The organism is Curtobacterium caseinilyticum (assembly GCF_030363035.1).
Lineage (GTDB): Bacteria > Actinomycetota > Actinomycetes > Actinomycetales > Microbacteriaceae > Curtobacterium > Curtobacterium caseinilyticum.
In genome coordinates this window covers 1-57,671 of the sequence record NZ_JAUCMN010000001.1, presented here as the reverse complement: position 1 = coordinate 57,671, position 57,671 = coordinate 1, and the positions used below count along the sequence as shown (strand labels likewise).

Here is a 57,671-nt window from a genome sequence, read left to right as displayed (position 1 = left end):
TCGCGATGTCCGAGTCCTTGTACCAGTTGTCGACGATCCGGACGTCCTTGCCGGGGCGCGGCGCGTGCAGGACCTTGCCGTCGCCGACGTAGATGACGATGTGCTGCTCGCCCTTCGGGATGATCAGGTCGCCGGGCTTCGCGTCCTTGAGCGACCCGACCGGCACGCCCATGTCGGCCTGGTCGGGCACGACGCGCGGCATCGTGACGCCGAGGTCCTTGAACACGGTCTGCACGAGCCCGGAGCAGTCCATGCCGGACCGGCTCTCGCCGCCGAACACGTACGGCACGCCGAGGTACTGCTTCGCGTCGGCGACGACGTCGGAGCCGGTGGCACCGCTGCCGGTCGCCAGGGTGCCGCGGCCAGCGTCGACCGAGGTCGCGGGGGCTGCGGCGCTGGTTCCCGTGGGGGCGGTACCGGCGGCGGTGCCGGCGGTCGACGACGTCCCGGTGCCGGTCGCGGTCGCGAGCGCGTCGGCGAAGGCGCCGGTCGATGCCTCGCTCGTCGCGGCGGACCCGCTGGTGGCGGCGGTCGGCGTGCCGCGCAGGGCGTCGATCTGGGTGCGGATCTCGGAGATCCGCGAGAGCACGGCGTCCACGCTCATCGGGCACCACCTTCCGTGCGGCGTCGTGCCGCGATCTCGTCGAGGGCGTTCTGTTCGGTCCGTAGGTCCTCGGCGGCCTGCTCGCGGTCGTGCTGGTCCTCGAGCTTCTCGAGACCGAGGGCGGCTCGCCGTGCGGCGTTGTAGGTGGCCTGGGCCTCGTCGGCATCGGCGCGGTGGGACCGCGCGACGGCGTCGAGTTCCTCGAGCATCCCGCGGGTCGACGCCCGGGCCGCGGCCAGCGCGCTGAGCGTCGCGGCGTCGGTGACCGGCTGGGTGTCCTCGCGGTCGGCCAGGCTGCGTCGTGCGGCGATCCGGGCGTCGGCGGCGTCACGGACACGGTCGTTCGCGGCGGCGAGGGCCGCGGCGGCCCGGTCCTGCTCGGCGTGCCGCAGGCGCAGCAGTCCGGCGAGGGGGAAGCGTCGGGCCATCAGGAGACCCCCAGTCGTGCGACGAGGGCGTCCAGCGCACGCCAGGACGTCGCGGCGTCGGCGCGCTCGTCCATGCCCTGCCGGAGGAACGCGTCGATGGCGTCCTGGTGGTCCACCGCAGCGTCCACCAGCGGGTTCGACCCACGCTGGTACGCGCCGACGTCGAGCAGGTCCTGCGCGTTCCGTCGCGCGGCCATCACCTTGCGGAGCGCGGTCGCCGCAGCGCGCTGCCACGGCTCGGTCACCTTCGACGCGACGCGGGACACCGAGCCGAGGGCGTCGACGGACGGGAAGTGCCCGGTCACGGCGAGCTTCCGGTCGAGCACCACGTGGCCGTCGAGGATGCTCCGCGCGCTGTCCGCGATCGGCTCGTTGTGGTCGTCGCCGTCGACGAGCACCGTGTAGAGCCCGGTGATGCTGCCGACCCGGTCGGTGCCGGCGCGCTCCAGCAGACCGGCGAGCACCGAGAACGTCGACGGCGGGTAGCCGCGGGTCGCGGGCGGCTCCCCCACGGAGAGCCCGATCTCGCGCTGCGCCATGGCGACGCGCGTGAGCGAGTCCATCATGAGCACGACGTCCTGTCCGGCGTCGCGGAAGGACTCGGCGATCCGGGTCGCCACGAAGGCGGCGCGCAGCCGCATGAGCGCGGGCTCGTCCGAGGTCGACACGACGACGATCGACCGCGCGAGTCCTGCAGGCCCGAGGTCGTCCTCGAGGAACTCCCGGACCTCGCGGCCGCGCTCCCCGACGAGCGCGATCACGTTCACCGCCGCGTCGCTCCCGCGGGCGATCATCGACAGCAGCGACGACTTGCCGACTCCGGAGCCCGCGAACAAACCCATGCGCTGCCCGCGGCCGACCGCGGTGAGGGTGTCGAGCACACGGACGCCGAGTTGCATCGGCGCGTCGATGCGGGTGCGGGCCATCGCGTTCGGTGTCGGGTGGTCGAGCGGGACCCAGCCGTCCGTGTCGAGCGGGCCGCGGTCGTCGATCGGCCGTCCGAGCCCGTCGAGCACCCGACCGAACAGTCCGGCACCGGTCGGCACGAGCACGGGTCGGCCGGTCGGGCGGACCGGGGTGCCGGCGGTGACGGCGACGAGCCGACCGAGCGGCATGCACCGGATGCCGGTGGGATCGGTCGCGACGACCTCGGCCGCGGTCTGCGACCCGTCCTCGGTGCCGACGGTGACGACGTCGCCGATGCGCGCGTCGAGACCGGCGACCGTCAGGCCGAGGCCGACCGCGCTCGTCACCACGCCGACGCGCTGCGGCGCGGCCTGGGCGACGGCGTCGTCGAGGCCGCGGGGGCGGAGCAGCGTCGCGGTCACCGGTCGCCTCCCAGCGCACGGCGGGCACGGTCGAGCGCGGCACCGAGCCGCGCGTCGAGCAGGCCGTCGGGCAGGTCGACGACGGCATCGCCGTCGCGGAGCGACGGGTCGGCGAGCACGGGGACCGCGAGGTCGAGGTCGGCGACGCGGGCAGCGTCGGCGGGGCTGACCCGGACGGCCAGTGCGACCGCCACGTCCACCGAGGCGATCGCGCGCCGGACGGTGGCCTCCGCGCCCGGAGTGGGGCGTGCCTCCCGTCCGTCCTCGGCGACCGCGTCCGACCTGCTGGTCCGGACCGTGTGGCCGACGACCGCCTCGGCGAGGTCGAGGGACGCCTGCACGAGCGACTCCTCGGCGTCCTGCAACACCGGGACCACCTGGGAGAGCAGGGCGTTCGTCGCAGCGTCGAGGACCTGGATGCGCCGCACCGTGTCCGCCCGCAGGGCGGCGAGCCGGGCGGTGTGCTCGGCCTCGAGCCGGGCACGGAGCACGTCCGTCTCGCCCTGCGCGGCGCGGAGGCCGGCGGCGTAGCCGGCCGCGTGCCCGCGCACGTCCGCCGCGGCGGCGAGGTCGCGCGTGGTGGCGCTGCCGAGCACGGGGAACGCGATGCGCTGGACGACGGGGTCAGTCAACGAGCTCGTCCTCCTCGGTGCGGTGGACGGTGATCGTGCCGAGGGCCTCGAGCTCGCGGACGGAACGGACGACCTCGGCGCGCGCTTCCTCGACCTGCGAGACCCGGACCGGGCCCATCGCCTGCAGCTCGTCGTCGAGGACCTCGCGGTTGCGCTCGGACACGTTCGCGCGGATGGTCTCGACGACCGGCGTCGGCGCACCCTTCATGGCGGTCGCGAGGAGCTTCGAGTCGATGCCGCGCAGCACCTGCTGGATGTCGCGGGACTCGAGCTTGACGATGTCCTCGAACGTGAGCATGCGCGAGCGGATGTCCTCGGCGAGCTCCGGGTCGCGTGCCTCGAGCCCGTCGAGCACGGCCTTCTCGGTGGCGACGTCGGAGCGGTTGATGATCTCGACCAGGGGTGCGATCCCGCCGACGACCTCGACGCTCTCACGCGGGGACACCACGGCGCCGGCGCGCTGGCGGAGCACCCCGGCGACGATGCCGACCGCTTCGGGAGTCGCCGTGCCCATGGTCGCGAACGCCTGCGCGACGTCGGTGCGGGTGCGGTCGTCGACGCCCGCGAGCACGGCGCTCGCCTGCCCGGGCTTCAGGTGCGCGAGCACGAGCGCGATGGTCTGCGGCAGCTCCCCCTCGAGCAGGCTGACGACCTGGCCGGGCTCGGCGTCGTCGAGGAACTCGAACGACTGCCCGGCCAGGTTCGACGCGAGCCGGTCCATCACGCCCGCGGCGCGCTCCGACCCGAACGACGCCTCGAGCAGCCCGAGCGCGGCGTCCTTGCCGCCACGCTTCTGCACCCGGCCGCGCTGGGTGATGCGGTGGAACTCGCTCATCGTGCGGTCGACGACCGAGTCGTCGACCCGGCGCATCCGGACGATCTCGGCGGAGATCTCCTCGGCCTCCATCTCGGTGAACTGCTTCATGACCTCGGCGGCGCGGTCGGTCTCCATCTGCATGAGGATGAGCGCGACCTTCTGCGCGCCGGTCAGGGCGCGTTCGGTGGAGCCGCCGCCGTTGCCGGCGGGGACCGGGACGAGGGCGCTCACACCGGTGACCGGTCGTCGAGGAGTCCGCGGAGCAGGTCGGCGGTGCGCTTCGGGTCACGCTCGGCCAATGCGGAGATCTCCTGGCGGCGACGCTCGGCGCTGATCTCGTCCGTGGTGAGGATCTCGGTCGGGGCGTCGTCGTGCGGCAGCGTCGGGAGCGCGACCGTCTGCGCGTCGGCGCCCGGGATCGCGAGCGGGTCCTCGACGCCGAGCGGCAGCTCGAACGTCTCCCCGGCGAAGGCGTCGAGCTCCCCGACGTCCACGGCCTCCCGCGACTGCCGACGGCCTCGGCGGGCCAGCACGATCGCCAGCACGACCGCGGCGGCGAGGACCGCGACGACGATGCCGGCGGTGCGGATGGTCGACCACATCGCCTGCTGCTGGTCGGCCTGCTGCTGCTCCTCGAGCGCCTTCGCCGCGTCCTTGGCGGCGGAGTCGTCGAAGTCCATCATCGCGACGCGCACCTGGTCGCCGCGCGCGTTGTCGGCGCCGGCCGCCGCGGACACGAGGTCGTTGATGCTCTGCAGGTTGGCGTTCTGCACCGAGGTGGCGCGGGAGTTCAGCGCGACCGAGATCGTCTGCCGCTCGACGCCGCCGGCGGGGATCTGCGTGGTCTCGGTGGTCTTGTCGACGGCGTTGTTCTTCGTCGCGGACTCGTTCTTGTAGCCGTCGTCGGCGTTCGTGCCCGTGCCGCCCGTCGTGCCGTTCGCGGCCGTGCCGTTCGGGACCGCGATGTTGTCGGGCCCGAGGACACCGGTCGCTCCCGCGCCCGCGCCGGACCCGGAACCGTACTCCTCCGTCGAGCTCGACTCGTTGAGGGCGACCGGACCGCTCGTCGGCTGCGCGAAGCTCTCCGACGTGCGGGTGCCCGACTGCTGGTTCATCGTCGCGGAGACGACGACGCTCGCGTTGCCCGGGCCGAGCGTGGTGTCGAGCAGGTCCTGGATCTTCTTGCGCGTGGTGGCGTCGTAGTCGTCCGCCTGGTCTGCGCCGCTGCCGGTCGCACCGGTGCCGACGGCGGACAGGGTCTGCCCCTTCTGGTCGACGACGGAGACGTCGGTGGGCTGCATGCCCTCGACCGCGGCGCTCGTCAGGTGCACGATCGACTGCACCTGGTCGGTGGTGAGCTGGGCGCCGTTCTCGGTCGCGACGAACACCGACGCGGTCGGGTCCTTCTCCTCGGACACGAACACGGTCTTCTCGGGGATCGCGAGCTGCACGGTCGCGGTCTTCACGCCGTCCATCGACGAGATCGTCTTCGCGAGCTCCCCCTCGATCGCGCGCTTGTACGTGACGTCCTGCTGGAACTCGGAGCTCGTCACACCCATCTTGTCGAGCAGCGAGTACCCGCCCTCGTTCGACGACGGCAGGTTGTTCGACGCTGCCTTGAGTCGCTCCGAGTACACCTTGTCCTGCGGCACGAGGATCGTCGCGCCGCCGTCGGTCAGCTGGTACGGCACACCGTCGGTCTGGAGCTGGTCGGTGATGGAGCTCGCGTCGGCCGCGGCCAGCCCGGTGAACAGCGGCGCGTAGGACGCCTTGCCGAGGAAGCTCGCCAGGGCGATCCCACCGAGCACGAGGGCAGCGATGCCGATGACGGCGATGGTGCGCTGTGCGGCCGAGAAGCCCTTCACGTAGGCGGCCAGGCGCGCGAACGTGTTCTTCATCGCGGCGGGCATCAGGCCTGCATCCGCATGATCTCGTTGAACGCGTCCACGCCCTTGTTGCGGACGGCGGCGACGAGCTCGAGCGTCACCTGGGCACGGGTCGACGCGATGGTGGCGTCGTGGATGTCGTCGAGGTTACCGGTGACGGCCTTGAGCGCCAGGGTCTTCGAGGTGCTCTGCAGCTGCTGGAGCCCGTCGACCGCGTTGCCGAGGCTCGCGGCGAAGCCATCGCCGCCGGTGGTCGGCTGGACCGCGCCGGCACCCGCGGCACCGCCGAGCGCCCCGGCACCGCTCGCGGCGTCCGTGGCACCGGCGAACGCACGGGTCATCGCGTTGGTGGTCACACCGTTCAGTGCGTCGATGGGCATCAGTTCTTCCCGATCTGCAGTGCCGCCTCGTAGGCGGTCTTGGCGCGGTCGACCACGGCGGCGTTCGCCTGGTAGCCGCGCTGGGCCATGATGAGGTCCGCCATCTGCGTGCCGAGGTCGATGTCCGGCATGCGGACGTAGCCCTCGGCGTTCGCGAGCGGGTTGTCCGGGTCGTAGGTCACGCGGCCGGCGGCGCTGCCGAACGCTGCACCCTTGACGTAGGCGCCGGAGGTGCCGGCACCCTCCTGCACCTCGACGTACCGGGCCTGGAACGCGGAGTCGTCCATCGACCGGACCGTGTTGACGTTGGCGATGTTGTCGGAGATCGCGTCGAGCCACTTCCGGTGCACGGTCATGCCGGTGCTCGCGATGCCGATCGCGTCGAAGGTCGTCACGAGTTCGTCCGCATCGCGGCGCGCAGGGCCGTCGCCTCGCCGCCTACCGCCTGGGTCGCGAACTGGTAGCGCAGGACCGTGTCGACGTTCGACAGGGTCTCCTGGTCCAGGTTCACGTTGTTGCCGATGGTGTTCGTCGGCTCGAGGCTCCGTGCGGTGGTCGCCGCGGCGTGGCCGTCGCCGTGCACGATGGAGTCCGCGAGGGCGTCCTCGAACCGGACCTTCTCGGCGTGGTAGTTCGGCGTGTTGATGTTCGCGATGTTGTTCGCGATGGTGCGCTGTCGCAGCGACAGCCCGTCGAGCGCGCTCTGCAGCGCGACGCTCGTCACGGAATCGAACACGGGACCGGTCCCCTCGGTGCGCGACGTCGTCTGACGTCGCCGGGTGGAGGTGGCCGATCCGTGGCCGAACTGATGAGCGATCCGTGCTCGTGGGGCCCTGTCGGCGGTGGCGCAGGGGACGTTAGTGGTCGCCCCGAACGGGGGGCGGCTGCGCCGGGGCGGCGGTTCGGCCGCGGGCTGGCTGGGTGGGGTGGGGATTCGCTCCGGGTCTGCGACATCGCGCGCGTCGATCGGCCGGTGTGATGTCGTCCGATGCGCGTGCATCCGATGCCGACGCATGGTACGACGAAGCACGCGTCGATCGACTGGTGCGATGTCGCGGACGCCGCTCAGGCCGAGGCGTCGAGGTACACCGAGCTGCGCGGCTCGTCGGTCGCGGCGACCTGCCGCAGCGCACCGAGGTGCTCCAGGGTCTGCCGCCGCTCCGTTTCGAGCGCGACCAGCCGGTCACGCTGTGCCGCCAACAGCCGGGAGGCACGACCCACCAGTGCGCGCGGCACCGGTCCGGACGTGGTCGGCTCGGTCCAGGGGGCTGCGTCCGGCGTGGACGCCGGAGTCGCGCTCAGCTCGCGTTCGAGGGTGTCGAGCACCGTGGCCCACTCGCCGTCCGCGGCCTCGGCATCGGGCGTGCCGTCCGCAACCTCGGCGGCGGCGGCCGACGTGGCGTCGGCGGCGGCGGGCGGGGCGTCGGCAGTCGCGGCGGGCGTGGCGGCAGCGGCGGCGTCAGGCGACACCGAGCGCTCCCCCGGTGCTGGTCTGCGGGGTCTGTGCGGCCGGCAGCGCAGCGGCGGCCTCGTGCCACGACTGCCGGAGCGGCTCGAGGATCCGGATGCAGTCCCGCGTCGCCTGCACGTCACGGTGCACGTTCGCGGTGATGAGCGAGGTGGACGCGTAGTTGTAGATCGCGAGCAGACCCTCGCCGCCGTCCCAGACGTCGATCCGGAGCGTCGAGGACAGCTCGCCGACGATCGCCTGTGCGTGCAGGAGCTGGTCGCGGGCGGTGTCCCAGTCAGCGGTCGTCTGCGCGGCCTCGGCGCGGTGCAGGTCGAGCATCAGCCGGTCGTAGAGCATCGTGACGAGCTGCGCGGGCGTCGCGGAGAGGACGGCCTCGTTGGTGTACTGCGCACGGCGCTGGTCGGTCACGGTGCGCGGTTGCGCGGCCTGGCGGAAGGCGGCGGACTGCAGGTCGAAGGCGTTCATGGTGGTTCCCGTCAACTCGTCGACGTCGATGCCAGCTGGCTGGAGAGCCACGCCGACTGGGACTGGAGCTTGCTGAGGCTGGTCTCGAGCGCGGAGTACTGCGCCTGCAGGGTCGCCCGGCGTGCGGTCAGTCGGTCGGCCCAGTTGTCGATCTGCGTGGACAGGTCCTTCGCGACCGACTGCTGCCCGGTGATCGACGTGGTGATGGACCCGGTGTACTTGTCCGACGCCGCGGTCGCCGCGGCGCCGACGTTGGTCGCGACGCCGGAGAGCATCGCCTGCGTGCCCTGCGGGTCGTCCGCCAGGGCCTTCTGGAACACCGCGGCGTCGAAGCTGAAGGTGCCGTCCTTCTGGATGACGATGCCGATCGACGACGGCGACCTCCCGTTCACCGGAGTCGACATCGTCGTCGTGAGCCGCTGCACCGCGTCACGCGTCGTGCCGTCGCCGGTCAGCACGCCGGCCTTCGTCGACGTCGTGCCGGTGGTGGGGCTGGTGGTGCTCGTCACCGCCGTGTTGGTGGCGTAGTAGGACGTGATCGCGTTGAGTGCGTCGACCAGACCGGACGCGACGGACTGGGCCTTCGTGGTGTCCTGCGCGATCGTGACCGTGACCGGTTCGGTCGTCGCCTGGGTGACCGTGACGTCGACGCCCGGCAGCAGGTCGTCGAACGTGTTCGTGGCGCTCGTGACGGTCTGTGCGGCAGCCGTCCCCGCCCACAGGGTGACGCTCGCGTCCCTGCCCTGGGTCACCACGGCGGCGCCCGGCTGCGTGAACACGTTCGTCGCGGTACCCGCCGCCACGTCGTCGGACGTGCCGCGGTACAGCTCGAAGGACGCTGCGGCTCCGGTCTTCGTCGCGCTGAGCTGCAGGCGGTAGAGCTTGGTGCCGTCGGTGTCGGTCCCGGCGGCGACCTTCGTGGCGGTGACGCCGGCGCCGGCCTTGTTGATCGCGGTGACCGCGTCGTCGAGCGACCCCGAGGCCGGCGTGACGGTGGTCTTCTTCCCGTCGGCGCCGACGAGGGTGAGCGGCTCGGCGGCGGACGCCCAGGTCGACATCGCTGCGGTGACCCCGACGTGTGCGGCCGCGGTCGAGCCGACCTGGAAGCTGACGGAGCCGGCGGAGGCCGTGGTGTCGGTCGCGACGCTGACGCCGGTCGACGAGCTCTTCGCGCTGTAGAGGTCGAGCGACGTGACCTTGGCGGCGTCGCCCGCTCTCGTCGCGAGGGTCTGCACCAGCGAGTTGATCGTCTGCAGCGACGACACGAAGGAGTTGGTGTCGGTGAGCTTGCTCTTCAGCAGGGTCTGCGGGACCTGCTCGATCGTCATCAGCGAATTGATGAGGTCGGAGGTCTTGAGACCGCTGACCAGACCGTCGATCGCGAGACTGTTGCCCGACACGGACGACGTCGACATCGGGGGCTCCCTGCCGTGGGGTGGAGGTGGTCGTGGATGTGGTGACGCCGCCGTCCGGAGGACTCGAACTCCTCCGGACGACGGCGTCGGTGGTGCTAGCGGAGGAGCGAGAGCACGCCCTGCGTGCTCTGGTTCGCCTGCGCGAGCATCGAGGTGCCGGCCTGGCTCAGGATGTTGTCGCGGGTGTACTTGACCATCTCCTGCGCCATGTCGACGTCGGTGATGCGCGAACCAGCGGCGGTCAGGTTCTCCTTGGCCACGTTCGTCACGTTGATGGCGTGGTCGAAGCGGTTCTGGATCGCACCGAGGTTGGCGCGAGCGGTCGAGACGCTCTTGATCTGGTCGTCGATCAGCGAGATCGCGGCCTGCGCGTGCGCCGCGGTGTCGAACTTGACACCGGTCGTGACGCCAGCCGTGTTGTCACCAGCCGCGACGCCGGCGTTCGGTGCCGTCACCCCGACGGCGCCGCCGTTGAGCGAACGGACGTTGATGCCGGTCGCCTTGCCGTCCGCGTCCTTCACGACCGTGGCCGTGAAGTTGTCGGAGAACGCGGCGTCCTTGTTGAGGGCGGCAGCGTAGCTGTCGACGCTCGTGAAGGTGCCGAGCGCAGCCGTGGTGACCGTCGACACGTCGCCGCCCTTGGTCGCCGTGAACTGCTGCGTACCGGCGGTGATCGCGGTCACGTCGTCGATCTTGAAGAACGTGCCACCCGACGTCGTCGCCGAGTTGAGGGCGGTGGTGATCTTCGAGATGTCGGCACCGGCGAGGTTGACCTCGATCTGGCTGTTCGCGTCGCCGTTCGCGCCGACCTGGAACTTCAGCGAGGGGTTCTTGCCGTCGAGCAGGCTGATCCCGTTGAAGTTCGTGGACGACGAGATGCGCTTGAGCTCGTCGGTCAGCTGGCTGACCTCGGTGCTGATCGCCTGACGCGAATCCGCGTTGTTCGAGTCGTTACCGGCCTGGACGGCCAGGTCGCGCATGCGCTGGAGGATCGAGTGGGTCTCGGTGAGGCCACCTTCAGCGGTCTGCACGACGGAGATGCCGTCCTGTGCGTTGCGGGCGGCGACCGTGAGGCCACCGACCTGCGACTTGAGCCCCTCGGAGATCGTCAGGCCCGAAGCGTCGTCGGCGGCGCGGTTGATGCGGAGACCGGTCGAGAGCTTCTCGAGGGACTTCGACAGGTCGTTCTGCGTCGCGTTGAGGTTCCGGTACGTGTTGAGTGCCGAGAGGTTGGTGTTGATGGACATACCCATGGTGGTTTCCTCCGTGAATCCTTGGGTGGTGGTGCCTGCCCGTCCATGGGCTGACATCCGTGACTCTCGGCAGGTCCGCCGAGGTCGTTAGGTGTCGGCGAGGAAATGTCCCCGCCGAAGATCAGCTGGCTGCCACTGCCGTCGGCGCCGACGCGTCCTGGACGGCCCGCGCGACCCCGGCGGCGGCGTTCGCGGCGACCCGTGCCAGGTAGGCGCTGCGTCGTGCGGCGCTGGTGCGGGAGACCGGCTCGACCGCGGTGCCGTCGCCGTAGTGCTCGGCGAGACCGTCCCGGAGCAGGCGCATCGCCTCGGAGCGCTGCTGCGAGACGGCGGAGTGGGTGATGCCGAGCTCCGCGGCGACCTCGGTCACGGACCGGTCACCGAAGTACACGTTCTCGACGACGTAGCGCATCCGGTCCGGGAGCGCGGCGACAGCTGCGCGCAGGTAGCGGCGCTTCTCGGCCTCGAGCAGGTCCTCGCCGGGCAGTGGCTGGTCGGCGGCGACCGAGTCGTGCACGGTCTCGTCGATCGTGCCGACGGTCCGGGCTGCGTCGGACATCGCGTCCGCGGCGGTCTGGCGGTCGACACCCATCGCGTCGGCGATCTCCTGCACGGTGACCGAACGCCCGAGGCGGGCGGACAGCGCCTCCTGCGTGACGAGCGTCTCGCGGATCCGCTTGCGGGTGCCACGCGATGCCCAGTCCGAGGACCGCATGTCGTCCGCGAGGGCACCGGTGATGCGCGTCCGGGCGTACGCCCCGAAGGGCACGCCGAGCTCCGGGTCGAACGCCTCGGCAGCTGCGACGAGGGCGAGCGAGCCGACGGCTGCCAGGTCGTCGCGGTCGAGGTGGGTGGCCCGGGCCCGGACGTCAGCGACGATGTAGCCGACGAGCGGCAGGTGCTCCACGATCATCGCGTTGCGTGCGTTCCGGTCCATGTGTGTTCCCCTGGTCGACCTGCTGACTGACCCGTCCGTGGGCACGACTGACGCCGGCCCTCGGGAGGCCGGCGCGGTCGTCGAAGAACCGCCCGGATCCTTCCGAGCGGTGCGTCCGCGCCCCTGCGACGCGGTGCGGGATGTCCCCCGCGGTGCGTTCCGAATGTATCGGCTGGGAAAGTCCCGGGGCAGGCTGGGAACGTCCCCAGTGCGGGGGGACGGAGGCGATCCACGGTCCGCACTTCTGCGGACCCACGCCCCGGACCAGACGTCCTTGTCCCCCGATCTGGGTGACACCGGCGCGGACGGGAGGCGCGGCTCGGTCACCACGGACCGCCCCCTGTCCGGAAGCCGCTTACGTCGCGACGCGTCGCGCCGATAGTCCTCCGTGTCCACCGCGAGGCGGACCGGTACGACCCGAACGTCGCCGACACCGATCCCACACGGGAGGAGCCATGAGCGTGAACGACCTGTCCGCCGTCCTCTGGCGCGAGCGCGAACTGCTCGAACTGCTCACGTTCAAGCTCGAGGAGGAGCAGCTCCTGCTCGCCGCCGGGCGCTCCCGCTGGGTCTCGCACGCCAGCCGCGAGGTCGAGCAGGTGCTCGAGCGCCTCCGGAGCACCGGTCTCGAGCGCGCGGCGTCGAGTGCCGCCGTCGCGGAGGAGTGGGGCGTCGACCCGGACGCTCCCCTGCGCGACGTGGTCGCCGCCGCTCCGAACGGACCCTGGGGCGAGATCCTCGCGGCACACCTCGCGGCGATGATGGAGCTCACGACGCAGATCGGTGCGCTCCGCGACGAGAACGACCGCTTCCTCCGCACCGCCGCACAGGCGACCGAGGAGACCCTCGCCGGCACGGTCACCGGCGCCGCGACGTACGACGCCTCGGGGAGCTCCGGCTCCGGTACCGACGGCGCACGCCTGTTCGAGGGGACCCTGTAGCACCGTGGTGAGCACCTTCGGATCCCTGGCGACCGCGTACTCCGGGCTGACCGCCGCCCGCGCCGGCATCGACGTCACCGGGCAGAACATCGCGAACGCCGGCACCACCGGCTACACCCGCCAGCGTGTGACGCAGTCGTCCGTGCCCGCGGTCCAGACCGGGTTCATGCGCGGCACGGCTGCGCTGGCCGGCCAGGGCGTCAGCGTCGACGGCATCGCCCGCCTCGGCTCCCTGACGCTCGACGCCGGTCTCCGGACCGCGACCGGGGCGTCGGCGTGGGCACAGACCCGCGGAACGGCGCTGTCGACCCTCGAGGGCGGCCTGCAGGAGCCAGGGAAGAACGGGCTCGCCACGAAGCTCGACACGTTCTGGTCGTCGTGGGGCGACCTCGCCGCGCACCCGGACGACCCGGGTGCCGCATCGACCGTCATCGCCGCCGCGACCACCGTCGCGACCACCCTCGCCAGCGGCTCGAAGGCGATCGACGCGCAGTGGACCACCACTCGCTCCACCGCTGCGACCCAGGTCGACCAGCTCAACGACGCCGCCGCGCAGGTCGCCGACCTGAACGGCCGCATCCGCTCCACGCTCGCCGGGGGCGGGAGCGCCAACGAGCTCCTCGACCAGCGCGACCAGCTGACGCAGCAGATCGCCGGGCTCGCCGGCGGCACCGTCCGGACGAACACCGACGGCACCGTCGACGTGCTCCTCGGCGGCAACCCGCTCGTGCAGGGCGACACCGTGCGCTCCGTCGCGCTCGACGGCGGCGCACGGCTCGGGGACGGGCAGCCCGTCACCCTCCGGTGGACCTCCGGGAGCGCCGGCACCGTCGCCCTCGACGGCGGCTCGATCGGCGGGGCGCTGACCCTGCTCGCCCCGGCGTCCGGCGGTACCGGCGGAGCCCTGGCCGAGGCCTCGGCCGCGTACGACCGCGTCGCGATCCAGCTCGCCACGACGGTCAACACCGCGCACGCGAAGGGCTCGACCCCGTCCGGCGCCACCGGCGCACCGTTCTTCGCCCTCGCCGCGGGCACCCCTGCGGCGCAGGGGCTGTCCGTCGTCCCGACGGACGGCAGCGGGCTGGCGACGCGGAACGCGGCCGGTCAGCTCGACGACTCGTTCGCCGACGCGCTCTCGCGGCTCGGCACGGCCGCCGGGGGTGCCGACAGCACCTGGGCGACGTTCGTGGCGGGGGTGGGCAGCGCCTCCCGGACGGCCGCCTCGGAGTCGACGCTCACCGGGCTCGCGCTGACCAGCGCACGCACGCAGCAGCAGTCGGGGGCCGGCGTGGACCTCGACGAGGAGAACGTCGCGCTGCTCAGCTACCAGCACGCCTACCAGGGCGCGGCGCGCGTCCTCACCGCGGTCGACGAGATGCTCGACACGCTCATCAACCGCGTCGGACTCGTCGGGAGGGGCTGACCGTGATCACCCGTGTGACCACCCAGATGACCATGGCGGCCGCCGGCGAGCGGCTGCAGGCCAACGCCGCCCGCGTCGCCGAGGCCACGCAACGCGCGACGACGCTGCAGGCGATCGCGAAGCCGTCCGACGACCCGGTCGGCACCGGGTCGTCGATGCAGGTGCGCAAGGACCAGGCCGCCGCCGCGCAGTACACGCGCAACGCGAACGACGCCGTCGGCTGGCTCGCGACGACCGACAGCTCGCTGTCGAGCGCGTACTCGGTGCTCGGGAAGGTGCGCGACCTCACCGTGCAGGCCGCGAACTCCGGCACCATGGGCGACACCGACCGCGACGCGCTCGTCGCGCAGTTCCGGGCGCTCAAGGCCGACCTCGAGGCCACCGCGAACACGAAGTACGGCACCCGCTCGGTGTTCGCCGGGTCCTCGACGGACGTTGCGGCCTACGTGCCGGGCACCGGCTTCGCCACGGCCACCACCCCGGTCGCACGTCGGCTGGGCGACAGCCAGACCGTGCGGGTCGACACCCCGGGCGCAGCGGCCTTCGGTACCGGTGCGACCTCGGCCTTCGCCGTGATCGACGACATCGTCGCGGACCTGCAGAACGGCGTGAACGTGAACCCGAGGCTCAACGACGTCGACTCCGCGATCGACGCAGTCCGGTCGACCCAGGCGGACGTCGGTGTGCGGCACGCAGCGGCCCTCGCGGCGCAGGACACCCTGAAGAGCACCAGCGTGTCGCTCGAGAACCGGCGCTCCGGCATCGAGGACCTCGACCTCGCCGGGGCCGTCCTCGACCTGCAGGTGCAGCAGACCACCTACCAGGCAGCCCTCGCCGTCACCGCGAAGGTCCTGCAGCCGACCCTGATGGACTACCTCCGATGAGCATCGACCTGACCTTCCCCGTGCCGCCGTTCGGCCTGTCGCCGGCGCCCGTGTTCACGCTCGCCCCGGTCGAGGGCGCCGAGGGGCTCTTCGCGCTGAGCGGTGGCGACGCCCGGCTCTACCTGCTCGACGCCGCGGTGCACCTGCCCGACTACGCGCCCGAGCTCACCGACGAGCAGGCGGCGACGATCGGCCTGGGCGACCCCGCCGACGCGATGCTGCTCGTGGTCGCGAACCCGGGGGCGGACGGCACGACGGTGAACCTGCTCGCGCCCGTCGTCGTGCACGCGCGCACGGCCGTCGGCGCGCAGTTCATCCTCGAGGACCAGGACCTGCCGCTGCGGGCGGAGCTCGCGCGGCGGTAGCGCGGGGGGAGGGCGGCGGGAGGGCGGCGGCGCGGTCGCGTAGCGCGCGTTTTGCGACATCGCACGCGTCGATCGACACGTGCGACGTCGCTCCATGCGCCTGCATCGGATGCGCGCGCATCGGGCGACATCACACTCGTCGATCGACTCGCGGGATGTCGGACCATGCACCGCCATCGACGGCGTCCCTCCTGCACACGAGCGCGTGCGACGGTCGTTGTCCACAGCAAGGGCCGCCCGCCCCCGTGGCAGGACCGTCCGGAGACATCCTCGATGCATGACCGAAGCGGACGACATCGAACTGGTGCGGACGGCGCACCTGCCGAGCGCAGAACGTCGTGCGCTCGAGCGGGCAGCAGCGCGGGGCGAGTACGAGCGGGTTCGTCCGGGTGTGCTCGTCGCCCGCGGCAGTAGCGCGCACCTCCGCCCGGATCAACGGCACGTCCTGCTCGTCCGTGCGTCCCTGCCCCGTCTGCGTGCGACGGACGTGCTCAGCCACGAGTCGGCATGTGCCCTCCTCGGGATCCCCGTCGTCGACGCCTGGCCGACGCGTGTCCAGGTGCTCGATCCCGTGGCGGTCGGGACGCGCGTCACGTCCTGGTTCGTCCGTCGCGGCACCGCGCACCGGCCACCGGCGGAACACCGCGACCACCGCGGCGTCCGGACGACGACACCGGCGCGCACCGCAGTGGACGTGGCGTCGTCGCGACCGCTCCTCGTCGCCCTCCCCGTCGTCGACCACGTGCTGCGCTGGCGGACGGCATCCGCGGCGGACCTCGATCGCGAGCTCGCGCTCCTCGGGGAGAAAGGGCATGCGAAGGCGGCCACGGCGGTCGCGATGGGTTCGGCGCTGTCGGACTCCCCCGCCGAGTCGTTGTGCCGGGTGCGATTCCGGCAGTTCGGGACGCCGGAACCCGAGCAGCAGCGGGCGTTCACGAGACCGGGCGAGCGCACCGCCGTCGTCGACTTCTGGTTCCCCGAGCAGGGCGTCGTGGTCGAGGTCGACGGGCGCGCCAAGTACGGCACGGACGGGCCCGGGTCTGCAGCGGCGCACTGGCAGGAGAAGCAGCGCGAGGACTTCGTCCGCTCGTTCCCCGAGGTCCGCACGGTCGTCCGGGTCGTCTGGGCCGACCTGGTGGAGCCCGAGCGACTCCGGGCGAAGCTCCTCGGAGCAGGGGTGCCGTGCCGGTGACCGCGACCACGCGGGCGGCGACCGTCCCGCCGGTCGCAACCAGCAGCACCGGGAGCGCCGGGAGCGCCGGGAGCGCCGGGAACACCCGGAGCGCCGGGAGCGCAAGGAACACCAGGAGCGCCGGGACCGCGGCGCACGATCGCCGGACGGCCAGGGCGAGCGGTCTTCCCACCGCCCTGGCGTACGGTCGCCGGTATGGCCCGCCAGAAGAACGACGGGGCGATCGTGCCGATGCCGCCCGCCCCGGTCCAGCCCGACTCCCGCGACGACCGGACCCCGACCATGGAGGGGCCCGGCGGGTGGACGAAGATCCTCGACCGTGTGATCGCGGTCCAGCGGCCCGTGGTCGTCGCGCACGTGAACGCCCTGCGTCGCCGACACCCGGACGCGAGTCCCGCACAGATCATCCAGATCCTCGAGCGCCAGTACCTCGCGGCGGTGACGACCGGCGGCGCAGCGGTGGGAGCGAGTGCGGTCATCCCAGGCGTCGGGATGGTCGCGGCCCTCGGGCTGAGCGGCGCGGAGACCGTCGGGTTCCTCGAGACGACCGCACTGTTCGCACAGTCGATCACCGAGGTGCACGGCATCGCCCTCGACGACCCCGAGCGCTCCCGCACCCTCGTGATGGCCCTGATCCTCGGCGCACCGGGCACGCAGCTCGTCAAGCAGCTCGCCGGTCAGGCCGCGGGTGGGCCGGCGCGGACGGCGTTCTGGGGCGAGATGGTGACGTCGACGCTGCCGAAGCAGGTCGTCAGCGGCATCGGCGGCAAGGTGCGCGACCAGTTCATCAAGCGCTTCGCTGCGCGACAGGGGACCTCGGTGCTCGGGCGCGCCCTGCCGTTCGGGATCGGTGCCGCGGTCGGTGGGCTGGGCAACCACGCGCTCGGCAAGCGGGTCGTGCAGGCTTCACGCGAGGGCTTCGGCCTGCCGCCCCGGCACTTCACGATCGTGCTCGAGGCGAAGCCCGCCAAGGACCGGAAGACGAAGGAACGCAAGGCCGAGGACCGCGCGATCGGCGGCCGGAAGTCGAAGGACGGTGACGCGAGCGACGCAGAGCGGCGTGGCCTGCCGTGGCGGCGCAAGGACCGCGGCGAGGACGACCTCTGGGCCGACACGCCGCGCCGCGACGACCACGGCTGACGCCCTCGCGGACCTCACGACCGTCGATCGTCGCGGGCACGGCGGCTGACGGCCCGGCCACCGACGCGGTCGCTTGCGCGATCGAGCCGAGCCGACCACGTGACGGACGCTTGCGCGATCGAGCCGAGCCGACCACGTGACGGACGGGAGGCGCGGTGCCAGCCGGCACCGCGCCTCCCGTCCGTCAGCGGCTCACCGTCTCAGGCGCGCCGCCTGGGCGTCCGCACCACCTGCCCGGCGTGCGCGAACCCACCGCCGAAGCCGAACAGCAGCGTGAGCGCGTCCTCCGGCAGCTCCCCCCTGTGCCATGCCTTCGACAGCCCGAGCGGCACGCTCGCAGCCGAGGTGTTCCCCGACTCGACGACGTCGCGCACGACGTACTTGTGCTCGCCGCCGAGCGCTGCGGCCAACGGCTCGATGATCCGCAGGTTCGCCTGGTGGAACGCGAACACCGCGATGTCGTCGAGGGTGAGCCCGGCGGCGTCGACCACCTTGCGGGCGTGCCCCTCGGCCTCGGTGATCGCCCACCGGTAGATGGACCGGCCCTGCTGCGTGAAGTACTCCGGGTCGCGGGTCACGAGGACCGCCTCGTTCAGGTGCGGAACGCTCCCCCACGACACGGGCCCGATCTCCGCGGTCTCAGAGGGGCCGATCACCACCGCGCCGGCGCCGTCACCCACGAGCACGCACGTCGACCGGTCGGTCCAGTCGGCGATGCTCGACAACGTCTCGGACCCGATCACGAGCGCGGTGTCCGACGCACCGACGCGGATCGACTGGTCGGCGAGGGCCATCGCGTACTCGAACCCGCTGCACGCGGTGTTGATGTCGATGGGTGCCGGACCGTTCGTCATCCCGAGGGCTGCGGCGACCCGGCCGGCGGTGTAGGGCGACCGCTCGCGGTGGGTCGTCGACGCGACGATCACCAGTCCGATGTCCGACGGCTCGAGCCCGGCGTCGGCGATGGCGTTGCGGCCGGCCTCGATGGCGAGGGAGACCACGCTGTCGTCCGGGCCCGCGATGCGGCGGGTCTTGATGCCGGTACGGGTGGTGATCCACTCGTCGTTCGTGTCGACCATGGTCGACAGCTCGTCGTTCGTGAGGACTCGGGAGGGCTGGTGGTGGCCGAACCCGAGGATCCGGCTGCCACGGAGTGCTGGGGTGTTCACCCGCGGCACGCTACTCCCCCGCCCACGCCCCTCATGCCCCGCCGGGCATGCTCGACCGGCTCGCCGTCACTTCCGCGCCGCCGCCGTCGCTCTGTCGTTCGCCCGCTTGATGGCCTGCACGAGCTCGTCCTTGTCCATCTTCGAGCGCCCGCTGATGTCGAGGCGCTTCGCGACCTCCATCAGGTGGGCCTTCGTGGCGTTCGCGTCGACGCCGCCCTGCGTCTCGCCGGACCCGCGTGAGCCCTCCGCGCCGGAGTCGGACGGCCCGGAGGAGTCCTTCTCCTCCCAGTGGTCCCCGACCTTCTCGTACTCGTGCTTCACAGCTGCGTAGGCGGTACGGTGCGCCCGCTCCCCGGGGCCGTACGTCTCGTTCGCGGAGTCGAGGGTCTTCTCGAAGACCTCCTGCGCGTGTTCGGGCGACCGCTTGAGGGTGCTCGGGATCTCGTCCTTCGCGGGCATGGTGGTTCCTCTCGTCGGGTTCCGTCTCGCCTCCCTTCTACGCCCGGATCATGACCGGCACCCGCAGGACGACCCGTGACCGGCACCCGCAGGGCCTGGTTCGCACACCTGTCCCCGCGTAGACCGGGGTCATGGACTACACACACCTCGGCAGGACAGGGCTGTCCGTCTCACGAGCGGTGCTCGGCACCATGAACTTCGGGCCGGAGACCAGCGAGGACGACTCGCACGCGATCATGGACCGGGCGCACGAGCTCGGCGTGAACTTCTTCGACACCGCCAACGGCTACGGCGGTTCGGTGGGCAAGGGCGCCACCGAGGAGATCATCGGCCGCTGGTTCGCGACGGGCGGCGGGCGTCGCGAGAAGACCGTCCTCGCGACGAAGGTCTACGGCGACATGACCGACTGGCCGAACGGCGGCAAGCTGAGCGCGCTGAACATCCGGCAGTCACTCGACGCCAGCCTCCGGCGACTGCAGACCGACCACGTCGACCTGTACCAGTTCCACCACGTCGACCGCGCGACCCCGTGGGACGAGATCTGGCAGGCGATCGACGTCGCCGTGCAGCAGGGCAAGGTGCTCTACGTCGGCTCGTCGAACTTCGCCGGCTGGCACATCGCCCAGGCGCAGGAGGCCGCCGCCCGCCGCGGGTCCCTCGGACTGGTCAGCGAGCAGTCGATCTACAACCTCGTCGTGCGGGACGTCGAGCGCGAGGTGCTGCCCGCCGCCCGCGAGTACGGCCTCGGCGTCATCCCCTGGTCCCCGCTGCAGGGTGGGCTCCTCGGCGGCGTCATCGAGAAGACCGAGAACGGCTCGCGACGACTCTCCGGTCGCAGCGCCGAGTACGTCGAGGGGCACCGCGACCAGCTCACGGCGTACGAGTCGTTCGCGAAGGAGCTCGGCCACACCCCGGGCGAGCTCGCCCTGGCGTGGCTGCTGCACCAGCCGGGCGTGACCGCGCCCATCACCGGCCCCCGCACGATGGAGCAGTGGGAGTCCGCGGTCCGAGCCGTTGACATCCGCCTGGACGCGTCGGCGCTGGCGCGCCTCGACGAGATCTTCCCGGGGCACGACACCGCGCCGGAGGACTACGCCTGGTGAGCTGACGGGAAAGCGCACCACGAGCGGTCGTCGCGACCACGGACGGGAGGTGGGGGGGGGGGGCGCCCCCCCCCCCCCCCCCCCGCCCCGGGGGGGGCCACAGCCCCGCCGCCACCCGCACAGGGGGCCCGCCCCGCCGGGTGCGCGCCGGGAACCGCCCCCCCCGGGGGGGGGCCCCCCCCCGGGCGGGGGGGGGCGGGGGGGGCCCCCCCCCCCCCCCACCTCCCGTCCGTGGTGACGTCCACTGCCCGGCCGACTCCGTCACATGGGTCACTCCGCGCAGACCCACACGAACCACGGTTCCGACATCGAACCAGGCCCCTCAGCTGGTTCGATGTCGCACGCGTGGTTCGATCGCCACCGCTGCGGCGCCGCCGCAGCGCAACGCCCCCCCGCACAGCGGCGCGGCCCAGCCGCTGCGCAGCGCCCCCGCACGCGACGACGGGCCCCGCGCCTGCTGTGTGCGCGGGGCCCGTCGTGCGGGTGGTGCGGTGCCTAGCGGACCGAGACCGGGGTCTCGTCGCGCTCCTCGTAGAGGACGTAGCCCTCTTCACCGTGGACCGCGGTGTCGATGCCGGCGACCTCGTCCTCGGTCTTCACGCGGAAGCCGATGGTCTTCTCGATGGCGAAGCCGATCACGAAGGCCAGGACGAACGAGTAGACGAGGACGGCCAGGGCGGCGACGGCCTGCTTGCCGAGCTGCTCGAAGGAGCCCGAGTAGATCAGGCCGGTGTCGTCGGCGAAGAAGCCGAGGTAGAGCGTGCCGAAGATGCCGCCGACCAGGTGGACGCCCACGACGTCGAGCGAGTCGTCGAAGCCGAGCTTGTACTTGAGGTCGATCGCGAAGCAGCAGACCACGCCGGCGAGGAAGCCGAGGAGGATGCCCCAACCCGGGGTCAGCGCGGCACACGCCGGGGTGATCGCGACGAGACCGGCGACGGCGCCCGATGCGGCACCGACCGAGGTGGCCTTGCCGTCCTTCAGCTTCTCGATGAGCAGCCAGCCGAGGATCGCGGCCGCCGGGGCGGCGAGCGTGTTCACCCAGGCGAGGGCGGCGATGCCGTCGGCCGCGCCCTCGGACCCGGCGTTGAAGCCGAACCAGCCGAACCACAGGATGGCGGCGCCGAGGAGCACGAAGGGCGGGTTGTGCGGCTTGTGCGCACCCTTGGCGAAGCCGACGCGCTTGCCGAGGACGAGGGCCAGGGCGAGACCCGCGGCACCGGCGTTGATGTGCACCGCGGTGCCACCGGCGAAGTCGATGACACCCCACGTGGCGAACATGCCCGAGGTCAGGTTGAACACCCACGAGGCGACCGGGAAGTAGACGACCGTGACCCAGACGCCGGCGAAGATCATCCACGCGCCGAACTTCGCGCGGTCGGCGATCGCACCGGAGATCAGGGCGACGGTGATGATCGCGAACGTGGCCTGGAAGCCGACGAAGGCCATCGAGGGGTACGCGGCGTTGATCGTCGAGGCCTTGGCCTCCTCGAACGCCTGGCCGAGGCCGATCTGGTTCCAGTCGATGCTGAAGAACCCGACGATGCCTGCGACGTTGGTGCCCGCGCCGTGGTTCGCGAAGGCGATCGCGTAGCCGTAGAGCACCCAGAGGACGCCGACCAGGGCGATCGCTCCGAACGACATCATCATCATGCTGATGACGGACTTGGCCTTCACCAGGCCGCCGTAGAAGAAGGCCAGGCCGGGTGTCATGAACAACACCAGCGCCGCCATGATCAACACGAATGCCGTGTTGCCCTGATCAAGCATCTGTTCACCTCTCGCGAATGCAGGCGGCTCTCGGTTCCGCCTCGGGTGTCACGAGTCTGGCGAGGCGACGTTTCGCGAGGGAGCACGAAGTGTTTCGCGGGTGTAACGCGTCGGGCCCCCGTGTGAACGGTGTGTTTCCGGACGCCGGAAGACGGGTCCGACAACGCTGTCGGGTCGCCCACCGCGCCGGACGCGCTGGACGCGACGGACGGGAGGCGCGTGGCGGGTCCGCCACGCGCCTCCCGTCCGTCCGGTTGCTAGTCCAGGGCGCGTGACAGTGCGACCACACGCGATGCGGCCCGCAGGTACTTCTTGCGGTAGCCGCCGTCGAGCATGGTCTGCGGGTACACCCGGTCGAGCGGCGTGCCGGACGCGACGATCCGCACCTGGGCGTCGTAGAGCCGGTCGACGAGCGCGACCCACCGCAACGCGTCGGTCTGGTCGGTGAAGGCCTGCACGTCGGTGAGTCCAACCGCGTCGAGCCCGTCGACGAGCGCCACGTACTTCGACGGGTGCACGCTCGCCAGGTGGGCGACGACCGCGCGGAAGTCGTCGAGCGTCGTCGACCCGGTCGGCAGCGAAGCGGCGACGTCCTCGACCGTCCGGGCGGACTCGTCCACGGCACGGCGGCGGTAGTCGAGTCCGTCGATCCGCATCGTCTCGAACCGGTCGGACATCGCCTGGATCTCGCGGAGGAAGTCCTGCGCGGCGAACCGGCCCTCGCCCAGGGCGCCGGGCGGGGTGTTCGACGTCGCTGCGAAGCGCGTGCCCGACTCGGACAGCTCCTTGATGAGTCGGGTCATCACCATCGTGTCGCCCGGGTCGTCGAGCTCGAACTCGTCGATGCACACCAGGGACGTCCCGCGGAGCAGGTCGACCGTGCCCTGGAACCCGAGCGCGCCGACGAGCGCGGTGTACTCGATGAACGTGCCGAACGTCTTCCGCGACGGCTCCGCGTGGTACGCGGCGGCGAGCAGGTGGGTCTTGCCGACGCCGAAGCCGCCGTCGAGGTACACACCCGAGCGTGCCGGCTGGACCGGTTCGCGACGGCGCCCGAACAGTCCGCGCTTCGCCGGCTCCGGCCGCGTGGCGACGAAGGCCTCGACCGCGTCGCGCACCGCTGCCTGCGACGGGTACTCCGGGTCCGGCCGGTAACTGGCGAACGACGCGTCGGCGAACTGCGGCGGCGGCACGAGCGCCGCGGCCATCTGCTGCGGCGTCACCTGCGGGTCGCGGTCGACGAGGTGTGCAGGCAAGTGTGGCCCCTCCGGGAAGCATGTCGTGCGGTGTCACGTTGCAGGTGGCGGTCGGTACGTCCGCGTACCGTTGCCCGCGGGCACCGAGGTCCGATCCTAGCCTCGCCGTGCCGCAGCCGTCCCGCACCCTGGAGGTACCCCCGATGACCGCACCGGTCGACCCGTCCGAGAAGTTCGCCGCCTACGCCCACCCCGAGCGCCTGGTGTCGACCGAGTGGCTCCAGGAGCAGCTCGACGCCGGTGCCGGCTCCCCTGACCTGGTGGTCGTCGAGTCCGACGAGGACGTCCTGCTCTACGAGACGGGCCACGTCCCCGGCGCGGTGAAGATCGACTGGCACACCGACCTGAACGACCCCGTGCAGCGCGACTACATCGACGGCGAGGCCTTCGCCCGGCTCGTCGGCGGCAAGGGCATCGGTCGCGACACCACCGTCGTGATCTACGGCGACAAGAACAACTGGTGGGCCGCGTACGCCCTCTGGGTGTTCACGCTGTTCGGCCACGAGGACGTCCGGCTGCTCGACGGCGGCCGGGCGAAGTGGATCGCCGAGGACCGTGCGCTCACCACCGACCGCACCGAGGTGACCCCGGTCGAGTACCCCGTCGTCGAGCGTCGTGACGAGCAGGTCCGCGCCTTCAAGGACGACGTGCTCGAGCACCTCGGCAAGCCGCTCATCGACGTGCGCAGCGCACCCGAGTACTCCGGCGAGCGCACCACTGCGCCGGACTACCCGGAGGAGGGCGCCCTGCGTGCCGGGCACGTCCCGACCGCCGTGAACATCCCCTGGGCCACCGCGGCCGCCGCCGACGGCACGTTCAAGAGCCGGCAGGAACTGGACGCCGTGTACCGCGAGGGCGCCGGCATCGGCGACGCCGACGAGGTCATCGCCTACTGCCGCATCGGCGAGCGCTCGAGCCACACGTGGTTCGTGCTGCAGCACCTGCTCGGCTACGAGAACGTCCGCAACTACGACGGCTCGTGGACCGAGTGGGGCAGCGCCGTGCGCGTCCCGATCGCCACGGGCTCCGAGCCGGGTACCGTTCCCACCCGATGAGCACCGAACTCCCCCGGCCCCTCGCCGAGATCCGCGACGACTTCCTCGAGCTGTCCCAGCAGGACCGACTCCAGCTGCTCCTCGAGTTCTCCGACGAGCTCCCCGCGCTGCCCGAGCGGCTGCAGGGGCACGAGGACGAGCTCGAGCGCGTCGAGGAGTGCCAGTCCCCCGTGTTCATCACCGTCACCGTGGGTGCCGAGGGTGATGCGCCGGACGTGGTGCGGATGCACGCGACGGCGCCGCGCGAGGCACCGACCACCCGCGGCTTCGCGTCGATCCTGGCGCAGGGGCTGTCCGGGCTGACCGCACCCGAGGTCCTGGCGGTCCCGGTGGACTACCCGCTGACGCTCGGACTCACCGAGGCGGTCAGCCCGCTGCGGATCCGGGGCATGGTCGGCATGCTCGGTCGGGTGCAGCGGCAGGTGCAGGCGGCCGCTGCGGGCTGATGGCGGTCTCCTGACGGACGGGAGGCGCGGTGCCGGCGGGCACCGCGCCTCCCGTCCGTCACTCTGTCCGTACGCGATATTTCCCCTCCTGGTCATCCGCCCTCCTGCCGTGCCAAGATCGAGGAGTCATCGGGGGGAGACATCATGGCGAAGGTCCACGGCAACGATCCGACTGGGTACTCGTACGGCGACGCCGACGCACTGAAGACCGCGGCGCGCAACCTGGCGTCCGCGATCGACGGACAGACTGCGACGCGCGCCGCTGCGGTGACGAGCGCGGGCCGCGAGTTCCGCGGGTACTTCTCGCAGGTGTTCGCCGACAACGCCGGCATCGCCTCCCGCAGCGCGAGCAAGCTCTCGGACGCGCTGTCGTCCCTGGTCGGCTTCGTCGACGAGCTGCGCGAGGCGGCGAAGCAGGAGGACCGACGGCGGGCCGATGCCAAGGCGTGGGAGGCTCGGAAGCGCGAGCGCGAGGAGAACTTCTTCGTCGGTGCCGCGCACGAGGTGTCGACGTGGTTCGGCGCCGAGGACGACCCGAAGCCCCCGGAACCCGAGCCGGAGCCCCAGCTCCAGGCCGATGCGGTCTCGGTCCGCGGTCGGACGATCCCGGCGGGCGGTGGCGGCAGCGGGGGCACGTCGTCGGCGGTGCCGGCCGATCTCCGATCGTTCGCCTCGAGCACCCGTGGTGCCGACGACTCCCTGTCCGGCGCGGTGTCGTCGTTCCGCAACGCCTTGGCCGACTACGAGTCGGGGTGCAACACGTGCTGGGGCACGCTGCACGCACAGTCCCTCGTGACGGCGGTGCAGGACTGGCTCACGGACAACGGACACGACGCCTCGTGGGCGGACACGGTGGCCGCGCAGTTCGAGGCCGCCGGCGGTGGGTCCGGACCGGCGACGCTCTCGGACGCCTCGATCGCTGCGGCGCTGGCGTCGGCCGGGGTCGCGGTCGGACGCGACGACTTCACGATCGGCCCGTTCTCCGCCATGGGGACACCACCCACCAACGGGTTCGCCGACGATCCGGTGAACACCGCGACGGGCAACTTCCTCGAGCCGGAGGACGACCTGACCTTCGGCGGCGCTGCGGCGTCCCTGCGGTTCTCCCGGATGTACAACTCGCTCGACACCCGGGTCGGGGCGTTCGGAGTCGGTTGGTCGTCGGTGCTCGACGTCCGGTTGGAGCTCGGCGACGAGCTGGCCTCGGTCGTGCTCGAGGACGGGCGTCAGGTCGACTTCCCGCGCGACGGCGACGGTTGGGGTCGCGGTGTCGGTCAGGACCTCTGGCTCCGTCGCGAGGCCACCGCACTCGTCGTCACGGACAACACCGGTGTTCGCAGGACGTTCTCGCCCGCCGGTGTCTGGCTGCGCACCGGACGTGGCCCGGGGACCGGCGTGACGGTCCTCCGCGACGACGACGACCGGATCACCCGGCTCGAGCACGAACTCGGTCGTGCGGTCGACGTGGAGTACGACGGCGACCGAGTCGCTTCGGTCTCCACGTCCGACGGTCGGCGCGTGGAGTACCTCTACGACGACGCGCGCCGCCTCGTCGCGGTGCAGGACGCCGTCGGCACGCGAGGCTACCGCTGGAACGACGCAGGTCTCATCGACCAGGTGACCGCCGCGACCGGCGTCGTCGAGTGCATCAACACCTACGACGACCGGGGCCGTGTCGTCGAACAGCGCTCGCCGTTCGGACGGACCGTCCGGTTCTCCTACCTGCAGGGCAGGGTGACCTCCGTCTCGGACACGGACGGCAGCAACGCCAACACCTGGATCGCCGACCGCAACGGTCGAGTGGTCGGCATCGTCGATTCCGACGGCGCACGGCAGTCGATGTCCTACGACCGACACGGACACCTGGTCTCGGTCACCGAGCGGGACGGGTCGGTGACGGTGCACGGGTACGACGACCGGGGACGCCGCACGCGCACCGTGACCCCGGACGGCGCCGACGTGACGTACGCCCACGACGACCAGGACCGGACCACCACCGTGGTGACCGCCGACGGCGGGATCGTCGAGTACGAGTACCGCGGCGACGAACGCAACCCGTCCGTCGTCACCGACCCCGTCGGCGGACGGACAGTCCTCGAGTGGCGTGCCGGGCAGCTGGCGCGTTGCACGGACCCGACCGGCGTGGTCGTCACCTTCCACCACGACGAGCACGGCGACCTCGTCGCCATCGAGGATGCCGACGGGGGGACAGCGCGCTTCGTCCGCGACGCAGCGGGTCGCGTCGTCGAGGCGGCCACCCCGCTCGGCGCCCGAACGTCCTACCGCTACGACGCCGCAGGTCTGCTGACCGCTCGCGAAGCGCCCGACGGTGGTGTGTGGCGGTTCGAGCACGATGATGCCGGGCGCGTGATCGCCAGCACGGATCCGACGGGAGCCCGGACGGCGGTCGAGTACGGCGCGCACGGCGAGATCACCGCGACCACCGACCCGCTCGGGCGCCAGACCACCAAGCGGTTCGACGAGCTCGGCAACGTCTCCGCGGTCACCCTGCCCGACGGGGCGGAGTGGCGCTTCGTGCACGATGCACTCTCGCGGCTGCGCACCGTCGTCGATCCCGCGGGTGGTTCCTGGACGCGCGAGTACGACGCGATCGGCGCCGTCACCGCGACCCTGGACCCGACCGGTGTCCGCACCGCGGCCGACCGGGAGCGCGCCGACGGCACCACGATCGTGCGTTCCGCGTTCGAGGACGTCAGCGTCCGCACCGATGCGCTGGGTCGGCCGGTCAGCGTCCTGCAGAGCGACGGGTCCGCCATCGTGACCGTGCGCGACGCGGCTGGTCGGATCGTCGAGTCGCTGGACGGGGAGGGCGGGCTGACCCGCTTCGAGCGCGATCTCGCGGGTCGCGTCGTCGCCGTCACCACACCCGCTGGTCGGACGACGACGTACACCTACGACCGGTGCGGACGACCGGTGACCGCCACGGATCCGCTCGGCGGTCGGACGTCACTCCGCTACGACGCCGACGGACGGGTCGTCGAGCGGACGGATGCGAACGGCGACGTCGAGCGCACCGAGTACGACGCAGTCGGTCGGGTCACCTCCGTCGACGTGCCGGCCCTCGGGATGATCCGGTACCGCTACGACCGGGCGGGGCGCGTGGTCGAGGCACGTGACCCGCGGTTCGGTCGCCGCTCGTTCCGGTACGACGCTGCGGGGCAGCTGGTCGCGGCGACCAACGGCCTCGGCGGGGTGACGCGCTACGAGTACGACGGTCGCGGGCGGCTCGTCCGCACCACCGATCCGCTCGGAGCAGTCACGACGCGGACCTACACCGAGCTCGACAAGGTCGCCAGCTCGACGGACCCCCTCGGCCGGACGACGAGCGCGACGTACGACGCTGCCGGTCGCCAGGTCTCCCAGACGGAGCCCGATGGCACCGTGCTCCGGTGGGAGTACGACGCAGCCGGCCGAGAGGCTGCGCAGTACGTGGACGACGCGCTGGCCGCTCGCATCGAGCGCGACCCGCGCTCGCGGACCGTGACCATCTCCGACCACACCCGACCGGGCGCCACCAGTGCCCACCTGCTGGAGTACGACCGTCGGGGTCTCCTCGTCCGCCGTGTGACGGACGGTCGAGAGACGCGGTGGACGTACGACGCGGACGGCCTCCGGACGTCGGTGCATGCGCCGGACGGTTCCGTGACGCGCACCGAGCGTGATCCCGCGGGTCGGAAGGGCACCGTCGAGCACACCGCGTTCGGCGATGTCCACCACGAGTACGACGGCGCCGGTCGACCCACGGCGGTGCGCACGGCAGGGACGAGCGACTCCTGGTCCCACGATCACGGTTTCGTCGTCGGGCACACCCGCTCCGACGCGGACACGACATCGACGACACGGTTGACCCGCGATCGAGACGGTCGGCTCGTCCGGATCGAGCGACCGGGCACGACGACGGTCTACGAGCACGACGCAGCGATGCAGCTCGTCCGTGCCGCCACCGACGGTGTCGAGACCACGTGGTCCTACGACGCCGCCGGCCGACTCGTCGTCGAACGCACCGGGGGTGGCACCCGCACGTTCGAGTACGACGATGCGGGCCAGCTCGTCGCGGTGACCGGACCCGAAGGGCGGACCTCGCACGAGTACGATGCGCGCGGCCAGCGCGTGCGGAGCACCGCCCCGGACGGTACGGCGACCCGGTACTCGTGGGACGGGCGGGGGTGGCTCCGACTGATCGCCGCGAGCTCGTCGAGCACGTCGACCCACGTGGATGCACTCGGCGACCTCGTCGACGTCGACGGCGTCCGACTCGACTGGGACGCCGCTGCGGCCGTTCCCACCCTGCTGGCCGTCGACGACTCCCCCGTGCTCCGCACGCCGGTCGGACTGCTCGGTGGTCCGGAGGGTACTGGAGCAACGGGCTGGCGGACGGCCCGCAGCACGCCCGAGGCCGATCCGTGGCAGCTCCTCGCTGCGGCCTCCGGCGATCGCGAGGGCGCACTCTCGTTCGGCGCGGACGGGACGCCGGTGGTGGCCGGACTCGAGTGGATGGGGGCGCGCGCCTACGACCCCGCGACCCGCGCCTTCCTCTCGACCGACCCGATCACCGCTCCAGCGGGGGCGGCCTGGGGCGCGAACCCGTACTCGTTCGCTGGCAACGACCCGCTGCACGCGGTCGACCCACTCGGTCTCGCGCCGATCACGGATGCCGAGCTCGAGGCGTACGCCGCCGCCGAGCAGGGGCCACTCGCGCGGGCGGCAGCCGCGACCGGTGACTGGTTCGGGGACAACTGGGAGTACGTCGCCGGCGGGGCGATGGTCGTCGCGGGTGGCGCCCTCATGCTCACCGGGGTCGGCGGCCCGCTCGGCGGGATGCTCATCGGTGCCGGCGCGGACACCATCATCCAGAAGGCCACGACCGGCGAGGTCAACTGGGGACAGGTCGCCGTCAGCGGGGCGTTCGGGATGGTCGGCGGCGGCCTCGGCGCCGCGATCGGCAAGCACTTCGTCGGCAACGCCGTCGAGGGCGCGGTGGAGAACGTGGCGAACACCGTCGTCAGCGGTCAGCCACTCACACCGGGCAAGCTCCTCGGTTCCGCTGTCGAGGGCGCTGCGACGTCCGCTGCGACCGGCGGCACGATGTCGAAGGTGCACCTGCCGTCAGCGGTGAACAAGCTCGGCGACGAAATCCCGACGCCCTTCGACGGTCAGAAGATCTACCGTGTCTACGGTGGGAACGCAAAGTGGAGCGGTGCTTCTTGGTCGCCGACGCATCCAGGATCGGTGTCCGACTACCGTGACATCGCTGGCCTTCCATCCGGCCGTGCCGAATCCGGGTACAGCACGAATTCGGGTCGTTTCCTCATCGAGGGCACTCTGCTCGACCCCGACGCCGTCGTGTTGACCAGGGAAGCTCTTCCATTGGACGGCAATCGCGGCGGCTTGGACGAGTACATCATCCCGCACGGGATCGAGAATGGAGCAATTCGTGTCGACAATGTCAGCGGAGTCAACCCGGAGTTCTGAAGTGGGACCGACCTACTACCTCTCATCAATGGAAGACGACCGCTTCGATTCGGTGTTCCGGTGCGAGCTCGAGTCGAGAGTCGAACTCCCCAACGGCCATCATGCCCTCATCGTCAGTTGTGACCCGCCCGCACTCGGCCAGGACATCGGCTACCCCCAGGGAATCGCGCGGCTCCTTCTGTGGAGCCGTTTCGAGGGGGACGACCTGTGGACCTTCCCGACCTTCCCGCAGTTCGTACAGATCTGCCTCCCGGACGTTGTGATCCCTGAGACTCGAATGCCGACAAGCATCGCCTGGGGCGAACTCTATGCAAGCGAAGCGGACGCAAAGGTGCAGTCAATGACCAAGCGGCCGCACGCCCCGTCTCCCTGACGCAAGCTTGTGGATGCACGACCGGGTACGAGGAACCAAGCTCGCGTGTCGCCGATGTCCCCCGCACGGGCCAGGACAGCTTCGGGTTGATGAGGTGAGCCTGGTGAGAAGAACCAACGAGGAGGCACATGGTGTCGACACCCGTTCGTGACAGGCATGAGAACTGGCAAGCCACCGACGTAACGGGAGTCGCGGCGGGCCCATTGAACCGGAGTCACGACATGCAACAACTCTTCTTCCTCTCGTCCATGGACAGTGGGCAGTTCTCGTCCGTCTGCCGGTGCGAGGTGCTACGACCGATCGAGCTCCCGAACGGTCATCATGCGCTGATGGTCAGCTGCGATCCACCCGTGAACGGCCAAGAACTCGGTCACCCGCTCGGCATCGGCGAGCTGTTGCTGTGGAGTCGGTTCGAGGACGAGGACCTCTGGACATTCCCCACCTTCCCGCACTTCGTGCAGATCTGCCTGCCCGACGCCGATCTGCCTGCCGATGCCATGCCCGCGAGCATCGCCTGGGGCGAGATCTACGAGACCGAGGCGGACGCGCGCTCGCATGAGATGGACGCTCGCCCGTCTGAGCGTGCACGCCGGAATCCAGACTGCCCCACCAAGTGCGCACGATGAACGAACTGGCCGTCGAGGACGTCCCCCTGCTCCTCGTCGGAGAGACGGTCGACGCCATATGGGTCGACTACGCGCTCCGACTCCTGTTCTCGAACGGCGCCACCGTCATCCTGGAGTGCCCGTTCTTCCTCGGTCGGTCCCCCGACGCCGCGACGATGATCGACCCGGAGGGTGACAAATCGGGGCTGGTACCGGCTCTCCGCCTGCACACGCTCGAGGTGACTGCCGCGCACGCCACGGGATCGACGCTGACGATGACGTTCGCGGACGGCTCGCGTCTGACCGCCGGACCGCATCCGGAGTTCGAGTCGTGGCACTACATCGGACCGGAGACGTCGCCGACCAGGATCATCATCATGCCGGGCGGGGGCCCCGCCATCTGGCTCCACCACCCAGAGACCGAGCGCTGCTTCCTGTCCTTCCGGACCCGGTCATCGGACGAACACCTGCTCCCCGCCTTCCACGACGTCTTCACAGCGCTGACCGTCCCACCGCTCCGGTGGCTCGTCACCGATCTCGACATCGTCATGCGGTCCGGATCGACCGTCAACGTGCACGAGTGGGACCGTCGGCTCGGAGCAGCACCGCCACCTGGCCTGTGGTTCTCGCACGACGAGATGCTGACGCTCGTCCGCGACAACGACCAGCTGATCGACGGTGAGTTCTTCGGCGTCCCACTCGCCGCCGAGGCCGACCCCGCCCGGGCGGCCCTCCGCATCGACTTCTTCGACAGCGGCGAGGCCACCGTGGTCCTCGATCCCTCGGTCATCGGCGTCTCGGAAGCGTTCGAGCGGCTGTTCGGTCCGGAGGTCGCGGTGCCCTCGATCGGCAGTCGAGATGCTGACCTCGCGGCGTACCGCGTCCAGTCGCTCCTGCTCGCGTTCCTCGACACGCTCCCCGCGCCGGGAACGGCGGAACTCCGCAAGCAGGCAGAGGCGGTGCGGGCCGTCCACGAGACAGCTCCGCGGATCTGGGACGTCGTGCTCGCGGAGACACCCCGAGCCGACTTCACCGACGGACCCCTCCCGGGGTCACTGGCCTACCGCACCGACGAGTCGCCACTTGCGGGTGAGGTCCTCGTCTGGATGCTCGACGGCCGGATCGACTCCGTCGAGCTCCCGTGGTTCACGACGGAGATGCCGGCCACGCTCCCGACGCCGGACCAGCTCATCCGCCCCGCGGACGAGGGCAACGGAGGTCGGGGTGTTCGGTAGACGGAAGAACCCAGAGCGGTCGGCGCAACAGTTCCACCGAGCCGACAGCCGCGAGGAGATGTTCGCGCAGCTCTTCGCCGAGAGCCGCGCGGACTCCGAGGCGTCGTTCACGGTCGAGGTCATCGACCACGCGGAGCCAGGGCCAGCCCTCGACGAGCGCGCACAGCGTGTGATCGAGGCCGAGACCGTCCCGCGCCAGGTGGTCGTGTCCCCGTTCTTCGTCGACATCGCTGTCCGGGCGGTCGTCGGCGTGGTCGACTGGCACCCGGACTTCGAACACCTCCGCTACCGGGCGACACCGAGATCCGTCGACCTCTTCCCCGAGGCATGACGTGCCGACCTCCGGCACGAGCGTCCCACTGCTCCGTCTGACCCTCCCCAGACGCCTCGACGTGCCCGCCCGGGCCCACGAGGTCCTGGCAGCGGTCCCGGACGACGCCGATGTGCTCGCGTACGACGTTCCCGCCGCTGCGCTCGCCTGCGCGCTCCGCCGGAGCAGACGAGCGGGGCAGCCCGGCAACGATGCCCTCGTGGCGCCACTCGACGTGCTCGGGGACGACCCGGTCCTGGTCCGCCAGGTCGACCTCGGTGACGAGCTCGTCACGGTCCTGCTCCGGGCGACGGACGGAACGTTCCTGTCCGCCGCGGTCGTCGACCGTGCCGCAGGGATCGAGCACATCAGCGCCGGCGAGCTCTCGGCACTCCTCGAGTCCTCCGCGGCGCCCGGTGCGGGTCGGGCGCTCGAACTCGCTCGCTCCCTCGCACCCGACGAGCCTCTCCGGATCTTCGAGCAGGGCGCTCGGTCGACCGCGCGGACGTTCGCGATCAAGTACGGCCTGGCCGCCGAGCGGGGGTTCACGGTCCACGACCTCGAGTCCTTCGTCGCCGCAGTGTCCCGCTTCGGCGCGGGCGACCTCCCCTTCTGCGCCCTCGACGCTCCCGGGGCGGTGGTGACCGTCGCGTTCACGCCGGACCGCTCCGCGGTCCTCGCGACGACGATCGCGCGACGGACCGCGGACGGCTCCGACGAAGGTCGACCCTGACATGTGACGGACGGGAGGGACGGTGCCAGCTGGCACCGTGCCTCCCGTCCGACTGCCGGTCGCGTCTACCGCGCGCTGGTCGCGTCCGTCGGCTGCACCACCTCGGTGAGCCAGGCGAGGATCCGCGCGTCGAACCAGTCGGCGTCGTGGTTCCACAGCTTGGTGTGCCGAGCGGTCGTCTGCACCTCGAGCCGGACGATGTCCGGCCGGACCCGCGCCAGCTCGTGCGACGCCGACGACGGGACGAACCCGTCGTCGTCGCTGTGCAGGATGAGGATCGGCACCGACAGCTCGTCGGCCCGGGCGACCATGTCGAGCTCACGCAGGTCGACCGGGTGGTGCAGCCCTGCGACGTGGTGCAGCACGGGTGTGCGGAGGATGCGCTGGGCGACCTTCCGCACCGGGCGCGGGAGCTTCAGGACGCGGCTCTGCGACTTGAGCACCGCGTGCCAGTCGACCACCGGCGACTCGAGCACGATCCCGTCGACGAGCCCGGCGAAGCGCGACCGGACGAGGGTCTGCAGGACGACCGCGCCGCCCATCGACCATCCCATGAGCACGACGCTCCGGGCCTGCTGCGCGGTGAGCCAGCGGAGCACGCCGTCGACGTCCTCCCACTCGGTGCTGCCGAGGCCGTACCGTCCGTCCTCGCTGCGCGGGGCGACGCCGTCGTTCCGCCACGAGGCGAGGACGACCGAGTAGCCGGCGGCGCGGAAGACCGGGACGGCGCGGATCGTCTCGGCGCGGGTGACACCGCGACCGTGCACGAGCACGGCCCACGGTGCGTCGGGGTCGTCGGCGCGGACGACCCACGCCGGCGCGGGGCCGTTCGGGGTGGGGATGTCGACGTCCTCGACCGGGACGTCGAGCTCGCCGGGGGTGAGGTAGAACCAGCCGCCCCAGCGCCCGCGGCGGGCGGCGGTCGGGTCGCCGGCGTCGATCGCGATGATGCGCCGGGTGACGGTCGTCTCCGTCGTGCCGAGCACCTCGCCGATGCGCATGTGCCCGGTGCCGCCGCCGAACCACAGGCTGTAGCGGCCCTGCAGCTCGGTGTCGGCGGTCCGCTCGAGCGTGACGGTCATCCGACCGGGGTCGACGGCGTGGATCGGCACGCGCTCGACGCGCTTCCGGTCGGGCGTGACGACCGCACGGGCGACGGCGGCGACGAAGCCCCCGATCACCGCGGTGGCCACCGTGGCGGCGGCGAGGCCCGCGCCGAGGGCGACGAACCCGGCCGATCGTGCGGTCTCCTGGACGACGTCCTCGGCGGGTCGCGCGGATCGGGACATGGTCCGGAGCCTAGTCTGCAAGCGTGTCCGAACCCCGAGAGCCCGAGGCCTTCGAACGCCTGCGCGCCTTCGTCGCCTCGGGCCGGACCCGCACCGAGACGACGGTGACCGAGATCCCGTCGCCCTCTCGGATCGCCCCGCACTCGATCGCCCTCGCCGCCGACGTCTCCGGCGCCGTGCACGGCATCGACTCCGACCTCGGGACCGGCCGCTTCATCGCACTGTACGACCCCGAGGAGCCCGAGGGCTGGGGCGGCGCGTTCCGCGTCGTGACCTTCGCCCAGGCACCGCTCGAACCGGAGATCGGCGTCGACGAGTTCGTCGCCGACGTCACCTGGAGCTGGCTCGTCGACGCCCTCGCGGCGCACGGGGCGACCTACGACCGGGCGTCGGGCACGGCGACCAAGATCATCTCGCGCGGCTACGGCGACCTGGCGGCCCAGGGTGACGGCGCACAGCTCGAGCTCCGGGCGTCGTGGACGCCCCGCGACGAGGACCTGACCGCGCACGTCGAGGCCTGGGAGGAGATCGTCGCGATGCTCGCGGGGCTCCCGCCGGCATCCGACGGCGTGACCCTGCTGGCCCCGAGGAGGACCACGAAGTGACCGACCCCGCCAGCCCGGCCGACGCGACCAGCCCGGCCGACCCCGCGTTCGAGGACTCGCACGCCGCCGTCCGCGTGATCGAGGACCGCGACGAGTACCTGCAGGCGGTCGCCGCGATCGCCGCCGGACACGGGCCGGTCGCCGTCGACGCCGAACGCGCGAGCGGCTACCGGTACTCGCAGCGCGCCTACCTCATCCAGGTCTTCCGCCGCGGCGCCGGTGCGTTCCTGTTCGACCCGATCGCGATCGGTGACTTCGCGGAACTGCAGGGCGCGATCGTCGACGAGGAGTGGCTGTTCCACGCCGCTTCGCAGGACCTGCCCTGCCTGCAGGAGGTCGGTCTCGTCCCGACGCGCATCTTCGACACCGAGCTGGGCGCCCGTATCGCCGGCTTCCCCCGCGTCGGTCTGGGTGCCGTGGTCGAGCAGCTGCTCGGCATCACCCTCGCCAAGGCGCACTCCGCCGCCGACTGGTCGACGCGTCCGCTCCCCCAGGCCTGGCTCGTCTACGCCGCGCTCGACGTCGAGCTCCTGCCGGACCTGCGCGACGCCCTCGCCGCGGTGCTCGACGCCGCCGGCAAGTCCCGGATCGCCGCCGAGGAGTTCGCGGCGGTCCTCACCCGCGCGCCGAAGCCCCCGAAGTCCGAGCCGTGGCGCCGCCTGTCGGGCATGCACGCGCTCCGCGGCGCCCGGGCACTCGCGATCGCCCGGTCGCTCTGGACCGCCCGCGACGCCTACGCCCGCGAGGTCGACACCGCGCCGGGCCGGATCATCCCCGACTCGGCCATCGTCGCGGCCGCCGCGGCCAACCCGACCTCGAAGTCGGAGCTGAGCGCCGTGAAGGCCTTCACCGGCCGTGCGAGCCGGTCCGAGCTCGACCGCTGGTGGGCCGCCGTGCACGAGGGACGGACCACCGAGGACCTGCCGAAGCTCCGCGCCACCGGCGAGGCCACCCTCCCGCCGCCCCGCGCCTGGGCGGACCGCAACCCGGAGGCGGACCGCCGCTACAAGGCCGCCCGTGCCGCGGTCGTGGCGCGTGCCGAGGAACTCGACCTCCCCGTCGAGAACCTGCTCACCCCGGAGACCCTGCGGGTGGTGTCCTGGGAGCCGCCGACGCCGATCGCGACCGAGACCGTCGGGGCCGCCCTGGCCACGCACGACGCCCGCCCGTGGCAGGTCGAGGAGACGGCGTCGATCATCGCGCACGCCTTTGTCGACGCCGCACAGCAGCCTGCTGCCGAGAGCAACACCGGCTCGTAGGAACACCCCAACCGGCATGCGTCCGCCCAGCCTGCGGGCATAGCGTCGGTACCGTCGCCGGGCTCGGCCCGGCCGGTCGGGGCGGAACGTGCCCCGACTCGATCGAAGAGGATCTGGAGGCCCGGATTGGCCAAGGCAGCAGACGTCGTGTTCGTGGACGGTGTGCGCACACCGTTCGGACGAGCCGGTGAGAAGGGGGTGTTCTGGAAGACCCGCGCCGACGACCTCGCGGTCCACGCGATGCGCGGTCTGCTCGACCGGAACAGCCAGCTCGACGGCGCGGCGGTCGACGACGTCGCCGTGGCCGCCACCACCCAGCAGGGCGACCAGGGCCTGACCCTCGGCCGCACGGTCGGCATGCTCGCCGGGCTGCCGAAGTCGGTCCCCGGCTACGCGATCGACCGCATGTGCGCCGGTGCGATGACGAGCGTCACGACCCTCGCCGGCGCGATCGCCTTCGGCGCCGCGGACGTCGCCATCGCCGGTGGGGTCGAGCACATGGGTCGCCACCCGATGGGCTTCGGCGCCGACGTCAACCCGCGGTTCGTCGCGGAGCGCATGGTCGCGACCGACGCGCTGGTCATGGGCAGCACCGCCGAGCGGCTGCACGACCGCTTCCCCGCGATCACCAAGGACCGCACGGACGCCTTCGCCGTCCAGTCGCAGCAGCGTTACGCCGCCGCGTGGGCGGCCGGCAAGCTGCAGCCCGACGTCATCCCGGTCGAGGTCAACACCGGCACCGGCTGGGACATCGTCACGAAGGACGAACCCCCGCGACCGGGCACCACCCTGGAGGCACTGGCCGCGTTGAAGACGCCGTTCCGGCCCCACGGACGGGTCACCGCCGGCAACGCGGCCGGCCTCAACGACGGCGCCACCATGAGTCTCATCGCCTCCGAGGACGGCGCGAAGCAGCACGGTCTGCCGACGAAGATGCGCATGGTCTCGTTCGCCTTCGCCGGCGTCGAGCCCGAGGTGATGGGCGTCGGCCCCGTCCCGGCGACGGACAAGGCGCTCCGCAAGGCCGGCCTGTCCATCGACGACATCGGGCTGTTCGAGATCAACGAGGCGTTCGCCGTGCAGGTGCTCGCGTTCCTCGACAACTACGGCATCGCCCAGGACTCCCCGAACGTCAACGCGTGGGGTGGCGCGATCGCCGTCGGGCACCCGCTCGCCTCGAGCGGCGTCCGCCTGATGAACCAGCTCGCGGCCCAGTTCGCCGAGCGGCCGGACGTCCGGTACGGCATCACGACGATGTGCATCGGCCTCGGCCAGGGCGGCACCGTCATCTGGGAGAACCCGAACTTCAGCAAGATCGCGGCACGGAAGGCGGCCTGACGATGACCACCACCCCGATCGACCAGCTGACCGAGCTCAGCGCCGACGAGGTCGTCACGCACTCGTACGTCAAGCACGTCGCGCTGCCCTCCGGCGGCACGCTCGCGCTCGTCACGCTCGACAACGGCAAGGACTACAAGCGCCCGTCGACGCTCGGCCCACGCACCATGCGCGAGCTGTCCGACGTGCTCGACACCCTGCGCGCAGCGGCGTCCGCCGGGAGCATCCAGGCGGTGGCGATCACCGGCAAGGAGTACTGCTTCGCCGCCGGTGCCGACCTGTCGCAGGCGGCGGCGCTGCCGTCGCGCGAGGTCGCGCACGAACTCGGGGCGCTCGGGCACGCCACGCTCCGCAAGCTCTCCGACCTCGGTGTCCCGTCGTTCGCGTTCGTGAACGGCATCGCGCTCGGCGGCGGGCTCGAGGTCGCCCTGCACTGCACCTACCGCGTGTTCTCGTCCGCTGCACAGGGCATCGGGCTGCCGGAGGTCTTCCTCGGCATCATCCCCGGCTGGGGTGGCGCCACGCTGCTCCCCCGCCTGATCGGCCCCGAGCGAGCGCTCCGCGTGATCGTGGAGAACCCGCTCAAGAACAACCGGCTGATGGACGGCAGGGCGGCGGTCGAGCTCGGCATCGGCGACGCCCTGATCCCCTCCGTCACGTTCCTGCCGTCCGCCGTCGCCTGGGCCGACGGCGTCGTCACCGGCCGGACCAAGGTCGTCCGGAAGAACGAACCGGGCATGCTCGAGAAGGCCGCCTGGGGCACCGTCGTCAAGGTGGCCCGCGGCCAGGTCGCGTCGAAGATCGGGACCGTCCCGAAGTCGCCGTTCCGGGCACTCGACCTCGTCGCAGCGGCGAAGTCGGGTTCGCTCGACGAGCGTTTCGCCGGCGAGGACGATGCGCTGGCCGACCTGCTCGCCGGTGACCAGTTCGCCGCGTCGATGTACGCGTTCGACCTGGTGCAGAAGCGCGCGAAGAAGCCGGTCGGTGCCCCCGAGGGCGTCGAGGCGAAGAAGATCACGAAGGTCGGCGTCCTCGGCGCCGGCCTGATGGCGTCGCAGTTCGCGCTGCTGTTCGCCCGCCGTCTCGGGGTTCCCGTCGTCATCACCGACGTCGACCAGGCCCGGGTGGATGCCGGCGTCGAGCGCATCCGCGGCGAGGTCGGCAAGATGCTCGACAAGGGGCGGATCTCCCCTGATGACGCCAACCGCATCACGGCCCTCGTCAGCGGTTCGGTGTCGTACGACGCGTTCGCCGACGCCGACTGGGTGATCGAGGCCGTGTTCGAGGAGATGAGCGTCAAGCAGGACGTCTTCCGCAAGATCGAGCAGGTCATCGCTCCCGACGCGATCCTGGCCACGAACACCTCGTCGCTGTCGGTCGACGAGATGGCGTCCGTGCTCGAACACCCGCAGCGCCTCGTCGGGTTCCACTTCTTCAACCCCGTCGCCGTGATGCCCCTGCTCGAGGTCGTGCGGGCGGACAAGACCTCGGACGAGGCCCTCGTCACCGCACTCGCCGTCGCGAAGACCCTGAAGAAGACCGCGATCATCACCGCCGACCAGCCGGGCTTCGTCGTCAACCGGGTGCTCGCCCGGGTGCTCGGCGAGGCGATGCGCGGCGTCGAGCAGGGCACCCCGTTCGAGACCGTCGCCGAGGGTGCGGCGCCGCTCGGGCTGCCGATGTCGCCGTTCGAGCTGCTCGAGCTCGTCGGCCTGCCGGTCGGCGCGCACGTGCTCGACTCGCACCACGCGGCGTGGCCGGAGCGCTTCTACCCGGGCGACGGGCTGGAGCGGATCGCGGAGCACGGCACGATCCTGACGCGCGACAAGAAGGGCAACGTCACCGGGCACGACCCCGCCGCCGTGAAGCTCGTCGCGCCGTCCAAGAAGGACGCACAGCCGGTGGACGCGGCCACGATGCAGCAGCGGTTCGAGGACGCCCTGGCGGACGAGGTCCACCGCATGCTCGAGGACCACGTCGTCGAGCACGTCGAGGAGATCGACCTCGGACTGATCCTCGGCGCGGGCTACCCGTTCCAGGCCGGCGGCATCAGCCCGTACCTCGACCGCTCCGGAGCGTCGGAGCGGGTCTTCGGCGGCACGTTCCACGACCCGGCGATCGTCGGCCCCGCCTCGCGCTAGCCGTCACCAGCGTCGAACCACGGGACCGACGTCGAACCAGGCAGGCGCCGTGGTTCGATGTCGGTCCCGTGTTCCGCACGGTTCCCGACCGGCTCCTACCGGTAGACCTCACGACGATGGGCGGCTCGGACGACGGTCACGAGCAGGGCATCGTCCTCGATCTCGTAGATGACCCGGTAGTCCCCCGCGCGGACCCGCCACGCGAGATCGGCGCCGGCGAGCTTGCGGGCGCCAGGCGGTCGGGGCTCGTCGGCCAGGCAGGCAACGGCGTCGAGCAAGCGCGATCGGACGTTCTTCGGGAGCTTCCGGATCGCTCTCGCTGCAGCATAGGTGAACTCGACGCGGCACCTGCTCACGCCTCCCCACGGAGGTCGTCGAGTGACACCCGCTGGCCGTCGTCCGATGCCTTCGCCGAACGGTAGGCGGCTAGGTCGGCGGCGTCCTCGAGCTGTTCGAGGAGCTCCAGGTCATCGAGGCCGATCACGACCCCGGCAACCTTGCCGTTCCGGGTGACCGCGATGCGCTCGTGCCCGAACGTCGCGCGCCCCATGACGGCAGCGAGGTCCGCGCGGAACTCGCGAGTCGAAACCGATTCGGAGATGGAGTTCATGTGTACACACTAACGAGTGCGTACTGGACCAGCAAGGTCTAACGGTCCGCCGACTCCCGCGTCCGAGCCGGCTTCGCCTGGGGCAGCTTCGTCCCGACCACCTGGTCGATGACGTCGCGCGCGATCGCCTGGGCCGTGAGTCCCACGTCGGCGAGGATCTGCGACCGGGACGCGTGGGCGATGAACTCGTCCGGCAGACCGAGCTCGTTCACCCCGGTGTCGACGCCGGCGGCACGCAGGTCCTGCCGCAGCCGGGTCCCGACCCCGCCCACACGAACGCCGTCCTCGATCGTGATCACCAGCCGGTGCTCGCGGGACAGGTCGATGAGCGAGGACGGGATCGGCACGACCCACCGCGGGTCCACCACGGTGACGCCGATGCCCTGCGCCTCGAGCAGCGACGCCGCCTCGAGCGCGACCGGCACCATCGATCCGACCGCCACGACCAACACGTCCTGCTCTTGGTCCGACGACGGAGAACGGAGCACATCGACTCCGTCGGACAGCCGTCGCTCCGCCGGGATGTCCGGTCCGACGGACCCCTTCGACCAGCGCAGGACGGTCGGAGCGTCGTCGACGGCCACGGCCTCGCGGAACTCCTCGCGGAGCGTCGCGGCGTCACGCGGCGCGGCGATCCGGATCCCGGGCACGACCTGCAGCAGCGCGAGGTCCCACATGCCGTGGTGCGACGGGCCGTCCGGCCCGGTGATGCCCGCGCGGTCGAGGACGAACGTGACACCCGCCCGGTGCAGCGCGACGTCCATGAGCACCTGGTCGAACGCCCGGTTCAGGAACGTGGCGTACAGAGCCACGACCGGGTGCAGCCCGCCGTAGGCGAGGCCCGCAGCCGTCGTCACCGCGTGCTGCTCGGCGATCCCGACGTCGATGACCCGGTCCGGGTGCTGCTCCTGGAACAGGTGGAGGCCGGTGGGTCGGAGCATGGCGGCCGTGATCGCGACGATCCGCTCGTCGGTGGCACCGACCGACGCCAACGTCGACGCGAACACCGAGGTCCACGAGGGCCCCGCCGACACGTCGAGCGACTCCCCCGTCTCGGGATCGATGTGCCCCACGGCGTGGAACTGGTCCGCCTGGTCACGGAGCGCCGGCTCGAAGCCGTGGCCCTTCTCCGTGATCGCGTGCACGATCGTCGGAGCGCCGTAGGCCTTCGCCTGCCGGAGCGCCGCCTCCATGGCCCGCTGGTCGTGCCCGTTCACCGGCCCGATGTACTTGATGTCGAGGTTCGAGTACAGCGCCTCGTTGTTCGTGAACCGCGACAGGAACCCGTGCAGCCCACCGCGGACGCCTCGGTAGAACGCTCGCCCCGGCGCACCGAACCGCGAGGCGACGGCCTGCGACTTCTCGAACAGCGCGCGGTACTCGCGGCGGGTGCGGACGGAGCTGAGGAAGCGCGCCATGCCCCCGATCGTCGGCGCGTAGGACCGACCGTTGTCGTTGACGACGATCACGAGCCGGCGGTCGTTGCTGTCCGAGATGTTGTTGAGCGCCTCCCAGGTCATCCCGCCCGTGAGCGCGCCGTCCCCGACGACGGCCACGACGGTGCGGTCGTCCTGCCCGGTCTGCCGGAAGGCACGGGAGATCCCGTCCGCCCAGGACAGCGACGAGGACGCGTGCGAGGACTCGACGATGTCGTGCTCCGACTCGCTCCGCTGCGGGTAGCCGGCCAGACCCCCGCGCTCGCGCAACCCCGAGAAGTCCTGCCGCCCGGTGACGAGCTTGTGCACGTACGACTGGTGCCCCGTGTCGAACACGAACGGGTCGTGCGGTGAGTCGAACACCCGGTGCATCGCGAGCGTCAGCTCCACGACGCCGAGGTTCGGCCCCAGGTGCCCACCGGTCTTCGCGACCTCGGCGACCAGGAACCGGCGGATCTCGGCGGCCAGGTCCGTCATCTGCGCGTCCGACAGACGCTTGAGGTCGCGCGGCGAGGAGATGCTGCTCAGCAGGCTCACGGGCGCTCCTTTCGTGGGGCAGGACCCCACACTAGCCGCGTGACCAGGACACGGTCGGGAGGCGCGTGGCGGGCCCGCCCCTCCCTCGCAGGCTCGGTCGGCGCGCCCCGTGTGGCGCTGGCGCGCCACCGCTCAACGGGGCGCGCCCGACCGTCCCGTCACACTCCGCAGAACGCAACGAAGGCGGTCCCGCACAGCGCTGTGACGCTGCGCGGAACCGCCTGGGTTGCGTTTCGCGGGAGGGATCAGACGAGCGAACGGAGCACGTACTGCAGGATGCCGCCGTTGCGGTAGTAGTCGGCCTCACCGGGGGTGTCGATGCGGACGACCGCGTCGAACTCGACCGTCTCCTTGCCGGCGGGCGAGTGCTCGCTCGGCTCCGCGGTGACGTGCACGGTCTTCGGGGTGCGGCCCTCGTTCAGCTCGGTCAGCCCGGAGATCGAGACGACCTCGGTGCCGTCGAGACCGAGCGACTCGACGGTCTCGCCCGCCGGGAACTGCAGCGGAACGACGCCCATGCCGATCAGGTTCGAGCGGTGGATGCGCTCGAAGCTCTCGGTGATGACCGCCTTGACACCGAGCAGGTTCGTGCCCTTCGCCGCCCAGTCACGCGACGAGCCGGAGCCGTACTCCTTGCCGCCGAAGATGACGAGCGGGATGCCCTGCTCCTGGTAGTGCTGCGACGCGTCGTAGATGAAGGACTGATCGCCCTCGGGGGTCGTGAAGTCGCGGGTGTAGCCGCCCTCGACGCCGTCCAGCAGCTGGTTGCGCAGGCGGATGTTCGCGAACGTGCCGCGGATCATCACCTCGTGGTTACCGCGACGCGAGCCGTAGGAGTTGAAGTCCTTGCGGTCGACGCCGTGCTCGGCGAGGTACTTGCCCGCCGGGCTGTCCGCCTTGATCGAACCGGCCGGCGAGATGTGGTCGGTGGTGACCGAGTCGCCGAGCTTCGCCAGGACCCGTGCGCCGGAGATGTCCGACACGGCGTCGGGCTGCATCGTCATGCCCTCGAAGTACGGGGGCTTCCGGACGTAGGTGGACTCGGTGTCCCACTCGAAGGTGTCACCCGTCGGGGTCGGCAGGTTCTTCCAGCGGTCGTCGCCCTCGAACACGGAGCCGTACTCGTGGGTGAACATCTCGGTGTCGATCGACGTGTCGATGACGTCCTGCACCTCGGTCGCGTCGGGCCAGATGTCCTGCAGGTAGACCTCGTTGCCGTCCTGGTCGGTGCCGAGGGCGTCCTTGTCGAAGTCGAAGTGCATCGAACCGGCCAGGGCGTAGGCGATGACCAGCGGCGGGGAGGCCAGGTAGTTCATCTTCACGTCGGGGTTGATGCGACCCTCGAAGTTGCGGTTGCCGGAGAGCACCGCGGTGACGGCGAGGTCGTTGTCCTGCACTGCCTGCGAGATCTCCTCGGGCAGCGGGCCCGAGTTGCCGATGCAGGTGGTGCAGCCGTAGCCGACCGTGTAGAAGCCGAGGTCCTCGAGGTAGCTGGTCAGGCCCGCCTTCTCGTAGTAGTCGGTGACGACCTTCGAGCCCGGCGCGAGGGTCGTCTTGACCCACGGCTTGGCCTTGAGGCCCTTCTTCGCGGCGTTCCGCGCGAGGATGCCGGCGGCCATCATGACCGACGGGTTCGACGTGTTCGTGCACGACGTGATCGCGGCGATCGCGACGGCACCGTGGTCGATCGTGAACGTGTCGCCGTCGGCCACCGACACCGAGGTCGGCTTGGAGACGGTGCCGGGCGCGCTCGAGGCGTGCACCGGGACCTCGGACGCCGGGGCGTCCTGCAGGTCGTCGACGGCGTGCTCGTCACCGGGCGCCGCAGCGACCGGGTCGGACGCCGGGAAGGTGTCGGCGACGGCCTTGTCCTCCTCGGAGTGGTCGATGCTCGCGTAGTTGGCGAGGTCGACCTCGAACTGGTCCTTGGCCTTCGACAGCTCGATGCGGTCCTGCGGGCGCTTCGGCCCCGAGATCGACGGGACGACCGTCGACAGGTCGAGCTCCATGTACTCGGAGTACGCGGGCTCCACCGACGGGTCGTGCCACAGGCCCTGGGCCTTCGAGTACGCCTCGACCAGGGCGATCTGGTCCTCGGACCGGCCGGTCAGGCGCAGGTAGTCGAGCGTGACGGCGTCGACCGGGAAGATCGCGGCGGTCGAGCCGAACTCCGGCGACATGTTGCCGATGGTCGCGCGGTTCGCGAGCGGGACCTCGGAAACGCCCTCGCCGTAGAACTCGACGAACTTGCCCACGACGCCGTGCTTGCGGAGCTCCTGCGTGATGGTGAGCACCACGTCGGTGGCGGTGACGCCGGCCGGGATCGAGCCGGACAGCTTGAAGCCGACGACCTTCGGGATGAGCATCGAGACGGGCTGGCCGAGCATCGCGGCTTCGGCCTCGATGCCGCCGACGCCCCAGCCGAGCACGCCGAGGCCGTTCACCATGGTGGTGTGCGAGTCGGTACCGACGAGGGTGTCCGGGTACGCGTACAGCTCGCCGTCGAACGCACGCGTGTACGTGACCTTCGCCAGGTACTCGATGTTGACCTGGTGGACGATGCCGGTGCCCGGCGGGACGACCTTGAAGTCCTCGAACGCCGTCTGGCCCCAGCGGAGGAACTGGTAGCGCTCCCCGTTCCGCTCGTACTCGAGGTCGGTGTTGCGCTGCAGGGCGTCGGTGCTGCCGAACAGGTCGGCGATGACGGAGTGGTCGATGACCATCTCGGCCGGCGACAGCGGGTTGATCTTGTTCGGGTCGCCGCCGATCTCGGCCATCGCCTCGCGCATGGTGGCGAGGTCGACGATGCACGGCACCCCGGTGAAGTCCTGCATGACCACACGGGCCGGCGAGAACTGGATCTCGGTGTCCGGGTCCGCCTCGGGCTTCCAGGAACCGAGTGCGCGGATCTGGTCCTCGGTGACGTTCGCGCCGTCCTCGGTGCGGAGCAGGTTCTCGAGCAGCACCTTCAGGCTGTACGGGAGCTTCTCGTGCCCGGGCACCGTGTCGATCCGGTGGATCGCGTAGTCGACACCCCCAACCGACAGTGTGTCCTTCGAGCCGAAGCTGTTGACTGCAGCCACTGTGCCGCCTCCCTGGTGATCGGTGTGCCCTCATCCTCGTGGGCCGCGGAACGTCCCACCAGCAAGGCAAACCTAATCCCGGCCGCGTTGGAGCGTCGCCGGGAAAGTGTCTCGATGTCGAGACAACCCTACACCGCGGCAGGGTCCTCCCGGCGCACGAACACCGTGCGGACGAGCAACCACGTGACCCAGAGCACGGCGGCGTAGAGGGGCACGCCGAGCACGAGCTTCACCGCGGCGAGGAGCTCGATCTGCGCAGTCAGGTACAGCGGCACCTCGACGGCGAGCCGGAGCGCGAAGAGTCCGACCCAGATCCACGTCGCGACGGTCAGGACGCGGCGCTTCGCGGGGTCGGCGCGCCAGTCGACGTGGGAGCCGTCCTCGTCCGGCGGGAGCAGGAAGCCCACCACGACCCCGATGAGCGGCCAGCGGATCGCGAGCGTCACCAGGAGGCCGACCAGCCAGACGGAGTTGATCACGATGCCGGGGATGAAGTTCGTCTCCGCGCGGCCCGTGAACAGCGCCAGGGCCGCCGACACGACCACGCCGGCGATGCCCGCGAAGGACATCGTGAGCGACTGCCGCTGTACCAGACGCAGCACGACGAAGACCAGTCCGACCACGACCGGGATCACGACGCTCGGGACGAGCTCCTTCGTGATCGCGTAGACGACCAGGAACGCGAACCCGGGCAGCACCGACTCGGCGAGGCCGCGGACGCCGCCGACGGCACCCAGCAGTGCACGACCCGACGGGGTCTCCCCCGGGGCGACGCGGGCGATCCCGGCGTTCTGTACGGCGGCACGGAACTGCGCCGAGAACGACGGTGTGACGTCGGGACCGGTCGCCGCCGGCTCGTCCGCCGGACGCGACCGGACCCCGTCGACGGGAGCAGCGGCGTCGTCGCGGCCGTCCGTGGGTCGCTGGATGTCGTCGTGGTCCGGCACCGTGCCTCCAGGCCGTGTCGTGTCGTGTGGTCGGGCGCCGGACGTCAGACGGCGGACTGCGTCGACTTCGGCATGTGCAGCGGGATGAGGTCGCGCGGCGGCATCGGCGTGGTGCCGCGCACCACGACGACGCTGCGGAACAGCTCCTCGATCTCGGCCGCGTCGTCGGGCTGGTCGGCGGCCTTGCCCGCGATGACGCCGCGGAGGAACCACCGCGGGCCGTCCACGCCGACGAAGCGGGCCGCGCGGGCACCGTCGGTCGAGCCGGAGCCGTCGGTGACGACCGGGACGAGCGCACGGAGCTCCGGGCCGAAGGGGCCGTCGACCTCCTCGACCCGGCCGCCCTGACGCTCGATCTGGTCGGCGATCTGCGCGCGGATCTCGTGCCAGAGGCCCGTCGACCGCGGGGCAGCGAACGGCTGGACCTGCAGCGTCGACTCGTCGTAGTCGAGCCCCACCGCGACGACGCGCTGCGAGCCCTCCTCGACCTCGAGCCGCAGGTGCAGCCCCTCGCGGGGCAGGACCTTCACGCCGCCCAGGTCGACGTACGGTCGGACCAGGTTCGCCTCGGTCTCGTCGTGCGGGCCGTTCTCGGCCCGGTCGGCGGGTGCCGACTTGTCGGTGGGCGCGACGGCGTCCACCTCGTCGAGGTCGGCGTCGGCGTCGGTCGCGATGTCGACCTCCGGCGTCGTCTCCGCGATCACGGCGTCGTCGGCGACGGCCTCCGCCACCTCGACCTCGTCACGCTTGCGTCGGCCGAACTTCATGCGTCCGTTCCTTCCTGGAAGTCGTCGGCGGCGCCGTACAGGGCACCGCTCCGGTCACCGTAGCCCGAAGAGCCGAACCCGCCCTCACCGCGGACGCTGTCCGGCAGCGTCTCGACGCGCGTGTACGTCACCCGGGGCACGGGCATGACGATCAACTGCGCGATGCGGTCACCGACGTGGACCTCGTAGGGCTCGCTCGCGTCGGTGTTGAGCAGCGCGACCTTCACCTCGCCGCGGTACCCGGCGTCGATCGTGCCGGGCGCGTTCACGATGGCGATGCCGTGCTTGGCGGCCAGGCCGCTCCGTGGGACGACGAACCCGGCGTACCCCTCCGGCAGCGCGATGCGCAGGCCGGTCCCGACGAGCCGACGCTCACCGGGCTGCAGCACGAGGGCCTCGGTCGAGACGAGGTCGGCACCGGCATCACCGGGGTGGGCGTGGCCGGGAGCGTTCTCCCCGGTCCAGAGCACGTCGACTGGTTCGGTCACGAGACGAGGGTAGTGCAGACCGTGACCGTTCCGTGACCTGATCCGGGCCGTGGCCCGAGCGTCCGTCCGAGTCGTGGTGGGATGGAGGGGTGACCGTGTACCGCGAACGACTCTGGGCCCCGCCCGCCCTCTACCTGGCGACGGCGCTCGTCATCCCCGCGAGCCTGCTCGTGTTCCTGCCGATCAGCGTGCTGGCCGGCATCCTCGTGGCGATCGGCATGTACCTGGGCGTGGTCGTCCTGCTCTGGGCGCTCGCCCCCACGATCGAGGTCACGGACACCGAGTTCCGGGCCGGCAAGGCCCACCTGCCCCGGACCCTCGTCGGCGAGGTCGCCGCGTACACCGGCGCCGAGGCCACCTCGCAGCGCGGCCCGGTGCTCGACGCGCGGGCGTGGACGCTCTTCCGCGGGTACGTGCGCGGGGTCGTGCGCGTCGAGGTCGCCGACCCGGCGGACCCCACGCCCTACTGGCTCGTGAGCGCGCGGAACCCGCAGGCGATCGTCGACGCACTGCGTTCCTGAGGCGGCGGCGCGGGACGGATCGCGAGCTCCGGCCGGGAGGCACGGCGCAGTCCCGGCAGGCCCGCCCGCCACGCGGGTGCGGTGCCAGCCGGGAGGCGCGGCGCAGTCCCGCCACGCCCGTTCGTTCCCAGAACGGGTGCGGTACCAGGCGGTTCCGGGCATCCCTGGTCGTTCCGGACCACCCGGTACGCCCGCTGTCACCCGGTGCGCCCGCTCACACCAGGTACGCCCGGTCCCGGGAGGCATGCCCGCCACGCGGGTGAGGTGCCAGGCGGGAGGCGCGGCGCAATCCCGCCACGTTCGTTCCTTCCCAGAACGGGTGCGGTACCAGGCGGTTCCGGGCATCCCTGGTCCTTCCGGAGCACCAGGTACGCCCGCTCTCACCAGGTACGCCCGCTCACACCAGGTACGCCCGGTCCCGGCAGGCACGCCCGCTCTCACCAGGTACGCCCGGGTCCGGCAGGCATGCTCGCGGCGCGGGTGCGGTGCCAGCCGGGAGGCGCCGCGCAGTCCCGCCACGCCCGTTCCTTCCCAGAAAGGGTGCGGTACCAGGCGGTTCCGGGCATCCCTGGTCGTTCCGGAGCGCCAGGTACGCCCGCTCTCACCAGGTACGCCCGCTCTCACCAGGTACGCCCGCTCACACCACGTACGCCCGCTCTCACCATGTACGCCCGGTCCCGATCCCGCCAGGCACGGCCCCGGCACGCACGCCCGATCCCGGCACGCACGCCCGATCCCGGCACGCACGCCCGATCCCGGCACGCACGCCCGATCCCGGCAGGCACGAACCGCCCTTGCCGCTGCGCCCAGCCCTGTACACGCGGAACGGCCCGACACCCCGGAGGGTGACGGGCCGTTCCTGCTGGCGCGTGCCTAGAGCGCGGCGCACTCCGCGCACACGGGGCCGAGCTTCGACTCGTGGTCCAGCTGCGAGCGGTGCTTCACGAGGAAGCACTCGACGCAGGTGAACTCGTCGACCTGCGGCGGCAGCACGACGACGTCGAGGTCGACGTCGCTGAGGTCCTGTCCGGCGAGCTCGAAGCTGCCGGGGTTGTCCGAATCATCGTCGACGACCCCCGACATCTTGTCGGGCACGCGCTCCTTGAGGGCCTCGATCGACTCCGAGTCAGAGGAGTCGTCGGTCTTCCTGGGGGCGTCGTAATCGGTGGCCATGCCCATCCGTTTCTCGTGTTGAGAGGTCGTCGCCGGTGATCGGCGGCGACAGTTTGCACCACGTCCCGCGAGAGCGCAAACCGAACGCGGTGCGGGATCGTCAGGCCCTGCAACCCGGCACCCGACCCGGACATTCCCGAGGGCCGGGAGCCCTGCGGCCGACGCGCGCACGACGCGAGCACGACCCCGTGCACGACCGCGTGCACGACCCCGCGCACGACCCCGCGCATCTGCGGCACGCCCGTGCGCCTCCGCGGCAACGAGCGCGCGCGGCTGCATACTCCTGACCGTACGAGCACGACCGTACGCAACGCTCGGGAGGCGCAACCATGCAAGACGTGAGAGTCATCGGAGTCGAGTCCGGGTCACTCCTGCTCGCGACCGACGGCGGCACCGAGTTCCGGTTGCCGGTCACCGCGTCCCTGGCGACCCAGGTCCGCCAGGCGAACCCGGACGCCGGCCCGCAGAAGCGCGTGTCGCCCAAGGACGTCCAGGCACGCATCCGCGCAGGTGCCGACGCTGCCGACGTGGCCGCCGCACTCGACGTCGACGTCGAGTACGTCCGCCGGTTCGAGGGTCCGGTGCTCGCCGAGCGCTCGTTCGTGCTCGACGCCGCCCGACGCGTCCCGGTGACCCCGACCGACGCCGAGGCACCCGACACCTTCGGCGAGGCCATCGAGGCGAAGCTCGAGGCAGGCGACGCCACCGCGGTCGAGTGGGGCTCGTGGAAGCACGCCGAGCACGGCTGGCAGGTCCGCGTGCGCTACACCGCCTCCGAGGTCGAGCACGACGCGCAGTGGCTGTTCGACCCGAAGACGTCGACGCTCACGCCCGACAACGGTGACGCGCACCGGCTCTCCCACACCGACGACGAGGGCATCGCCCCGCGTCTGCGCGCCGTCGAGAACGACCACCAGGACACCGACGGCACGCGGTTCGACTCGGGGGCGTTCCGTGTCGAGCAGACCGACGAGGCCGCGGGCGACGCCGAGGTCCAGGAGCGCCCACTCCGTGCTCCGCTCCCCCGCATCGGCACCGCCCCGGTCGAGGAGCGCTCCCCCGGCAACGAGACCGCCGACCTGCTCGAGGCGCTCCGCCGCCGCCGCGGAGAGCGCGAGGCCGCGTCCTTCACCGAGCCGCAGGACGAACCGCGTGGTACGTCCATCAGTGTCGTCGACGTGCCGCTGCAGGGGTGGGACACCCCGGCCTCCGCTCCGGAGCGCGAGGACCGTCCGGCCTCGGCGCCCGAGTCCGACGGCCGTCCGGAGCGGAAGAAGCGCAACCGCCGGTCGATGCCGAGCTGGGACGAGATCGTCTTCGGCACCCGCCCGGAGGACCCCGCCTGATCACCGCTCGGTCCGGTCTGCCGGACGGGAGGCCCGCAGCAGCCCCGCAACGCACGTCGCGTCGCGGGGCTGCTGCCGTCCAGGGCACGGACCGCGCGTCGCGGTTCAGCTCGCGAAGGCCCCCGCCAGCCGGAGCGGCACGAAGAGCTCGTCGTCGGTCATCGCGCCGTGCTGGCCGATCATCCGCTTCGGTTCCTTGCGGGGGTCGAGGTCCCGGTCGTCGTTGAAGGCCCAGGAGCCCCTGGCCACCACGACCACGTCGCCGATGCGCGGCAGCACGCGCTCGTCGACGGCACCGAACCACCCGGCGGCCACCGCCTCGTCGCGGCTGGCCACGTACGCCTTCTTGCCGTACCGGGTGCGCCAGGCCGCGACGAGGGCTGGCACGTCCGTCCCCGGCCGGACGGCCAGCTGACGGCACCGGGGGTCCCCGGCGACCCCCACGACGTCGACGAGGAGCGCCGGGTCCATCGCGATGTTCGCGTGCTCGGGCACGTCGAGCACGCCGTGGTCGGCCGTGACGAGGATCCCCACGTCCGGACCGCTCCGCGCCGCGAGCCGGGCGAGCTCGCCGTCGAGCTGCTCGAGGGCAGCCGTCCACCGGTCGGACTCCCACCCGCGCTTGTGCCCGATCGAGTCGAGCTCGGGGACGTAGAGGTACACGAGGGACCGCCCGACGGCCGTCTCGGCCAGGGCGGCGTCGACCCGCTGCGCGATGCTGTCCGCGGCCGCGTAGCGCGCACCGCCCAGCACGTTCGCGGTCATGCCCGACGACTCGTACCGCGCCGGGCCGACGACCACGGGGTCGACGCCCAGCGCGGCCGCCTCGGTGAAGACGGTGCTCGCGAGCAGCCAACCCGCCGGGACCTCGGCGTCCCACCCGCTCAGCAGGTTGACGACGCGCTCGGTGTCCGGCTCCCAACCGCTGTACCCGACAACGCCGTGCGTGCCGGGCGGCCGTCCGGTGGTCAGCGTGCTGAGGGCCGCGGCGGTCGTCGTCGGGAAGCCGCTGCGCAGGCGCTTCAGCGTGCCGCCGCCCGTGGCGGCGGTGAGCCACCGAGCGTGCCCGGCGCGGGCCGAGAGGGCGGACGAGCCCAGGCCGTCGACCAGCACGACGACCACCGAGCGGGCGGGACGGAGGGTGATCCGTGCCTCCCGGCCGGTGGTGCGCAACCACGTGTCGTCCGCAGCACCGAGCGCCACGAGGCAACTCGGGAGCACGTCGGCGAGGTTCGCGGTGGCGTCGGGGGCGCTCGGTACGCTGGGGGGCACCCCACGATCCTCCCAGAAAGGTCCCATGGCACGCACGGAAGCAGTCGGCCTGCCCGACGGTGAGCGCATCGAGGACGTCGACGTCTCCGAGGAGATGCAGGGCTCGTTCCTCGAGTACGCCTACTCCGTCATCTACTCGCGGGCACTGCCGGATGCGCGCGACGGCCTCAAGCCGGTGCAGCGTCGCATCCTCTACCAGATGGCGGAGATGGGGCTCCGGCCGGACCGGGGGCACGTGAAGAGCGCCCGCGTCACCGGCGAGGTCATGGGGAAGCTGCACCCGCACGGCGACGGCGCGATCTACGACGCGCTCGTGCGGATGGCGCAGCCGTTCACGATGCGGGTGCCGCTCGTCGACGGGCACGGCAACTTCGGGTCGCTGGACGACGGCCCCGCCGCGGCCCGCTACACCGAGGCACGCCTGGCCGAGCCGTCGATGGCGATGACCGAGGGCCTGGGCGAGGACGTCGTCGACTTCGTCCCGAACTACGACAACCAGATCATGCAGCCCGAGGTGCTGCCCGCGGCGTTCCCGAACCTGCTGGTCAACGGCGCGTCGGGCATCGCGGTCGGCATGGCCACGAACATGGCGCCGCACAACCTCGGCGAGGTCGTCGAGGCCGCGAAGCACCTGCTGCTCCACCCCGAGGCCTCGCTCGAGGAACTGATGGAGTTCGTGCCGGGGCCGGATCTGCCCTCCGGCGGCACGATCGTCGGGCTCTCCGGCGTGCGCGACGCGTACGCGACGGGGCGCGGATCGTTCCGCACGCGTGCGAAGGTGAGCGTCGAGAACCTCACGCCGCGCAAGGTCGGTCTCGTCGTGACCGAGCTGCCCTACCTGGTCGGGCCCGAGCGCGTGATCGAGAAGATCAAGGACGGCGTGCAGGCGAAGAAGCTCGTCGGCATCTCGGACGTCAACGACCTGACCGACCGCAACCACGGGCTGCGGCTCGTGATCGGCATCAAGTCCGGCTTCAACCCGACCGCGGTGCTCGAACAGCTGTACAAGCACACCCCGCTCGAGGACGGCTTCGGCATCAACAACGTCGCACTCGTCGACGGCTCCCCGCGCACCCTCGGGCTGCGGGACCTGCTCGACGTGTACGTGCGGCACCGCCTGTCCGTGGTCACCCGTCGGTCCGAGTACCGGCTCGCCCGCCGACGTGAGCGGCTGCACCTGGTCGAGGGCCTGCTCGTTGCGATCCTCGACATCGACGAGGTCATCCAGGTCATCCGCACCTCGGACGATTCCGAGGCCGCGCGCAACCGCCTGCGCGACGTCTTCGACCTGTCCGAGGTGCAGGCGGAGTACATCCTCGAACTCCGGCTGCGCCGCCTGACGAAGTTCTCGCGGATGGAGCTCGAGGGCGAGCGCGACCAGCTGCTCACCGACATCGCGGCGCTCGAGGAGCTCCTGGCGTCGGACGCGCGGCTCCGCGCCCAGGTCGCGCAGGAACTGACCGAGGTGTCCGACCGTTTCGCCACGCCCCGTCGCACGCTCCTGACCGAGGCCGACGCCCCAGTGCGCGGCGGACGCAAGGCCGCGGTCGACCCCGAGTCGCTGCAGATCGCCGACGCCCCGTGCCGCGTGCTGCTCTCCACCACCGGGCGGCTCGTGCGCGTCGACATCCCCGACACCGACCTCGGCATCGTGCGGGTGCCGCAGCGGTCGAAGCACGACGCGGTCCGCTCGACGGTCCTGTCCACGGTCCGCGGACAGGTCGGGGCCCTCACCTCGACCGGGCGCGTGCTGCGGTTCTCCCCCGTCGACGTCCCCGCCGTGCCACCGGCGTCGGTCCGGCTCGACGCCGGTGTCCGGGTGTCGGACTACCTCGGGATCACCCGTACCGAGACGGTCGTCGCGCTCGTCGACCTCTCGCCCGGCGCCCCTGACTCGCTCGCGATCGGCACCTCGCAGGGCACGGTCAAGCGGGTCGCCACGGGTGCGTGGCCCGACAAGGACGAGTTCGTCGCCATCGGCCTCAAGCCGAAGGACTCGGTGGTGGGGGCAGCCCAGGCACCGGAGACGGACGACCTCGTGTTCATCACCTCGAACGCCCAGCTGCTGCGCTTCCCCGCCTCGGGTGTCCGCCCGCAGGGTCTGCCCGCCGGTGGCGTCGCCGGAGTCGCGCTGGCTGCCGGTGCCGCGGTGATCTGGTTCGGGTCGGTCGCTCGGTCCGACGACGCCGTGGTCGCGACCGTGTCGACGTCGTCGGGCGCACTGCCCGGGACGGACGCCGGTCGGGCGAAGGTGTCGGCGTTCTCGGAGTTCCCGGCGAAGGGTCGGGCCACCCAGGGCGTCCGGGCCCACGCGTTCCTGAAGGGCGAGGACGGCCTCACCGTAGCGTGGGCCGGCATCGCGCCGCCGCACGCCGTCGGGGCCGACGGCGCAGCCCGGACGCTGCCGGACTGGTTGTCGAAGCGTGACGGTTCGGGTGCGCCGCTCGAGGCCGTGATCGGCTCCATCGGCGGCAGCGCCGCGGCGCTCGACGGGACCGCGGGCGAGGCGTAGGCACCAGCGCGGTCGATGGGCCGAGACTCGGCCTCGGCGACAGTCCTCACGCTCAGGAGCGCGAGGACTGTCGCGAGGCGCGAGACGCGGCTCGGACAGCCGCCGGCGCCCCTAGGCGTCGATGCGGTCGCGGTCGAGGCCCTCGCCGGCGAGGATGAACTCCTTGCGCGGCGCGACGTCGTTGCCCATCAGCAGCTCGAAGACCTTCGCTGCCCCCTCGGCGTCGGTCACGTTGACCCGGCGCAGCGTCCGGTGCGTGCGGTCCATCGTGGTCTCCGCGAGCTGGTCGGCATCCATCTCCCCCAGGCCCTTGTACCGCTGGATCGGCTCCTGGTACTTCTTGCCCTGCTTCGCGAGCTTCTTCAGCACGGCCTGCAGCTCGGCCTCGGAGTAGGTGTACAGCGCGTCGTTCGGCTTGCCGCGGTTGATCACGACGACCCGGTGCAGCGGCGGTACCGCAGCGAAGACCCGGCCCTGCTCGATCATCGGCCGCATGTACCGGAAGAACAGCGTGAGCAGGAGCGTGCGGATGTGGGCACCGTCGACGTCGGCGTCCGACATGATGATGACCTTGCCGTAGCGGGCCTGGTCGATCTCGAACGACCGACCGGAGCCGGCGCCGATCACCTGGATGATCGAGGCGCACTCGGCATTGGAGAGCATGTCCGAGACGGACGCCTTCTGCACGTTGAGGATCTTGCCGCGGATCGGGAGCAGTGCCTGGTACTCGCTGTTGCGCGCGAGCTTCGCGGTGCCGAGTGCCGAGTCACCCTCGACGATGAACAGCTCGGTGCCCTCGGCGTCCTGCTTGCGGCAGTCGGCGAGCTTGGTCGGCAGCGAGGAGTTCTCGAGCGCGTTCTTCCGACGCTGGGTCTCCTTGTGCGCCCGGGCCGAGATGCGGGTCTTCATCTCGGCGACGACCTTCTCGAGGAGTGTCGCGGCCTGCGCCTTCTCGGTGCGCTGTGTCGACGTGAGGATCTCGGTGAGGCGCTTCGACACGACCTGGTCGACGATCTTCCGGACCGCGGGCGTGCCGAGGACCTCCTTCGTCTGCCCCTCGAACTGCGGCTCCGGCAGGCGGACGGTCAGCACGGCGGTGAGACCCGCGAGCACGTCGTCCTTCTCGAGCTTGTCCTGCCCGACCTTGAGCTTGCGGGCGTTCGCCTCGACCTGGGTCCGCACGGCCTTCACCAACCCGGACTCGAACCCGGCCAGGTGGGTGCCGCCCTTCGGTGTCGCGATGATGTTGACGAAGCTGCGCTCGACCGTCTCGTACCCGCTGCCCCACCGGAGCGCGATGTCGACCTGGCACTCACGCTCGACCGAGGTGGACACCATGTGCCCCTTGTCGTCGAGCATCGGGACGGTCTCGGTGAACGTGCCGGCGCCCTCGATGCGCCAGACGTCGGTCACCGCGGTGTCGACGGCCAGGTGTTCCACGAACTCGCTGATGCCACCCTCGTACCGGAAGCGCTCGACGACCGGGCCGCTCGCGACGGCCGTGCCCGTGGCCTCGGCCCGCTGCGCCGCGGCGTCGATCGATGCAGGGCGTTCGTCGGTGATGGTGATGCCCAGACCAGGCACGAGGAACGCGGTCTGCCGCGCGCGGCTGACGAGGTCGCTCGTGCTGAACTTCGCATCCGGGGTGAAGATCTGCCGGTCCGCCCAGTAGCGGATGCGCGAGCCGGTGACGCCCTTCTTCACCTTGCCGACGATGCGCAGTTCGCTCCCCGAGGTGTACGGCGAGAAGGGCGCGTCCGGGCCCTCGCCCGAGAACGTGCCGGGCTCGCCACGGTGGAACGACATCGCGTAGGTCTTGCCGCCCCGGTCGACCTCGACGTCGAGGCGCTCGGACAGCGCGTTGACCACCGAGGCACCGACCCCGTGCAGTCCGCCGGATGCCGCGTACGACCCCGAGCCGAACTTGCCGCCGGCGTGGAGCTTCGTGAAGACGACCTCGACACCCGTCAGCCCGGTCTTCGGTTCGACGTCGACCGGGATCCCGCGCGCGGTGTCGCGGACCTCGACCGAGCCGTCCTCGTGCAGCACGACGCCGATCTCGTCCCCGTGCCCGGCGAGGGCCTCGTCCACGGAGTTGTCGATGATCTCCCACAGGCAGTGCATCAGCCCCCGGGAGTCGGTGGACCCGATGTACATGCCGGGACGCTTCCGGACCGCCTCGAGCCCCTCGAGGACGGAGAGATGGCGGGCGGAGTAGTCGGAGCTCACGTGCCGATGGTACCGAGGGGCACCGACACCCCTGGGCCGGACGAGCGGCGCGCCTCGGACTGGGGACAACCGATCCGCGGTGAGCGAAACAGGCCCCACCGGATGCACGTCTCCCAGCCACCACGTGTTCAAATGAGTGGACGAAGCCCCACCACCTGCGATCCGTGAGGAGCACAGCAATGACCCAGACCGTGCAGGACCTCTCCATCGACGAAGCCAGCAGCCACCAGCTCACCGCTGCTGACCGCTGCGACAGCTGCGGAGCGCAGGCGTACATCCGCGCGACCATGGCGAGCGGCGAGCTCTACTTCTGCGCCCACCACGGTGCCGAGTTCAAGGACAAGCTCGCCGCGACCGCGATCGAGTGGCACGACGAGAGCAGCCGGCTCCACGAGTCGAAGTAGTCGTCACCAGACGAACGGACGGGAGGCGCGGGGGCCGCGGGCCCCCCCCCCCCCCCCCGGCGGGGGGGGGCGGCGAGCGCGCGGCCCGCACCACGCCGAGGGTGCCGATCGCCACGCGCCCCACGGCGTCGGGGTCGACGAGCGGC

52 protein-coding genes (1 of these 52 running past the window's edge) are annotated in these 57,671 nt (G+C 71.5%); 23 read left to right on the top strand and 29 right to left on the bottom strand.

Annotated features, from left to right (window positions below; genetic code table 11):
• The 14 genes from QUG93_RS00260 to QUG93_RS00195 all read right to left on the bottom strand — a co-directional run.
• Positions 1 to 604, bottom strand: the 5' portion of a protein-coding gene (locus QUG93_RS00260) for a C40 family peptidase (protein WP_289471635.1). The gene continues 140 nt to the left of window position 1, outside the view; 604 of the gene's 744 nt are visible here — the first part of the coding sequence; the start codon lies at positions 602 to 604; its stop codon lies off the left edge, out of view.
• A complete protein-coding gene (locus QUG93_RS00255) occupies positions 601 to 1,032 on the bottom strand; it encodes a flagellar FliJ family protein (protein ID WP_289471634.1) in 432 nt (143 codons plus the stop codon). Before QUG93_RS00255 ends, QUG93_RS00260 begins: the two co-directional genes overlap by 4 nt.
• Positions 1,032 to 2,360 (bottom strand): FliI/YscN family ATPase, encoded by a 1,329-nt coding sequence (locus QUG93_RS00250; RefSeq protein ID WP_289471633.1) that lies wholly within the window; start codon positions 2,358 to 2,360, stop codon positions 1,032 to 1,034. Before QUG93_RS00250 ends, QUG93_RS00255 begins: the two co-directional genes overlap by 1 nt.
• Entirely contained in the window at positions 2,357 to 2,992 is a 636-nt protein-coding gene (locus tag QUG93_RS00245) for a FliH/SctL family protein (RefSeq protein WP_289471632.1), read from the bottom strand. The genes QUG93_RS00250 and QUG93_RS00245 overlap by 4 nt, the downstream gene beginning before the upstream one ends.
• A complete protein-coding gene (gene fliG, locus QUG93_RS00240; RefSeq protein ID WP_289471631.1) occupies positions 2,985 to 4,040 on the bottom strand; it encodes a flagellar motor switch protein FliG in 1,056 nt (351 codons plus the stop codon). The genes QUG93_RS00245 and fliG overlap by 8 nt, the downstream gene beginning before the upstream one ends.
• Positions 4,037 to 5,719 carry a flagellar basal-body MS-ring/collar protein FliF gene (fliF, locus tag QUG93_RS00235; RefSeq protein WP_289471630.1) on the bottom strand — a complete coding sequence of 561 codons (1,683 nt, stop codon included), beginning with the start codon at positions 5,717 to 5,719 and terminating at the stop codon, positions 4,037 to 4,039. The genes fliG and fliF overlap by 4 nt, the downstream gene beginning before the upstream one ends.
• Positions 5,719 to 6,036 (bottom strand): flagellar hook-basal body complex protein FliE, encoded by a 318-nt coding sequence (gene fliE, locus QUG93_RS00230; protein WP_491700594.1) that lies wholly within the window; start codon positions 6,034 to 6,036, stop codon positions 5,719 to 5,721. Before fliE ends, fliF begins: the two co-directional genes overlap by 1 nt.
• 38 nt (positions 6,037 to 6,074) lie before the next feature.
• Positions 6,075 to 6,470 (bottom strand): flagellar basal body rod protein FlgC, encoded by a 396-nt coding sequence (locus tag QUG93_RS00225; RefSeq protein WP_224442989.1) that lies wholly within the window; start codon positions 6,468 to 6,470, stop codon positions 6,075 to 6,077.
• The gene (locus QUG93_RS00220) at positions 6,467 to 6,811 is read right to left on the bottom strand and encodes a flagellar basal body rod protein FlgB (protein ID WP_289471628.1); all 345 of its coding nucleotides are present in this window, start codon (positions 6,809 to 6,811) and stop codon (positions 6,467 to 6,469) included. The genes QUG93_RS00225 and QUG93_RS00220 overlap by 4 nt, the downstream gene beginning before the upstream one ends.
• Before the next feature lie 329 nt (positions 6,812 to 7,140).
• Positions 7,141 to 7,545, bottom strand: a complete 405-nt coding sequence (locus tag QUG93_RS00215) for a hypothetical protein (RefSeq protein WP_289471627.1) — start codon at positions 7,543 to 7,545, stop codon at positions 7,141 to 7,143.
• Positions 7,535 to 8,011 (bottom strand): flagellar export chaperone FliS, encoded by a 477-nt coding sequence (locus QUG93_RS00210; RefSeq protein ID WP_289471626.1) that lies wholly within the window; start codon positions 8,009 to 8,011, stop codon positions 7,535 to 7,537. The genes QUG93_RS00215 and QUG93_RS00210 overlap by 11 nt, the downstream gene beginning before the upstream one ends.
• Positions 8,012 to 8,022: 11 nt before the next feature.
• Positions 8,023 to 9,426, bottom strand: coding sequence for a flagellar filament capping protein FliD (gene fliD / locus QUG93_RS00205; RefSeq protein WP_289471625.1), 1,404 nt, complete (start codon positions 9,424 to 9,426; stop codon positions 8,023 to 8,025).
• A gap of 95 nt (positions 9,427 to 9,521) precedes the next feature.
• Entirely contained in the window at positions 9,522 to 10,679 is a 1,158-nt protein-coding gene (locus QUG93_RS00200) for a flagellin N-terminal helical domain-containing protein (protein ID WP_289471624.1), read from the bottom strand.
• Positions 10,680 to 10,800: 121 nt separating this feature from the next.
• A complete protein-coding gene (locus QUG93_RS00195) occupies positions 10,801 to 11,616 on the bottom strand; it encodes a sigma-70 family RNA polymerase sigma factor (protein WP_289471623.1) in 816 nt (271 codons plus the stop codon).
• A 455-nt stretch (positions 11,617 to 12,071) separates the two neighbouring features.
• Between QUG93_RS00195 and flgN the strand changes: the two genes are divergently transcribed.
• The 6 genes from flgN to QUG93_RS00165 all read left to right on the top strand — a co-directional run bounded on the left by flgN (position 12,072) and on the right by QUG93_RS00165 (position 17,561).
• A complete protein-coding gene (gene flgN / locus QUG93_RS00190; RefSeq protein WP_289471622.1) occupies positions 12,072 to 12,557 on the top strand; it encodes a flagellar export chaperone FlgN in 486 nt (161 codons plus the stop codon).
• A gap of 7 nt (positions 12,558 to 12,564) precedes the next feature.
• Positions 12,565 to 13,980: a flagellar hook-associated protein FlgK gene (gene flgK, locus QUG93_RS00185; RefSeq protein WP_289471621.1), complete on the top strand. Its 1,416-nt coding sequence runs from the start codon at positions 12,565 to 12,567 to the stop codon at positions 13,978 to 13,980.
• A gap of 2 nt (positions 13,981 to 13,982) precedes the next feature.
• A complete protein-coding gene (locus QUG93_RS00180; protein WP_289471620.1) occupies positions 13,983 to 14,864 on the top strand; it encodes a flagellin N-terminal helical domain-containing protein in 882 nt (293 codons plus the stop codon).
• Positions 14,861 to 15,229, top strand: coding sequence for a flagellar assembly protein FliW (gene fliW, locus QUG93_RS00175; protein WP_289471619.1), 369 nt, complete (start codon positions 14,861 to 14,863; stop codon positions 15,227 to 15,229). Before QUG93_RS00180 ends, fliW begins: the two co-directional genes overlap by 4 nt.
• Positions 15,230 to 15,506: 277 nt before the next feature.
• Complete coding sequence (locus tag QUG93_RS00170) at positions 15,507 to 16,421, top strand: type IV toxin-antitoxin system AbiEi family antitoxin (protein WP_289471618.1); 915 nt, start codon at positions 15,507 to 15,509, stop codon at positions 16,419 to 16,421.
• Between the two features lie 195 nt (positions 16,422 to 16,616).
• Positions 16,617 to 17,561 carry a hypothetical protein gene (locus QUG93_RS00165; protein ID WP_289471617.1) on the top strand — a complete coding sequence of 315 codons (945 nt, stop codon included), beginning with the start codon at positions 16,617 to 16,619 and terminating at the stop codon, positions 17,559 to 17,561.
• Between the two features lie 200 nt (positions 17,562 to 17,761).
• Here QUG93_RS00165 and QUG93_RS00160 read toward each other — a convergent pair whose 3' ends face one another.
• Positions 17,762 to 18,730, bottom strand: a complete 969-nt coding sequence (locus QUG93_RS00160; protein WP_289471616.1) for a beta-ketoacyl-ACP synthase III — start codon at positions 18,728 to 18,730, stop codon at positions 17,762 to 17,764.
• A gap of 66 nt (positions 18,731 to 18,796) precedes the next feature.
• On the bottom strand, positions 18,797 to 19,189 hold the full coding sequence (locus tag QUG93_RS00155) for a ChaB family protein (protein WP_289471615.1): 393 nt from the start codon (positions 19,187 to 19,189) through the stop codon (positions 18,797 to 18,799).
• Positions 19,190 to 19,320: 131 nt separating this feature from the next.
• Here QUG93_RS00155 and QUG93_RS00150 point away from each other — a divergent pair, with 131 nt between their 5' ends.
• The gene (locus QUG93_RS00150) at positions 19,321 to 20,292 is read left to right on the top strand and encodes an aldo/keto reductase (RefSeq protein WP_289471614.1); all 972 of its coding nucleotides are present in this window, start codon (positions 19,321 to 19,323) and stop codon (positions 20,290 to 20,292) included.
• A gap of 495 nt (positions 20,293 to 20,787) precedes the next feature.
• On the opposite strand, the gene QUG93_RS00145 is transcribed toward QUG93_RS00150, so the two are convergent.
• Entirely contained in the window at positions 20,788 to 22,062 is a 1,275-nt protein-coding gene (locus QUG93_RS00145) for an ammonium transporter (protein ID WP_289471613.1), read from the bottom strand.
• A gap of 257 nt (positions 22,063 to 22,319) precedes the next feature.
• Entirely contained in the window at positions 22,320 to 23,270 is a 951-nt protein-coding gene (gene zapE / locus QUG93_RS00140) for a cell division protein ZapE (protein WP_289472034.1), read from the bottom strand.
• A gap of 191 nt (positions 23,271 to 23,461) precedes the next feature.
• Between zapE and QUG93_RS00135 the strand changes: the two genes are divergently transcribed.
• From QUG93_RS00135 to QUG93_RS00100, 8 genes are all read left to right on the top strand, one after another.
• Positions 23,462 to 24,373: a sulfurtransferase gene (locus tag QUG93_RS00135; protein ID WP_289471612.1), complete on the top strand. Its 912-nt coding sequence runs from the start codon at positions 23,462 to 23,464 to the stop codon at positions 24,371 to 24,373.
• Entirely contained in the window at positions 24,370 to 24,819 is a 450-nt protein-coding gene (locus tag QUG93_RS00130) for a SufE family protein (protein WP_289471611.1), read from the top strand. Before QUG93_RS00135 ends, QUG93_RS00130 begins: the two co-directional genes overlap by 4 nt.
• Positions 24,820 to 24,963: 144 nt before the next feature.
• Positions 24,964 to 30,312 (top strand): DUF6531 domain-containing protein, encoded by a 5,349-nt coding sequence (locus tag QUG93_RS00125; protein WP_289471610.1) that lies wholly within the window; start codon positions 24,964 to 24,966, stop codon positions 30,310 to 30,312.
• A gap of 28 nt (positions 30,313 to 30,340) precedes the next feature.
• On the top strand, positions 30,341 to 30,685 hold the full coding sequence (locus QUG93_RS00120) for a hypothetical protein (RefSeq protein WP_289471609.1): 345 nt from the start codon (positions 30,341 to 30,343) through the stop codon (positions 30,683 to 30,685).
• A 221-nt stretch (positions 30,686 to 30,906) separates the two neighbouring features.
• Positions 30,907 to 31,311: a hypothetical protein gene (locus tag QUG93_RS00115; protein ID WP_289471608.1), complete on the top strand. Its 405-nt coding sequence runs from the start codon at positions 30,907 to 30,909 to the stop codon at positions 31,309 to 31,311.
• On the top strand, positions 31,308 to 32,525 hold the full coding sequence (locus QUG93_RS00110) for a DUF6188 family protein (RefSeq protein ID WP_289471607.1): 1,218 nt from the start codon (positions 31,308 to 31,310) through the stop codon (positions 32,523 to 32,525). Before QUG93_RS00115 ends, QUG93_RS00110 begins: the two co-directional genes overlap by 4 nt.
• Entirely contained in the window at positions 32,515 to 32,856 is a 342-nt protein-coding gene (locus QUG93_RS00105) for a hypothetical protein (RefSeq protein ID WP_289471606.1), read from the top strand. Before QUG93_RS00110 ends, QUG93_RS00105 begins: the two co-directional genes overlap by 11 nt.
• Position 32,857: 1 nt before the next feature.
• Complete coding sequence (locus QUG93_RS00100) at positions 32,858 to 33,568, top strand: hypothetical protein (RefSeq protein WP_289471605.1); 711 nt, start codon at positions 32,858 to 32,860, stop codon at positions 33,566 to 33,568.
• A gap of 65 nt (positions 33,569 to 33,633) precedes the next feature.
• Here the strand turns inward: QUG93_RS00100 and QUG93_RS00095 are convergent, their stop codons facing one another.
• Positions 33,634 to 34,857, bottom strand: a complete 1,224-nt coding sequence (locus QUG93_RS00095) for an alpha/beta fold hydrolase (protein ID WP_289471604.1) — start codon at positions 34,855 to 34,857, stop codon at positions 33,634 to 33,636.
• Between the two features lie 23 nt (positions 34,858 to 34,880).
• On the opposite strand from QUG93_RS00095, the gene QUG93_RS00090 reads away from it, so the two are divergent.
• From QUG93_RS00090 to QUG93_RS00075, 4 genes are all read left to right on the top strand, one after another.
• Positions 34,881 to 35,462 carry a DUF3000 domain-containing protein gene (locus tag QUG93_RS00090; protein WP_289471603.1) on the top strand — a complete coding sequence of 194 codons (582 nt, stop codon included), beginning with the start codon at positions 34,881 to 34,883 and terminating at the stop codon, positions 35,460 to 35,462.
• Positions 35,463 to 35,536: 74 nt separating this feature from the next.
• Entirely contained in the window at positions 35,537 to 36,721 is a 1,185-nt protein-coding gene (locus QUG93_RS00085) for an HRDC domain-containing protein (protein ID WP_289472033.1), read from the top strand.
• Positions 36,722 to 36,847: 126 nt separating this feature from the next.
• The gene (locus QUG93_RS00080; protein WP_289471602.1) at positions 36,848 to 38,059 is read left to right on the top strand and encodes a thiolase family protein; all 1,212 of its coding nucleotides are present in this window, start codon (positions 36,848 to 36,850) and stop codon (positions 38,057 to 38,059) included.
• Between the two features lie 2 nt (positions 38,060 to 38,061).
• On the top strand, positions 38,062 to 40,200 hold the full coding sequence (locus QUG93_RS00075) for a 3-hydroxyacyl-CoA dehydrogenase NAD-binding domain-containing protein (RefSeq protein WP_289471601.1): 2,139 nt from the start codon (positions 38,062 to 38,064) through the stop codon (positions 40,198 to 40,200).
• A 95-nt stretch (positions 40,201 to 40,295) separates the two neighbouring features.
• Here the strand turns inward: QUG93_RS00075 and QUG93_RS00070 are convergent, their stop codons facing one another.
• From QUG93_RS00070 to dut, 7 genes are all read right to left on the bottom strand, one after another.
• Positions 40,296 to 40,556, bottom strand: a complete 261-nt coding sequence (locus QUG93_RS00070) for a type II toxin-antitoxin system RelE family toxin (protein ID WP_289471600.1) — start codon at positions 40,554 to 40,556, stop codon at positions 40,296 to 40,298.
• Entirely contained in the window at positions 40,553 to 40,810 is a 258-nt protein-coding gene (locus tag QUG93_RS00065) for a type II toxin-antitoxin system prevent-host-death family antitoxin (protein WP_289471599.1), read from the bottom strand. The genes QUG93_RS00070 and QUG93_RS00065 overlap by 4 nt, the downstream gene beginning before the upstream one ends.
• 38 nt (positions 40,811 to 40,848) lie before the next feature.
• Positions 40,849 to 42,783, bottom strand: a complete 1,935-nt coding sequence (gene dxs, locus QUG93_RS00060) for a 1-deoxy-D-xylulose-5-phosphate synthase (RefSeq protein WP_289471598.1) — start codon at positions 42,781 to 42,783, stop codon at positions 40,849 to 40,851.
• Positions 42,784 to 43,028: 245 nt separating this feature from the next.
• On the bottom strand, positions 43,029 to 45,866 hold the full coding sequence (locus QUG93_RS00055; RefSeq protein ID WP_289471597.1) for an aconitate hydratase: 2,838 nt from the start codon (positions 45,864 to 45,866) through the stop codon (positions 43,029 to 43,031).
• Between the two features lie 128 nt (positions 45,867 to 45,994).
• The gene (locus tag QUG93_RS00050) at positions 45,995 to 46,813 is read right to left on the bottom strand and encodes a DUF3159 domain-containing protein (RefSeq protein ID WP_289471596.1); all 819 of its coding nucleotides are present in this window, start codon (positions 46,811 to 46,813) and stop codon (positions 45,995 to 45,997) included.
• Between the two features lie 44 nt (positions 46,814 to 46,857).
• The gene (locus tag QUG93_RS00045) at positions 46,858 to 47,580 is read right to left on the bottom strand and encodes a DUF3710 domain-containing protein (RefSeq protein ID WP_289471595.1); all 723 of its coding nucleotides are present in this window, start codon (positions 47,578 to 47,580) and stop codon (positions 46,858 to 46,860) included.
• Positions 47,577 to 48,068 carry a dUTP diphosphatase gene (gene dut / locus QUG93_RS00040; protein ID WP_289471594.1) on the bottom strand — a complete coding sequence of 164 codons (492 nt, stop codon included), beginning with the start codon at positions 48,066 to 48,068 and terminating at the stop codon, positions 47,577 to 47,579. The genes QUG93_RS00045 and dut overlap by 4 nt, the downstream gene beginning before the upstream one ends.
• 89 nt (positions 48,069 to 48,157) lie before the next feature.
• Here dut and QUG93_RS00035 point away from each other — a divergent pair, with 89 nt between their 5' ends.
• A complete protein-coding gene (locus QUG93_RS00035) occupies positions 48,158 to 48,589 on the top strand; it encodes a DUF3093 domain-containing protein (protein WP_289471593.1) in 432 nt (143 codons plus the stop codon).
• 873 nt (positions 48,590 to 49,462) lie between these two features.
• Here QUG93_RS00035 and QUG93_RS00030 read toward each other — a convergent pair.
• Positions 49,463 to 49,762 (bottom strand): DUF4193 domain-containing protein, encoded by a 300-nt coding sequence (locus tag QUG93_RS00030; protein ID WP_031272446.1) that lies wholly within the window; start codon positions 49,760 to 49,762, stop codon positions 49,463 to 49,465.
• A 338-nt stretch (positions 49,763 to 50,100) separates the two neighbouring features.
• Between QUG93_RS00030 and sepH the strand changes: the two genes are divergently transcribed.
• Positions 50,101 to 51,108, top strand: a complete 1,008-nt coding sequence (gene sepH, locus QUG93_RS00025; protein WP_289471592.1) for a septation protein SepH — start codon at positions 50,101 to 50,103, stop codon at positions 51,106 to 51,108.
• 105 nt (positions 51,109 to 51,213) lie between these two features.
• On the opposite strand, the gene QUG93_RS00020 is transcribed toward sepH, so the two are convergent.
• A complete protein-coding gene (locus QUG93_RS00020; protein WP_289471591.1) occupies positions 51,214 to 52,380 on the bottom strand; it encodes an alkaline phosphatase family protein in 1,167 nt (388 codons plus the stop codon).
• Between the two features lie 25 nt (positions 52,381 to 52,405).
• Here QUG93_RS00020 and QUG93_RS00015 point away from each other — a divergent pair, with 25 nt between their 5' ends.
• Complete coding sequence (locus QUG93_RS00015; protein WP_289471590.1) at positions 52,406 to 54,892, top strand: DNA gyrase/topoisomerase IV subunit A; 2,487 nt, start codon at positions 52,406 to 52,408, stop codon at positions 54,890 to 54,892.
• Positions 54,893 to 55,003: 111 nt separating this feature from the next.
• Here QUG93_RS00015 and QUG93_RS00010 read toward each other — a convergent pair whose 3' ends face one another.
• On the bottom strand, positions 55,004 to 57,121 hold the full coding sequence (locus QUG93_RS00010) for a DNA gyrase/topoisomerase IV subunit B (protein WP_289471589.1): 2,118 nt from the start codon (positions 57,119 to 57,121) through the stop codon (positions 55,004 to 55,006).
• A 179-nt stretch (positions 57,122 to 57,300) separates the two neighbouring features.
• Between QUG93_RS00010 and QUG93_RS00005 the strand changes: the two genes are divergently transcribed.
• Positions 57,301 to 57,525 carry a DUF7455 domain-containing protein gene (locus QUG93_RS00005; RefSeq protein ID WP_289471588.1) on the top strand — a complete coding sequence of 75 codons (225 nt, stop codon included), beginning with the start codon at positions 57,301 to 57,303 and terminating at the stop codon, positions 57,523 to 57,525.
• Positions 57,526 to 57,671 lie beyond the last annotated feature (146 nt).

What these genes read in the sequence shown, in the direction of transcription:
- QUG93_RS00115 (WP_289471608.1), top strand. Translation starts at nt 30,907, where the DNA reads ATGCAACAACTCTTCTTCCTCTCGTCCATGGACAGTGGGCAGTTCTCG.
- QUG93_RS00195 (WP_289471623.1), bottom strand. Translation starts at nt 11,616, where the DNA reads ATGGACCGGAACGCACGCAACGCGATGATCGTGGAGCACCTGCCGCTC.
- QUG93_RS00145 (WP_289471613.1), bottom strand. Translation starts at nt 22,062, where the DNA reads ATGCTTGATCAGGGCAACACGGCATTCGTGTTGATCATGGCGGCGCTG.
- QUG93_RS00095 (WP_289471604.1), bottom strand. Translation starts at nt 34,857, where the DNA reads ATGTCCCGATCCGCGCGACCCGCCGAGGACGTCGTCCAGGAGACCGCA.
- fliF (WP_289471630.1), bottom strand. Translation starts at nt 5,719, where the DNA reads ATGCCCGCCGCGATGAAGAACACGTTCGCGCGCCTGGCCGCCTACGTG.
- QUG93_RS00150 (WP_289471614.1), top strand. Translation starts at nt 19,321, where the DNA reads ATGGACTACACACACCTCGGCAGGACAGGGCTGTCCGTCTCACGAGCG.
- fliW (WP_289471619.1), top strand. Translation starts at nt 14,861, where the DNA reads ATGAGCATCGACCTGACCTTCCCCGTGCCGCCGTTCGGCCTGTCGCCG.
- QUG93_RS00170 (WP_289471618.1), top strand. Translation starts at nt 15,507, where the DNA reads ATGACCGAAGCGGACGACATCGAACTGGTGCGGACGGCGCACCTGCCG.
- QUG93_RS00255 (WP_289471634.1), bottom strand. Translation starts at nt 1,032, where the DNA reads ATGGCCCGACGCTTCCCCCTCGCCGGACTGCTGCGCCTGCGGCACGCC.
- fliE (WP_491700594.1), bottom strand. Translation starts at nt 6,036, where the DNA reads ATGACCCGTGCGTTCGCCGGTGCCACGGACGCCGCGAGCGGTGCCGGG.
- QUG93_RS00200 (WP_289471624.1), bottom strand. Translation starts at nt 10,679, where the DNA reads ATGGGTATGTCCATCAACACCAACCTCTCGGCACTCAACACGTACCGG.
- QUG93_RS00030 (WP_031272446.1), bottom strand. Translation starts at nt 49,762, where the DNA reads ATGGCCACCGATTACGACGCCCCCAGGAAGACCGACGACTCCTCTGAC.
- QUG93_RS00155 (WP_289471615.1), bottom strand. Translation starts at nt 19,189, where the DNA reads ATGCCCGCGAAGGACGAGATCCCGAGCACCCTCAAGCGGTCGCCCGAA.
- QUG93_RS00125 (WP_289471610.1), top strand. Translation starts at nt 24,964, where the DNA reads ATGGCGAAGGTCCACGGCAACGATCCGACTGGGTACTCGTACGGCGAC.
- QUG93_RS00135 (WP_289471612.1), top strand. Translation starts at nt 23,462, where the DNA reads ATGACCGCACCGGTCGACCCGTCCGAGAAGTTCGCCGCCTACGCCCAC.
- fliD (WP_289471625.1), bottom strand. Translation starts at nt 9,426, where the DNA reads ATGTCGACGTCGTCCGTGTCGGGCAACAGTCTCGCGATCGACGGTCTG.
- QUG93_RS00130 (WP_289471611.1), top strand. Translation starts at nt 24,370, where the DNA reads ATGAGCACCGAACTCCCCCGGCCCCTCGCCGAGATCCGCGACGACTTC.
- QUG93_RS00065 (WP_289471599.1), bottom strand. Translation starts at nt 40,810, where the DNA reads ATGAACTCCATCTCCGAATCGGTTTCGACTCGCGAGTTCCGCGCGGAC.
- flgN (WP_289471622.1), top strand. Translation starts at nt 12,072, where the DNA reads ATGAGCGTGAACGACCTGTCCGCCGTCCTCTGGCGCGAGCGCGAACTG.
- QUG93_RS00005 (WP_289471588.1), top strand. Translation starts at nt 57,301, where the DNA reads ATGACCCAGACCGTGCAGGACCTCTCCATCGACGAAGCCAGCAGCCAC.
- QUG93_RS00210 (WP_289471626.1), bottom strand. Translation starts at nt 8,011, where the DNA reads ATGAACGCCTTCGACCTGCAGTCCGCCGCCTTCCGCCAGGCCGCGCAA.
- QUG93_RS00075 (WP_289471601.1), top strand. Translation starts at nt 38,062, where the DNA reads ATGACCACCACCCCGATCGACCAGCTGACCGAGCTCAGCGCCGACGAG.
- zapE (WP_289472034.1), bottom strand. Translation starts at nt 23,270, where the DNA reads ATGGCCGCGGCGCTCGTGCCGCCGCCGCAGTTCGCCGACGCGTCGTTC.
- QUG93_RS00015 (WP_289471590.1), top strand. Translation starts at nt 52,406, where the DNA reads ATGGCACGCACGGAAGCAGTCGGCCTGCCCGACGGTGAGCGCATCGAG.
- QUG93_RS00110 (WP_289471607.1), top strand. Translation starts at nt 31,308, where the DNA reads ATGAACGAACTGGCCGTCGAGGACGTCCCCCTGCTCCTCGTCGGAGAG.
- QUG93_RS00165 (WP_289471617.1), top strand. Translation starts at nt 16,617, where the DNA reads ATGGCCCGCCAGAAGAACGACGGGGCGATCGTGCCGATGCCGCCCGCC.
- QUG93_RS00045 (WP_289471595.1), bottom strand. Translation starts at nt 47,580, where the DNA reads ATGAAGTTCGGCCGACGCAAGCGTGACGAGGTCGAGGTGGCGGAGGCC.
- QUG93_RS00120 (WP_289471609.1), top strand. Translation starts at nt 30,341, where the DNA reads ATGGAAGACGACCGCTTCGATTCGGTGTTCCGGTGCGAGCTCGAGTCG.